This is a genomic window from Massilia phyllosphaerae (assembly GCF_034659755.1).
Lineage (GTDB): Bacteria > Pseudomonadota > Gammaproteobacteria > Burkholderiales > Burkholderiaceae_D > Telluria > Telluria phyllosphaerae.
Map to the genome: position 1 here is coordinate 512,294 of NZ_JAXSQX010000001.1, position 56,561 is coordinate 568,854.

The 56,561-nt window shown below is 64.4% G+C and carries 51 protein-coding genes and 3 tRNA genes (1 of these 54 cut by a window edge); 35 read left to right on the forward strand and 19 right to left on the reverse strand.

Annotated elements, in window-relative coordinates; translation table 11 throughout:
• The first annotated feature begins 37 nt into the window (after positions 1–37).
• From U1H99_RS02285 to U1H99_RS02315, 7 genes are all read left to right on the forward strand, one after another.
• Positions 38–1,336 (forward strand): DUF445 domain-containing protein, encoded by a 1,299-nt coding sequence (locus U1H99_RS02285; RefSeq protein WP_323140154.1) that lies wholly within the window; start codon positions 38–40, stop codon positions 1,334–1,336.
• Between the two features lie 127 nt (positions 1,337–1,463).
• On the forward strand, positions 1,464–2,468 hold the full coding sequence (coxB, locus tag U1H99_RS02290) for a cytochrome c oxidase subunit II (protein ID WP_323140155.1): 1,005 nt from the start codon (positions 1,464–1,466) through the stop codon (positions 2,466–2,468).
• A complete protein-coding gene (ctaD, locus tag U1H99_RS02295; RefSeq protein ID WP_323140156.1) occupies positions 2,465–4,390 on the forward strand; it encodes a cytochrome c oxidase subunit I in 1,926 nt (641 codons plus the stop codon). The genes coxB and ctaD overlap by 4 nt, the downstream gene beginning before the upstream one ends.
• Positions 4,387–5,007 carry a cytochrome c oxidase subunit 3 gene (locus U1H99_RS02300; RefSeq protein WP_323140157.1) on the forward strand — a complete coding sequence of 207 codons (621 nt, stop codon included), beginning with the start codon at positions 4,387–4,389 and terminating at the stop codon, positions 5,005–5,007. Before ctaD ends, U1H99_RS02300 begins: the two co-directional genes overlap by 4 nt.
• Positions 5,004–5,336, forward strand: coding sequence for a hypothetical protein (locus U1H99_RS02305; RefSeq protein WP_323140158.1), 333 nt, complete (start codon positions 5,004–5,006; stop codon positions 5,334–5,336). The genes U1H99_RS02300 and U1H99_RS02305 overlap by 4 nt, the downstream gene beginning before the upstream one ends.
• Positions 5,309–6,229: a cytochrome c oxidase assembly protein gene (locus tag U1H99_RS02310; protein WP_323140159.1), complete on the forward strand. Its 921-nt coding sequence runs from the start codon at positions 5,309–5,311 to the stop codon at positions 6,227–6,229. The genes U1H99_RS02305 and U1H99_RS02310 overlap by 28 nt, the downstream gene beginning before the upstream one ends.
• Positions 6,226–6,507, forward strand: a complete 282-nt coding sequence (locus U1H99_RS02315; protein WP_323140160.1) for a putative signal transducing protein — start codon at positions 6,226–6,228, stop codon at positions 6,505–6,507. Before U1H99_RS02310 ends, U1H99_RS02315 begins: the two co-directional genes overlap by 4 nt.
• A gap of 9 nt (positions 6,508–6,516) precedes the next feature.
• Here U1H99_RS02315 and U1H99_RS02320 read toward each other — a convergent pair whose 3' ends face one another.
• Entirely contained in the window at positions 6,517–7,683 is a 1,167-nt protein-coding gene (locus U1H99_RS02320) for a mandelate racemase/muconate lactonizing enzyme family protein (protein ID WP_323140161.1), read from the reverse strand.
• Between the two features lie 92 nt (positions 7,684–7,775).
• Between U1H99_RS02320 and U1H99_RS02325 the strand changes: the two genes are divergently transcribed.
• Positions 7,776–8,687 (forward strand): LysR family transcriptional regulator, encoded by a 912-nt coding sequence (locus tag U1H99_RS02325; RefSeq protein ID WP_323140162.1) that lies wholly within the window; start codon positions 7,776–7,778, stop codon positions 8,685–8,687.
• Positions 8,688–8,714: 27 nt separating this feature from the next.
• A complete protein-coding gene (locus U1H99_RS02330) occupies positions 8,715–9,380 on the forward strand; it encodes a hypothetical protein (RefSeq protein WP_323140163.1) in 666 nt (221 codons plus the stop codon).
• A gap of 9 nt (positions 9,381–9,389) precedes the next feature.
• Here the strand turns inward: U1H99_RS02330 and U1H99_RS02335 are convergent, their stop codons facing one another.
• Positions 9,390–10,079, reverse strand: a complete 690-nt coding sequence (locus U1H99_RS02335; protein ID WP_323140164.1) for a M15 family metallopeptidase — start codon at positions 10,077–10,079, stop codon at positions 9,390–9,392.
• A 73-nt stretch (positions 10,080–10,152) separates the two neighbouring features.
• On the opposite strand from U1H99_RS02335, the gene U1H99_RS02340 reads away from it, so the two are divergent.
• A complete protein-coding gene (locus U1H99_RS02340) occupies positions 10,153–11,169 on the forward strand; it encodes a D-cysteine desulfhydrase family protein (RefSeq protein ID WP_323140165.1) in 1,017 nt (338 codons plus the stop codon).
• 75 nt (positions 11,170–11,244) lie between these two features.
• On the opposite strand, the gene U1H99_RS02345 is transcribed toward U1H99_RS02340, so the two are convergent.
• The 4 genes from U1H99_RS02345 to mutL form a co-directional block, all read right to left on the reverse strand.
• Positions 11,245–11,321, reverse strand: a tRNA-Met gene (locus tag U1H99_RS02345).
• A 71-nt stretch (positions 11,322–11,392) separates the two neighbouring features.
• A tRNA-Met gene (locus U1H99_RS02350) sits at positions 11,393–11,469 on the reverse strand.
• A 57-nt stretch (positions 11,470–11,526) separates the two neighbouring features.
• Entirely contained in the window at positions 11,527–12,486 is a 960-nt protein-coding gene (gene miaA / locus U1H99_RS02355) for a tRNA (adenosine(37)-N6)-dimethylallyltransferase MiaA (RefSeq protein ID WP_323140166.1), read from the reverse strand.
• A gap of 107 nt (positions 12,487–12,593) precedes the next feature.
• A complete protein-coding gene (gene mutL, locus U1H99_RS02360; protein ID WP_323140167.1) occupies positions 12,594–14,636 on the reverse strand; it encodes a DNA mismatch repair endonuclease MutL in 2,043 nt (680 codons plus the stop codon).
• A 141-nt stretch (positions 14,637–14,777) separates the two neighbouring features.
• Here mutL and U1H99_RS02365 point away from each other — a divergent pair, with 141 nt between their 5' ends.
• Both U1H99_RS02365 and U1H99_RS02370 read left to right on the forward strand, forming a co-directional pair.
• Entirely contained in the window at positions 14,778–15,422 is a 645-nt protein-coding gene (locus U1H99_RS02365; protein WP_323140168.1) for a VTT domain-containing protein, read from the forward strand.
• A 138-nt stretch (positions 15,423–15,560) separates the two neighbouring features.
• A complete protein-coding gene (locus U1H99_RS02370; RefSeq protein ID WP_323140169.1) occupies positions 15,561–16,667 on the forward strand; it encodes a carbonic anhydrase in 1,107 nt (368 codons plus the stop codon).
• A gap of 145 nt (positions 16,668–16,812) precedes the next feature.
• Here U1H99_RS02370 and U1H99_RS02375 read toward each other — a convergent pair whose 3' ends face one another.
• From U1H99_RS02375 to tsaE, 3 genes are read right to left on the reverse strand one after another with little or no spacing between them, the layout of a single operon-like run.
• Positions 16,813–17,661, reverse strand: coding sequence for an aldose epimerase family protein (locus tag U1H99_RS02375; protein ID WP_323140170.1), 849 nt, complete (start codon positions 17,659–17,661; stop codon positions 16,813–16,815).
• Between the two features lie 58 nt (positions 17,662–17,719).
• Positions 17,720–19,189 carry an N-acetylmuramoyl-L-alanine amidase gene (locus tag U1H99_RS02380; protein WP_323140171.1) on the reverse strand — a complete coding sequence of 490 codons (1,470 nt, stop codon included), beginning with the start codon at positions 19,187–19,189 and terminating at the stop codon, positions 17,720–17,722.
• On the reverse strand, positions 19,153–19,638 hold the full coding sequence (gene tsaE / locus U1H99_RS02385) for a tRNA (adenosine(37)-N6)-threonylcarbamoyltransferase complex ATPase subunit type 1 TsaE (RefSeq protein ID WP_323140172.1): 486 nt from the start codon (positions 19,636–19,638) through the stop codon (positions 19,153–19,155). Before tsaE ends, U1H99_RS02380 begins: the two co-directional genes overlap by 37 nt.
• A 58-nt stretch (positions 19,639–19,696) precedes the next feature.
• Between tsaE and queG the strand changes: the two genes are divergently transcribed.
• Positions 19,697–20,812, forward strand: a complete 1,116-nt coding sequence (gene queG / locus U1H99_RS02390; protein WP_323140173.1) for a tRNA epoxyqueuosine(34) reductase QueG — start codon at positions 19,697–19,699, stop codon at positions 20,810–20,812.
• Here the strand turns inward: queG and U1H99_RS02395 are convergent.
• The 3 genes from U1H99_RS02395 to U1H99_RS02405 form a co-directional block, all read right to left on the reverse strand.
• Positions 20,786–21,223 (reverse strand): DUF3052 family protein, encoded by a 438-nt coding sequence (locus U1H99_RS02395; protein WP_323140174.1) that lies wholly within the window; start codon positions 21,221–21,223, stop codon positions 20,786–20,788. The genes queG and U1H99_RS02395 overlap by 27 nt on opposite strands.
• Before the next feature lie 83 nt (positions 21,224–21,306).
• A complete protein-coding gene (locus U1H99_RS02400; protein ID WP_323140175.1) occupies positions 21,307–21,921 on the reverse strand; it encodes a response regulator transcription factor in 615 nt (204 codons plus the stop codon).
• A 61-nt stretch (positions 21,922–21,982) separates the two neighbouring features.
• Positions 21,983–23,974: a two-component system sensor histidine kinase NtrB gene (locus U1H99_RS02405; protein WP_323140176.1), complete on the reverse strand. Its 1,992-nt coding sequence runs from the start codon at positions 23,972–23,974 to the stop codon at positions 21,983–21,985.
• 116 nt (positions 23,975–24,090) lie between these two features.
• Here U1H99_RS02405 and U1H99_RS02410 point away from each other — a divergent pair, with 116 nt between their 5' ends.
• From U1H99_RS02410 to U1H99_RS02425, 4 genes are all read left to right on the forward strand, one after another.
• The gene (locus U1H99_RS02410; RefSeq protein ID WP_323140177.1) at positions 24,091–25,113 is read left to right on the forward strand and encodes a TRAP transporter substrate-binding protein; all 1,023 of its coding nucleotides are present in this window, start codon (positions 24,091–24,093) and stop codon (positions 25,111–25,113) included.
• Positions 25,114–25,591: 478 nt separating this feature from the next.
• Positions 25,592–26,122: a methylated-DNA--[protein]-cysteine S-methyltransferase gene (locus U1H99_RS02415; RefSeq protein WP_323140178.1), complete on the forward strand. Its 531-nt coding sequence runs from the start codon at positions 25,592–25,594 to the stop codon at positions 26,120–26,122.
• A complete protein-coding gene (xerD, locus tag U1H99_RS02420; RefSeq protein ID WP_323140179.1) occupies positions 26,095–27,000 on the forward strand; it encodes a site-specific tyrosine recombinase XerD in 906 nt (301 codons plus the stop codon). Before U1H99_RS02415 ends, xerD begins: the two co-directional genes overlap by 28 nt.
• Positions 27,001–27,086: 86 nt before the next feature.
• Complete coding sequence (locus U1H99_RS02425; RefSeq protein WP_323140180.1) at positions 27,087–27,293, forward strand: hypothetical protein; 207 nt, start codon at positions 27,087–27,089, stop codon at positions 27,291–27,293.
• 159 nt (positions 27,294–27,452) lie between these two features.
• On the opposite strand, the gene U1H99_RS02430 is transcribed toward U1H99_RS02425, so the two are convergent.
• The 3 genes from U1H99_RS02430 to U1H99_RS02440 form a co-directional block, all read right to left on the reverse strand.
• A complete protein-coding gene (locus U1H99_RS02430; RefSeq protein ID WP_323140181.1) occupies positions 27,453–30,578 on the reverse strand; it encodes an efflux RND transporter permease subunit in 3,126 nt (1,041 codons plus the stop codon).
• A gap of 4 nt (positions 30,579–30,582) precedes the next feature.
• The gene (locus U1H99_RS02435; protein WP_323140182.1) at positions 30,583–31,839 is read right to left on the reverse strand and encodes an efflux RND transporter periplasmic adaptor subunit; all 1,257 of its coding nucleotides are present in this window, start codon (positions 31,837–31,839) and stop codon (positions 30,583–30,585) included.
• A 136-nt stretch (positions 31,840–31,975) separates the two neighbouring features.
• The gene (locus U1H99_RS02440) at positions 31,976–32,950 is read right to left on the reverse strand and encodes an endonuclease/exonuclease/phosphatase family protein (RefSeq protein ID WP_323140183.1); all 975 of its coding nucleotides are present in this window, start codon (positions 32,948–32,950) and stop codon (positions 31,976–31,978) included.
• Between the two features lie 37 nt (positions 32,951–32,987).
• Here U1H99_RS02440 and ybaK point away from each other — a divergent pair, with 37 nt between their 5' ends.
• The 3 genes from ybaK (at position 32,988) to U1H99_RS02455 (ending at position 35,080) form a co-directional block, all read left to right on the forward strand.
• A complete protein-coding gene (gene ybaK, locus U1H99_RS02445; protein WP_323140184.1) occupies positions 32,988–33,479 on the forward strand; it encodes a Cys-tRNA(Pro) deacylase in 492 nt (163 codons plus the stop codon).
• Positions 33,480–33,565: 86 nt separating this feature from the next.
• Positions 33,566–34,186, forward strand: coding sequence for a glycerol-3-phosphate 1-O-acyltransferase PlsY (gene plsY, locus U1H99_RS02450; RefSeq protein ID WP_323140185.1), 621 nt, complete (start codon positions 33,566–33,568; stop codon positions 34,184–34,186).
• A gap of 246 nt (positions 34,187–34,432) precedes the next feature.
• Positions 34,433–35,080, forward strand: coding sequence for a DsbA family oxidoreductase (locus tag U1H99_RS02455; protein ID WP_323140186.1), 648 nt, complete (start codon positions 34,433–34,435; stop codon positions 35,078–35,080).
• Here the strand turns inward: U1H99_RS02455 and U1H99_RS02460 are convergent.
• The 3 genes from U1H99_RS02460 to U1H99_RS02470 all read right to left on the reverse strand — a co-directional run bounded on the left by U1H99_RS02460 (position 35,077) and on the right by U1H99_RS02470 (position 38,367).
• Positions 35,077–35,922, reverse strand: a complete 846-nt coding sequence (locus U1H99_RS02460) for an endonuclease/exonuclease/phosphatase family protein (RefSeq protein WP_323140187.1) — start codon at positions 35,920–35,922, stop codon at positions 35,077–35,079. The genes U1H99_RS02455 and U1H99_RS02460 overlap by 4 nt on opposite strands.
• A 131-nt stretch (positions 35,923–36,053) precedes the next feature.
• Positions 36,054–37,091, reverse strand: coding sequence for a tRNA (adenosine(37)-N6)-threonylcarbamoyltransferase complex transferase subunit TsaD (gene tsaD / locus U1H99_RS02465; RefSeq protein ID WP_141831961.1), 1,038 nt, complete (start codon positions 37,089–37,091; stop codon positions 36,054–36,056).
• 217 nt (positions 37,092–37,308) lie between these two features.
• A complete protein-coding gene (locus tag U1H99_RS02470) occupies positions 37,309–38,367 on the reverse strand; it encodes a 3-deoxy-7-phosphoheptulonate synthase (protein WP_323141196.1) in 1,059 nt (352 codons plus the stop codon).
• Between the two features lie 152 nt (positions 38,368–38,519).
• Between U1H99_RS02470 and ybiB the strand changes: the two genes are divergently transcribed.
• The 11 genes from ybiB to U1H99_RS02525 all read left to right on the forward strand — a co-directional run bounded on the left by ybiB (position 38,520) and on the right by U1H99_RS02525 (position 51,299).
• On the forward strand, positions 38,520–39,536 hold the full coding sequence (gene ybiB, locus U1H99_RS02475) for a DNA-binding protein YbiB (protein WP_323140188.1): 1,017 nt from the start codon (positions 38,520–38,522) through the stop codon (positions 39,534–39,536).
• Positions 39,537–39,776: 240 nt separating this feature from the next.
• Positions 39,777–40,316: a DUF4402 domain-containing protein gene (locus U1H99_RS02480; protein WP_323140189.1), complete on the forward strand. Its 540-nt coding sequence runs from the start codon at positions 39,777–39,779 to the stop codon at positions 40,314–40,316.
• 10 nt (positions 40,317–40,326) lie between these two features.
• Positions 40,327–40,821 (forward strand): DUF4402 domain-containing protein, encoded by a 495-nt coding sequence (locus tag U1H99_RS02485; protein WP_323140190.1) that lies wholly within the window; start codon positions 40,327–40,329, stop codon positions 40,819–40,821.
• Positions 40,822–40,836: 15 nt separating this feature from the next.
• A complete protein-coding gene (locus tag U1H99_RS02490) occupies positions 40,837–41,715 on the forward strand; it encodes a fimbria/pilus periplasmic chaperone (RefSeq protein WP_323140191.1) in 879 nt (292 codons plus the stop codon).
• A 142-nt stretch (positions 41,716–41,857) separates the two neighbouring features.
• Positions 41,858–44,464, forward strand: coding sequence for an MSCRAMM family protein (locus U1H99_RS02495; RefSeq protein ID WP_323140192.1), 2,607 nt, complete (start codon positions 41,858–41,860; stop codon positions 44,462–44,464).
• Positions 44,465–44,546: 82 nt separating this feature from the next.
• Positions 44,547–45,758, forward strand: a complete 1,212-nt coding sequence (locus U1H99_RS02500; RefSeq protein ID WP_323140193.1) for a BaiN/RdsA family NAD(P)/FAD-dependent oxidoreductase — start codon at positions 44,547–44,549, stop codon at positions 45,756–45,758.
• 128 nt (positions 45,759–45,886) lie between these two features.
• Complete coding sequence (gene rpsU, locus U1H99_RS02505; RefSeq protein WP_005665410.1) at positions 45,887–46,099, forward strand: 30S ribosomal protein S21; 213 nt, start codon at positions 45,887–45,889, stop codon at positions 46,097–46,099.
• 140 nt (positions 46,100–46,239) lie between these two features.
• A complete protein-coding gene (locus U1H99_RS02510; RefSeq protein WP_323140194.1) occupies positions 46,240–46,689 on the forward strand; it encodes a GatB/YqeY domain-containing protein in 450 nt (149 codons plus the stop codon).
• Between the two features lie 129 nt (positions 46,690–46,818).
• Positions 46,819–48,621, forward strand: a complete 1,803-nt coding sequence (gene dnaG / locus U1H99_RS02515) for a DNA primase (RefSeq protein WP_323140195.1) — start codon at positions 46,819–46,821, stop codon at positions 48,619–48,621.
• A gap of 270 nt (positions 48,622–48,891) precedes the next feature.
• Positions 48,892–51,102, forward strand: coding sequence for an RNA polymerase sigma factor RpoD (rpoD, locus tag U1H99_RS02520; RefSeq protein WP_323141197.1), 2,211 nt, complete (start codon positions 48,892–48,894; stop codon positions 51,100–51,102).
• A gap of 118 nt (positions 51,103–51,220) precedes the next feature.
• Positions 51,221–51,299 (forward strand) — tRNA-Ile (locus U1H99_RS02525).
• Between the two features lie 161 nt (positions 51,300–51,460).
• On the opposite strand, the gene U1H99_RS02530 is transcribed toward U1H99_RS02525, so the two are convergent.
• Entirely contained in the window at positions 51,461–52,186 is a 726-nt protein-coding gene (locus tag U1H99_RS02530; RefSeq protein ID WP_323140196.1) for a LexA family transcriptional regulator, read from the reverse strand.
• Positions 52,187–52,386: 200 nt separating this feature from the next.
• Here U1H99_RS02530 and U1H99_RS02535 point away from each other — a divergent pair, with 200 nt between their 5' ends.
• From U1H99_RS02535 to U1H99_RS02550, 4 genes are all read left to right on the forward strand, one after another.
• Complete coding sequence (locus tag U1H99_RS02535; RefSeq protein ID WP_323140197.1) at positions 52,387–52,785, forward strand: hypothetical protein; 399 nt, start codon at positions 52,387–52,389, stop codon at positions 52,783–52,785.
• Between the two features lie 30 nt (positions 52,786–52,815).
• On the forward strand, positions 52,816–53,373 hold the full coding sequence (locus U1H99_RS02540) for a hypothetical protein (RefSeq protein ID WP_323140198.1): 558 nt from the start codon (positions 52,816–52,818) through the stop codon (positions 53,371–53,373).
• Between the two features lie 357 nt (positions 53,374–53,730).
• Positions 53,731–56,397 (forward strand): hypothetical protein, encoded by a 2,667-nt coding sequence (locus U1H99_RS02545; RefSeq protein ID WP_323140199.1) that lies wholly within the window; start codon positions 53,731–53,733, stop codon positions 56,395–56,397.
• Positions 56,398–56,411: 14 nt separating this feature from the next.
• Positions 56,412–56,561, forward strand: partial view of a hypothetical protein gene (locus U1H99_RS02550; RefSeq protein ID WP_323140200.1) — the beginning only. Its footprint extends 1,698 nt past the window's final position; the window shows 150 of its 1,848 coding nt (coding positions 1–150); its start codon is at positions 56,412–56,414; its stop codon lies off the right edge, out of view.

The following is a 56,561-nucleotide window of genomic DNA, read 5'->3' on the forward strand; positions in this document are numbered from 1 at the left end:
CGCGCCGATTCCGCCCGGCCTCGTCTAGGATAATGGCGTGAGCACAACATCCAACACCGCAAATACCCAGGCCAAGCGCATCGAACTGCGCAAGTCGAAGCAACTGGCGCTGGCCTTCTTCGCCGGCGCCGCCGTCCTGTTCGTCATCTCGCTGTTTTTACCGCCGACCTGGTGGAGCGGTCTCCTGAAATCCTTTGCCGAGGCAGCCATGATCGGCGCCCTGGCCGACTGGTTCGCGGTGGTGGCGCTGTTCCGGCGCATCCCGATCCCGATCGTGTCGCGCCATACCGAGATCATCCCGGCCAACAAGGCGCGCATCGCCGACAACCTGGCGGCCTTCGTGCACGAAAAATTCCTCGACACCGATTCCATCGTCGGCCTGATCCAGCGCCACGATCCGGCCAGGCAGGTGGCCGACTGGCTGGTCAAGCCGGCCAACACCGAACTGCTGGGGAACTACCTTGTGCGCATGAGCGGCTGGGCGCTCGACTTCATCGAAGACGCCGCCGTGCAGAACTTCATCCGGCGCGCGGTCCACACGATGGTCCAGCAGGTCGACCTGTCGAAGACCAGCGGCGCACTGCTCGAGAGTTTTACCCGCGATAACCGCCACCACGAACTGCTCAACGAAGGCATCGACCAGCTGGCCAAGCTGCTCGCCAACGAAGAGACCCAGGCCGTGATCGCGCAGGGCATCGTCGACTGGCTGCGCGAGGAATACGCGTTCATGGAGCGCATGCTGCCCTCGGACATGATCGGCAGGAAGGGCGCCGACCTCACCGTGCGCATGGCCTCCGGCATCCTCAACCGCGTCAGCGAAGACATGCAGCACCCGCTGCGCCAGCGCTTCGACGCCTTTACGCGCGAGTTCGTCGAGCGTCTCAAGACCGACCCCGCCTTCCTCGAAAAAGGCGAGGACATCAAGCGCCACCTGATCGGCGACGCCACCCTGAACGGCTACATCGGCTCGCTGTGGGGCGACCTGAAAGGCTGGATCAAGCGCGACCTCGAGAATGCGGATTCGGTCCTGCGCACGCGCATCGTAGCGACCGGCGCCTGGGTCGGCCGGATGCTGGCCGACGACCCGCAGCTGCGCGCCTCGCTCAACGCCAACCTGGAGCTCGCGGCGCGCGGTGCGGCACCCGAATTCGCGGGCTTCCTGACGCGCCACATCGCCGACACCGTCAAGCAGTGGGACAGCCGCGAGATGTCGGAACAGATCGAGCTCAACATCGGCAAGGACCTGCAGTACATCCGCATCAACGGCACCATCGTGGGCGGTCTGATCGGCGTGCTGCTGTACCTGTGTTCGACCCTGCCGGTACTGTTGCGTTAAACATTCGGAACAGCTCATCCGTGCGGTATGAATTGTTAAAAACCTTATATATTTATGACACTATATTTTTAGAACCGAGACAGGGGCCTCGATGCGTTTGCGCGCACTTTCTATCCCGCTCCTCGGCATGGCAGCCGCAACGGAGACATGCTCGGCGGCGCCGCTCCAGGACGCTTTACACGCCTATGGCATCCAGGCCTGGCACATCGGCCGCCTGTGGAACTTCACGCTGGGATTGTGCGTGCTGGTGTTCAGCGCGGTCGTCGGCGCCTTCCTGTTCGCCTTGTGGCGCGCGCCGCGCAGCGATGCGCAGACGCCGCCCGACCTGAGTTCGCTGGAGCGCCCCGAGCGCCGCATCCACCGCACCGTGGCCTGGGCCGCCGGGCTTGCCACCCTCGGGCTGCTGGCGCTGCTCGCGGCCGACGTCTTCACCAGCCGCGCGCTGGGCCGCCTGCCGCTGCAGGACGCCGTCAACATCGAACTGATCGGCCACCAGTGGTGGTGGGAAGCGCGCTATCTCGATCCCGATGCGAATCGCCAGTTCACCACGGCCAACGAGCTGCACATCCCGGTCGGCCGCCCGGTCATCGTCACGCTGCGCAGCGACGACGTGATCCACACGCTGTGGGTGCCCAACCTGCACGGCAAGCGCGACATGATCCCGGGCCGTACCGCCACCATGCAGTTCCGCGCCGACCAGCCAGGCATCTACCGCGGCCAGTGCGCCGAATTCTGCGGCCTCGAACACGCGATGATGGCGCTGCTGGTCGAGGCCGAGCCGAACGCCCAGTACGAAGCCTGGGCCGCACGCCAGCGCCAGCCGGCGCCCGCACTCGACGCCGGACCCGCGGGCGACGCCGCGCGCCGCGGGCGTGCGCTGTTCCTGGCGCACTCCTGCGCGCGCTGCCACACCATCAACGGCACCGGCGCCACCGCAGCGATGGGTCCCGACCTGACCCACCTGGCCGGACGCAAGACCATCGCCGCCGGCATGCTGCCGAACGACGCCGGCCACCTGGCCAGCTGGATCCGCGATCCGCAAACCCTGAAACCCGGCGTCTACATGCCGGTCAACCGCATGCGCCCCGACGAACTGCAAGACCTGCTGGCCTACCTGGAGACTCTGAAATGACGGCGCCGCGCCTCGATGCCAAGGATGCCGCGATGCTCGAACAGACCTGGCGCGACCCGCCGGGCCTGATCGGCTGGTTCTCGGCCATCAACCACAAGACCATGAGCCTGCGCTTCATGATCACGACCTTCGTGTTCTTCGTGCTGGGCGGGCTGCTGGCGCTGGCGATCCGGCTGCAGCTGGCCGGCCCGGACGGCAGGATCATCGGCGCCGACCTGTACAGCCAGCTGTTCACCATGCACGGCAGCACCATGATGTTCCTGTTCGCGGTGCCGGTGATGCAGGCGGTGGCGACCTACCTGGTGCCGCTGATGATCGGTGCGCGCAGCGTGGCCTTCCCGCGCATGAACGCGTTCGCCTACTGGATCTTCACGCTGGGCGGGATCATGCTGTTCGTCGCCTTCTTCCTGAACGTCGGTCCGGACGCCGGCTGGTTCGCCTACGTGCCGCTCTCCAGCCTGCAGTACTCGCCGACCAAGCGCGTCGACATCTGGGCCCAGATGATCACCTTCACCGAGATGGCCGGCCTGATGGAAGCGATCGTCCTGATCACCACCATCCTCAAGATGCGCGCACCGGGCATGACGCTGAACCGCATGCCGCTGTTCGTCTGGGCGATCCTGGCGACTTCCTTCATGGTGCTGTTCTCGATGCCGGCGGTGATGCTGGGCAGTACCGCCCTGATTACCGACCGCCTGGTGAACACCCAGTTCTTCAACCCGCTCAAGGGCGGCGACGCGCTGCTGTGGCAGCACCTGTTCTGGTTCTTCGGCCACCCGGAGGTCTACATGATCTTCATCCCGCCGCTGGGCTTCATCTCGAGCATCGTCGCCACCTTTGCGCGCCGTCCGATCGTCGGCTATCCGGCGATGGTGCTGTCGGTGGTCGCCACCGCCTTCCTCGCCTTCGGCCTGTGGGTGCACCACATGTTCGCGACCAACCTGCCGGAACTGGGCAAGACCTTCTTCACCGCCGCCAGCCTGATGATCGCGATCCCGACCGCGCTCCAGATCTTCTGCTGGATCGCCACCCTGTGGACCGGGCGCCTGAACCTGCGCACGCCGCTGCTGTTCGTGCTGGCCTTCTTCGTGATCCTGCTGGCCGGCGGCCTGACCGGCCTGATGCTGGCCTCGGTCTCGCTCGACACTCAGCTGCACGACAGCCACTTCGTGGTCGCCCACCTGCATTACGTGCTGATGGGCGGCGCCGTGTTCCCGCTGTTCGGCGCCTTTTATTACTGGTTCCCGAAGTTCACCGGGCGCATGCTGAATGAACGCCTGGGACGCTGGAACTTCTGGCTGTTCTTCATCGGCTTCAACCTGACCTTCTTCCCGATGCACGTGCTCGGCCTGCAGGGCATGCCGCGCCGCGTCTACACCTATCCGGCAGCGATGGAGTGGGGCAGCCTGAACTTCGCCGCCACGGTCGGGTCCTTCATGATCGCCGTCAGCGTGCTGCTGTTCATCATCAACGTGCTGCGCAGCCGCCGCCACGGCGAAGAAGCCGGCAACGACCCCTGGGGCGCAGGCACGCTCGAATGGAGCATCCCGTCGCCGCCGCCGGCCGGCAACTTCGAGATGGTGCCGGTGGTGCATGCGCGCGACCCGCTGTGGGAGCCGAAGCGCCTGCCTTCGCACGTGACCGGCCTGGCCAACGACTACCGCGAGATCCTGGTGACCTCGGTGGCCGACGCCGAGCTCGATCACCGCCTGTGGCTGCCGTCATCCTCGCTGGCGCCCTTCGTCACCGCGCTGGCGACCACCGTCCTGTTCGTCGGCTCGATCTTCACGCCCTGGGCCGTGGTGTGGGCCGCGGTGCCGGTGGCGGCCGGCGCCACCTGGTGGTTCTGGCCGAAGAAGGGCATCGTCGAGCAGCGCACCGGTTCCGAAATCAGCCCCTACGACGTGGAGGTGGAATCGTGAGCACCGTGGAAAAGGAAACGGACAAGGACGTGCTGCTCGACGTCAGCAAGCTCCCCACCTTCGGCTTCGGCCATCGCAGCCCGATGTGGTGGGGCACGATGGGCCTGGTGGCGATCGAAAGCACCGTGTTCGCGCTGGCCATCATGGCCTACTTCTACCTGCGCAGCCACGCCGGCGCCTGGCCGATGAGCGGCCTGCCGCCCGACCTGCTGTGGGGCACCCTCAACACCGGCATCATCGTGGCCAGCATGGTGCCGAACCACTTCGCCAAGCGTGCCGCCGAGCGCCTCGACCTGAAGAAGGTGCGGCTGTGGATGAGCGTGTGCATGCTGGTGTCGGTCGCCTTCCTGGCGGTGCGCGTGTTCGAGTTCAAGACCCTGAACACGCACTGGGACAGCGACGCCTACGGCTCCATCGTCTGGATGCTGATGGCCCTGCACACGACCCACCTGATCACCGACGCCTACGATTCGCTGGTGCTGACGGTGCTGATGTTCACCGGCCCGCTGGAAGGCAAGCGCTTCGTCGACGTCAGCGAGAACGCCGGCTACTGGTATTTCGTGGTGCTCAGCTGGATACCGATCTATGCCGTCATCTACTGGGGCGCACGCATATGAAACTCCCCAACTGGCCCGCACTGCTGCTGGCGCCGTCGCTGGCGCTGGCCAGCCAGTCGGTCATCTATGCGCTGGTGACGCCCTCGTGCAAGGGCCAGAGCACGCTGGCGCTGCATGCGGTATCGGCCGTGACGCTGCTGGTCTGCCTCGCATTCACCTGGATGGCGCGGCATAACTGGAAGACGGCACCGGCGCCGCTGCCTGACGACGCCATCGCGCGCCGGCCCTTTTTCATCGCCATGGTGTCCTGCGTGGTCGGCGCGCTGTCCTGCCTGGTGATCGCGGCCATGTGGTTCCCGCAATGGGTGCTGTCGCCGTGCGCAAGCTGATTGGGCCGCTCCTGCTGCTAGGGCTGCCGGCCGCGCCGGCACTGGCGCACGACGTGAATGGCAACTACCTGAGCTGGGGCGCCGAACCCTGGGTCGCCGCCTGCCTGGCGCTGTCCTTGATCTGGTATGTCCAGGGCATGCTGCGCCTGTGGCCGCGCGCGCGCCAGTCGCGTCCCGCGCTGCTGCGCCAGTTCGCCTGCTTCGGCGCCGGCTGGGCGCTGCTGCTGCTGGCACTGGCCTCGCCGCTGGACAGCGCCGGCAGCTACGGCTTCTGGGCGCACATGGTGCAGCACGAAGTCCTGATGATCGCCAGCGCGCCGCTGATGGTGCTGGGGCGGCCGTTCGGGGTCTGGATCTGGGCGCTGCCGTCGCCATGGCGGGGCGGCGTCGGCAGGGCCACGCGCTGGCGCGCTCTAGCCTGGTGCTGGGACATGCTCACGCGGCCCATGCACGCCTGGCTGATCCACTTCACCGCGCTGTGGGTCTGGCACGTGCCGGCGCTGTTCCAGGCCGGCCTGGTCGACAACGACATCCACGCGCTGCAGCACGCCAGCTTCCTGTTCAGCGCCCTGCTGTTCTGGTGGGCGGTGCTGGGCCGGCACGGCATCCACCATGCGCGCGGGGCCTCGATCGTCTACCTGTTCACGACCATGATGCATACCGGCGCGCTGGGCGCGCTGTTCACGTTTTCGGAAGCGGTCTGGTATCCGCTGTACGGCGACCGGCCTGCGCTGTTCGGCCTTACGCCCCTGGAAGACCAGCAGCTGGGCGGCTTGATCATGTGGATCCCGGGCGGGCTGGCCTACGTGATCGCCGGGCTGGTGCTGGGGGCGCGCTGGCTGATGCCGGATGAGCGTAAGATGGCAGGCATCATCAATCGGAGGCCGCCATGAACCACGCATCGAACGTACCGCAGGTCGAACTCGCGCGCTACCTGGTCCCGATGGACGCCAGGCTGGCGCAGGGCTGCCTGGTCGCCGCCGGCATTCCCGCCGTGCTGGCCGACGCCAACCTGGTCCAGACCGACCTGCTGCTGGCACCGGCCCTGGGCGGCGTCGGCATCCTGGTCCCGGAAGACGTCCTGCAGCGCGCCGAAGCCGTGCTGGCCGCCTACGAGCGCGGCGAGTTCGCGCTGGACGAGGATGCGGACGTCGGCGAGCCGCAAGCCTGATGCACTGACCTAGGCCGCCAGCTTGCGCATCTCGGCGTACAGGTCGGCCTTGCCCTCGAAGCCGATGCCCGGCAGGTCCGGCATCATGATGAAGCCGTTCTCGACCTGTACACCATCCGGGAAGCCGCCGAAGGGCTGGAACAGGTCCGGGTAGGATTCGTTGCCGCCCAGGCCCAGGCCGGCCGCGATGTTCAGCGACATCTGGTGGCCGCCATGCGGGATGCAGCGCGTGCGCGACCAGCCGTGCTGGTGCAGCATGTCGAGCGTGCGCAGGTATTCGACCAGGCCGTACGACAGGGCGCAGTCGAACTGCAGCCAGTCGCGGTCCGGGCGCATGCCGCCGTAGCGCACGAGGTTGCGCGCATCCTGCATCGAGAACAGGTTCTCGCCGGTGGCCATCGGCTTGTCGTAGTAGTTGCGCAGGGTGGCCTGGAGTTCGAAGTCGAGCGGATCGCCGGCTTCCTCGTACCAGAACAGATCGTACTGCGACAACGCCTTGGCATAGGCGATCGCGGTGTCGAGGTCGAAGCGGCCGTTGGCGTCCACCGCCAGCTTCTGGCCGTCGCCCAGCACCGACAGGATGCTGTCGATGCGGCGCAGGTCCTCGTCCAGCGAAGCACCGCCGATCTTCTTCTTGACCACCGTGTAGCCGCGGTCGATGTAGCTGCGCATCTCGTCCTTCAGCTTGCCGTGGTCCTGGCCCGGGTAGTAATAGCCGCCGGCCGCATACACGAACACCTTGCGCTCGGGCGTGCCCTTGCCGTAGCGCTCGGCCAGGAGCTGGAACAGCGGCTTGCCTTCGATCTTGGCCACCGCATCCCACACCGCCATGTCGATGGTGCCGATGGCCACCGAGCGCTCGCCGTGGCCGCCCGGCTTTTCGTTGGTGAACATCGCGTCCCAGACCCGGTGCGGGTCGAGGTTGTCGCCCTTGTCGTTCAGCAGCGTGGCGGGATCGGCTTCCAGGATGCGCGGGATGAAGCGCTCGCGCATCAGCTTGCCCTGGCCGTAGCGGCCGTTCGAATTGAAGCCGTAGCCGATCACCGGCTTGCCGTCGCGGACGACGTCGGTGATCACCGCCACCAGGCTCAGCGTCATCTTGCTGAAGTCGATGTAGGCGTTGCGGATGGGGGAGCTGATGGGGAGGGTTTGTTCGCGGATATCGACGATTTTCATGATGGACTCGGTGGTGCAGTTGAGGAGCCATCAGCATACGTCGCAGATCGTTGCCTATAATTATCGAATGGTGAATTGATTAGTTACTGCAAATGAATAATGACGCGGCTTCCGAGATGGCATTCTTCGTGCTGGTGGCGCGCCACGGCAGCCTGGCCGCCGCCGCGCGCGCGCTCGACCTGACGCCGCCGGCGGCCACCAAGCGCCTGGCCCAGCTGGAAGCGCGCCTCGGCGTGCGCCTGGTCAACCGCACCACGCGCCGCATCAGCCTGACGGGCGAGGGCGAGACCTATCTGGCCCATGCGACCCGCATCCTGGCCGACATCCGCGCCATGGAAGACGAAGTCGCCGGCGCCGGCAGCACGCTGCGCGGTCTGTTGCGCGTCAACGCGACGCTCGGCTTCGGCCGCACGACGATCGCGCCGCTGCTGTCGGCGTTTGCCAGGCGCCATCCGGAAATCGACGTGCAGATGGACGTGACCGACCGCCCGGTCGACCTGGCGGAACAGGGCTTTGACCTGGCGATCCGCTTCGGCGCACCGCCCGACCAGCGCCTGAACGCGCGCCGCGTGATGTCCAACCGGCGCTTCCTGTGCGCCTCGCCGCTGTACCTGGAACAGCATGGCGCACCGGCGACGCTGGCCGACCTGGCGGCGCATCGCTGCATCCTGCACCGCCAGAACGACGACGCCTACGGCATCTGGCGTTTTATGCACGAGGGGAAGGACGAGGTGGTCAAGGTGCATGGCGCCATGTCCAGCAACGACGGCGACATCGTGCTGGGTTGGGCGCTGGACGGGCACGGCATCCTGATCCGCTCGGAGTGGGACCTGGCCAGGTATGTGGAAAGCGGACGCCTGAAGATCGTACTGCCGGACTATGCGCTGCCGTCGGCGGACTTGTTCGTCTATTACCTGGAGCGCAGGCACCAGGCGACGCGGACGCGGGCGTTCATCGATTTCCTGGTTGAGTATTTCGGCGAGGAGAAAATCACGTCGATATAATCACAGTGTGTTTATTTTGGGCAACTAATGACCATGCTGACGTTTTCGGAAATGTTGAGCGCGCTGCCGCAGATTGAAGACGAGTCTCGGGGGATTGCGAAATACCTTGGTAAGGCAGTGGTATTAAGTTGTGCCGTTGGGGCCGCTCTGGCAGGCGCAGGAATGTATTGGAACAAGGCGTCGCTGGTCTACATGGCTTGTTTGCCAATCGTCCTAAGTTTGATCGGTATGGCGGTCGATGCCGTGCTTGAATATCGCAGTATCGCAGAGACGATGCGAGAACCCGGAAGCTGGCTCAGCTCGGAGCTCGACCAGCGCTTTGCGCGAGAAAAGCAGCTTGCTGCCGAACTGGCCAAGTTCGACCTTGTGGAGTTGAAGCGGATGTACGCAAGACTCGAAGCGGAACTGGTCAGGGTCGAGCGTGCACTTGATGTTCTCAAGCCGATCGGCATGGCACTGCCCGCGATTGCCATCCTCGTTGCAGTGGACGTACTCCATTTGCCTGGCATGGTCCAGGACGTGGTCAAGCTTTTCGCAATAGCCGGCACGCTGGGCGCCATGATCGGTGCCGTGTCGCTTTACAAGGCGAATGTCAGGTTGCGGACCGTTTCTGCGACCCTTCATTATGCGATCAGTGTGGCGGAGGCAGTCGCCAAACCCAGCTTCCGTAAGGTATCGAGAAAACGTCGATAACCGTTGGCCTCAGGGCGCCGGGTCCGTATCCAGCACGTGCCTGGCCCATAGGTCGGGCAGCATCTCGAGCACCAGTTCGCGTCCCAGCATGTCGGCCTCGCGCAGCACGCGCGCCAGCACGTCGATGTCGAGGGCGTCGAGCGCGCGCTGCGCCGACGCGGCGTGGCTCAGGTGCCAGGGCTCGGGATACATGCCGCCGCGGTGGCTGCGGTAAGGCCGGAAGAAGCCGAAATCCTGGATGTGCGCGTCGAGCCAGGCGTGCAGGTGCGCGAACACGCCGCCGGGCGCGGCTTCCTCCGGCAGCAATGTGAGGCGGTAGCCCGGCGGCATGGCGGCGCGGTCGTAGACGTCGATGTCACTGCCCCAGTGGCGCCGGGTGGCGCCCGGCAGCCCGGACCAGCCGAGGATGGCGTGCACCAGCGCTTGCGGCGCCAGCGCCGCATGGTCGAGCGGGTGGCCGTCGCTGTCGTACAGGGTCGCATCGCCGGCAAACTTGCGGTTCCAGATCCGCAGCTGGGCCTCGAACGGGCGCCAGGAAGCGCACGGGAGCAGGTCGATGCCGTCGCGCAGGGCGGCGGCGCGCAGCGCCAGGAAGGCGTCCAGCGCCGCCGGCTGGGCGGCCAGGCGCGGCTGCCAGGATTGCAGCACGTGGGTGCGTGCGCGTCCCGTGATTTCCCGGTCGTCGAGGGCGGCGGTCATGGCGTCGTGCTGCGCTGTTATGCTAGTTTGCTTATTGTATGTAAATTAACGCAATCACCGGGAACCCATCCATATGCCAAGGTCAGCCAGCCTGTTCACCGCCTTCGCGCGCGAGCGCCTGCTCGATGCGCCGACGCCGATCCAGCACCTGGCGCGCTTGAGCAACAGCCTCGGCGTCGACATCCACGTCAAGCGCGACGACCTGACCGGGCTCGGCGGTGGCGGCAACAAGCTGCGCAAACTCGAATTCCTGCTGGGCGAGGCGCTGGCGCAGGGTGCGGATACCGTGCTCACCGTCGGCGCGCTGCAGTCGAACCATGCGCGCCTGACCGCAGCGGTGGCGGCGCGCGCCGGGTTGCAGTGCGAACTGGTGTTGACGCGCTCGACCGCCCGCGACGACGAGGACTACCGCCACAACGGCAACGTGCTGCTCGACCGGCTGTTCGGCGCGCGCGTGCATGCGCTGCCGGCCGGTGCCGATGGCGCCGCTTTCGCGGCCGCGCGCCGGGCGGAACTCGAACGGCGCGGGCGCCGCGTCTACCTGGCGCCGCTGGGCGGGTCGTCGCCGGCCGGCTGCCTGGGGTATGCGGCCGCGGCCCTGGAGATCGCCAGGCAGGAGCGGGCAGCGGGCTTGTCCTTCGAGCGCATCGTCCTGCCCAACGGCAGCGGCGGGACCCAGGCCGGACTGGTGGCCGGCCATGCCGCGCTCGGCCTCGATCCGGGCCGGGTGCGCGCCTACACCGTGCTGGCGCCGGTCGAGACGGCACGCGAGACGACGCACCGGCTGGCGGCCGCGACGCTGGCACTGTTGCGGCCCGCGCTGGCGCTGGCCGAGGACGCGGTGCACATCGACGGCAGCCAGCTCGGCTCCGGCTACGGCGTGCCGACCGAGGCCATGCACGCGGCGCTGTCCGACATGGCCACGCAGGAAGCCCTGCTGGTCGATCCGGTCTACGGCGGCAAGGCATTGGCGGGCTTGCTGGCGGATGCGCGCGAGGGCAGGCTGGCACCCGGCGCGCGCGTGCTGTTCCTGATGACGGGGGGCTTGCCGGGCTTGTTCGCCTACCGCGGTGCATTTGAAGGAAGATGAAAAGAAAAAAGCCGCAGGTTCGTGAGAACGTGCGGCTTTTTTAATACTATTAATATTACTGCTACTGCCGAATTCTGGTGGTGATAGGTGGACTTGAACCACCGACCCCAGCATTATGAGTGCTGTGCTCTAACCAACTGAGCTATATCACCAACTGGTACTACTCAACTTCTAAAACAAAATGGCCCAGCCTTTTGAAAGCCAAGCCATTTCGCTTGAATCTTGGTGGTGATAGGTGGACTTGAACCACCGACCCTAGCATTATGAATGCTATGCTCTAACCAACTGAGCTATATCACCGGAACGAAAGATATTATGCCGTCCGGGCTTGGCGGTGTCAAGGCTCGCTGTTGCAGTCTAACCGTTGCTGCCGGCGTTTTCCAGATGGGACAGCATGATCGGCGCCGGGTCCGGGCCCAGGCAATCGATCACGATGCGCGCCGGCATCGAGCGCAGCCAGGTCAGCTGGCGCTTGGCGAGCTGGCGCGTGGCGATGATGCCGGTCTCGCGCAGCGCCGGGCGGTCGATCAGGCCGTCGAGGTACTCCCAGGACTGGCGGTAGCCGACGCAGCGCATCGAGGGCAGGTTCGGGTTCAGGTCGCCGCGGGCGCGCAGGCGCGCCACCTCGGCCACGATGCCGCCATCGTCGCTGCTGCCCAGCATCTGGTCGAAACGCTGCGCGATGCGCCGGTGCAGCACGGCGCGGTCGGACGGCTCCAGCGCGAACGACAGCAGCTCGAAGGGCAGCTCGGGCTTGTCGCGCTTCGCCAGTAACGCCGACATCGGCTTGCCTGACAGTTCGATGATTTCCAGGGCGCGGTTGATGCGCTGGGCGTCGTTCGGCGCCAGGCGCGCCGCCGTGACCGGATCCAGCGCCTGCAATCTGGCGTGCATGCCGGGCCAGCCGATGCGCGCGGCGTCGGCGTCGATGCGTGCGCGCACCGCGGCATCCGCGGTCGGCAGGTCGTCCAGGCCGTCGGCCAGTCCCTTGAAGTACATCATCGTGCCGCCGACCAGCAGCGGCAGCTTGCCGCGCGCCGCGATCTCGGCCACCAGCCGGATCGCATCGTCGCGGAATTGCATGACCGAATAGGCGTCGAGCGGGTCGATGATATCGATCAGGTGATGCGGGACACTGGCCAGTTCCTCGGCAGAGGGCTTGGCGGTGCCGATGTCCATCTCGCGGTAGACCAGGGCCGAGTCGACCGAGATGATCTCGACCGGGTGTTCTTTTGCGATGGCGAGGGCGGCGGCGGTCTTGCCGGACGCGGTCGGACCCATGATGGCGACCGCCATCGGTTTGGCTTGTTGATTCATATTTTCTTAAGGTTGTTCCAGAATGGGCATGGCTAGGCGCAGCGACGAAGGCAGTGCGCTTGCACGGCGAGGCGCTGCAACAACGCCATGGCCATTCTGGAACGACCTTACTGGCCGCGCAGGAAGAGCTTGTCGAGCGCGGAGATCTCGAGTTGGACCCAGGTCGGGCGGCCATGGTTGCACTGGTCGGCGCGTTCGGTGGCTTCCATCTGGCGCAGCAGGGCGTTCATCTCGGGCACCGCCAGGATGCGGTTGGCGCGCACCGCCGTGTGGCAGGCGAGCGTGCCGAGCAATTCGTTGCGGCGCTCGATCAGCACGCGCGAGCCGCCATACTCTCTGACGTCGCGCAGGACGTCGCGCGCCAGGGTCTGGGCGTCGGCGTTCTTCAGCAGCGTCGGCACGGCGCGCACGGCGAGGGTGGTCGGCGACAGCGCGGCGATGTCGAAGCCGAGCGCCTTGAGGGTGTCCTGGTTTTCCTGCACGGTGCCGACTTCGATCGCATCGGCGAAGAAGGTCACCGGGATCAAGAGCTGCTGCACCTGCATCTGCTCGCCGCCGGCCTGGGCGTCGAGCGCGTTCTTGATCTGCTCGTACAGGATGCGTTCGTGGGCCGCATGCATGTCGACCAGCACCAGGCCCTTGCGGTTCTGGGCCAGGATGTAGATGCCGTGCAGCTGGGCCAGCGCGAAGCCGAGCGGGAAGTCGTCATCGGAGGCCGGCTGCGTGGTCTCCGGCAGGCCGGCTTCGCGCACCGCGTTGCCGCCGGCCGATGCGTCCGCTGCGTCCGCTGCGCGGTCCGATTTGAACAGGGCGCCGTAGCTGTCGGTGCGCTGCGGTACGCCGGCGCTGGTCGGCGTACCGGCACCCGGCGCATCCCAGCGGCTGCCGGGCGGGAAGGGTGAGGGAGAGAAGGTCGAGGTCAGCTGGCTGCCGAACGACGTCTGCTCGTACGGACGGCGCCAGGCCGGGGTGCCGCCGCCGCCGCCGCCGCCGCCGCTGGAACCACCGCCGCCACCACCGCCACCCGGGCTGCCGCCGACGCCGAAGTTGCCGCCCGGGCCGCGCCCCAGGATGCTGTCGAGCGAGGTGCGCGACGCCGTGATCTCGGCCGCGCTGACCGGGGCCGGCGCATTGCCATGGGCGGTTGCCGAAGTCTGGGCCAGCGTGCGCTGCACCGCGTGGAACACGAACTGGTGCACGGCGCGGCTGTCGCGGAAGCGTACTTCGATCTTGGACGGGTGCACGTTGACGTCGACCATCGCCGGGTCGAGTTCGAGCGCCAGCACATAGGTCGGGAAGCGGTCGCCGTGCAGCACGTCCTCGTAGGCAGCTTTCACCGCGTGCACCAGCAGCTTGTCGCGCACGAAGCGGCCGTTCACGTAGAAGAACTGGCCGTCGGCGCGCGCCTTGGAGGCGGTCGGCAAGCCGACGTAGCCCTGCAGGCGCAGCGGGCCGGCGGCTTCCTCGACCGCCAGGCGCGCCTCGGCGAAATCGTTGCCGAGGATCTGGGCGCTGCGCTTGGCGGCTTCGCTGACGTTCCAGTGGTCGATGGTGCGGCCGTTATGGGTCAGGCTGAACGAGACGTCGGGCCGCGCCAGCGCGATGCGGCGCACGACTTCGGCGCAGTGGCCGTATTCGGTCTGCTCGGATTTCAAAAACTTGCGGCGTGCCGGCGTATTGAAGTACAGGTCCTGGACGTCGATCGTGCTGCCGAAGGCGCCGGACGAGGGCGCTACCACCCCCAGGTGCGAGCCGACGATTTCCCACGCATGCGGGGCGTTGGCCGTGCGCGAGGTGATCGATACCGCGGCCACCGAGGCGATCGAGGCCAGCGCCTCGCCGCGGAAGCCCAGCGTGTTCACGTTTTCCAGTTCGGCCAGCGAGGCGATCTTGGAGGTCGCATGGCGCGCCAACGCCAGCGGCAGCTCTTCCGGCGGGATGCCCTTGCCGTTGTCGGTGATGGCGATGCGCTTGACGCCGCCTTCCTCGAGACGGATCGTGACCTGGGTCGCGCCGGCGTCGAGCGCGTTCTCGAGCAGCTCCTTCACCACGGCCGATGGCCGCTCGACGACCTCGCCGGCGGCGATTTGCGAGATCAGCTGATCGGGCAGCTGCTGGATCGGGCGATGGGTAGGGACCGGAGCGTTCATCCGACACATTATAGCTCGGCGTGCGCCAGCGCAAACCGGGGCCCATCGCGGGGTGTCGCGATTCTGTTGCTTAAGTTGTGCTTTCGGCCATTTCGCGGGGCTGACTGGTGGTATGATGCTGCGCTACCGTTTAGGACTACTATGGATTTCATGCAATTTTTCGACATGATTCTTCATGTCGATAAAACCCTGGGCATGTTGCTCAGCCAATACGGCGTCTATGTCTACGCAGTGCTGTTCGCCATCGTGTTTTGCGAGACCGGCCTGGTTGTCCTGTTCTTCTTCCCCGGCGACACCCTGCTGTTCATCGCGGGCGCCTTTTGCGCCACCGGCGAGATGAGTTATCCGCTGCTGATGGGGCTCCTGATCCTGGCCGCGGTCGCCGGAAATACCCTGAACTATCACATCGGCGAAGCCATCGGCCAGCGCATGTTCACCCATGACTACCGCTGGATCAACAAGGATGCGCTGAAACGCACCCACGACTTCTTCGAAAAGCATGGCGGCAAGACCATCATCCTGGCGCGTTTCGTGCCGGTGGTGCGTACCTTTGCCCCGTTCGTGGCCGGCGTGTCCGACATGACCCATACCCGGTTCCAGATGTTCAACATCACCGGCGCCGTGCTGTGGGTGGCTGGTCTGGTGACCGCCGGCTATTTCTTCGGCAATATCCCGGTGATCCGCGACCACCTGACCGCGATTGTGCTGATCGGCGTCGGCGCCGCGATCGTGCCGCTGGCGCTGGGTGGCATCTACAAGTTCGGGCGCCGCATGTTGAGCCGATAACACCCGATAACACCTCGACATTATCAGGTCAGCCAGCGCGCCGCATCGACGGCGCGCTGTGCGTTTACGGGGCGCGCGGCCCTCAAGTTTGCCTACGGCAACCCGTTAAAGCATGGACTGCTTCATTACTGGAATCCCATGCGTAACCTGATCGCCCTGTTCGCTTGCTGCTGCGTCGCCATGAGCGCAAGCGCGAACGATCCTGCCGCCGCGGCAGCCAAGCTCGCGGCCTCCATCTCGAAACCGGCGTCGGCTTCCATGCCGGCCGGCGCCAAGACGTCGTCTTCCGACGCGGTCAAGAAGCTGGTGGCGGCCGCCGATGCCAAGGTTGCTGCCGGGCCTGCCGCTGCGGCCGTTGCGCCTGCTGCCAGCGCCAAGGAAGAGGACGCCGAAGTCGCGCTGTCCTCCAAGATCGCCGAGCGCCTGGCCGAGTTGCGCGAGCGCCAGCAGGCGCGCGCCGGCGCGGCCGCCCGTGCCAGGAAGGTGGCCGATGCCCGCCGCAAGCAGGAAGAGCAGGCCGCCGTCGCCGCCGCCGCCGCGGCGATCACGGCTGCCGCCGCACCGAAGCGCGGCACCGCTTGGTCCTACGAGGGCGAACTCGGTCCGGCCAACTGGTCGAAGATCAACGACGGCTGGGCCAAGTGCGCCACCGGCAACCGCCAGTCGCCGATCGACCTGCGCGACGGCATCAAGGTCAACCTGGAACAGATCAGCTTCGATTACCACCCGTCCTCGTTCAGCGAGATCAACAATGGCCGCACGATCCAGGTCGACGTCGGCAGCGGCAATTTCATCACGGTCGGCAACCAGACCTACGAACTGCAGCAATTCCACTTTCACCGTCCGTCCGAGGAAAAAATCAACGGCAAGGGCACGGAAATGGTCATGCACATGGTGCACAAGAGCGCCGACGGCAAGATCGCGATCGTCGCCGTGCTGCTCGAGCGCGGCCAGCCGCACGGCCTGATCCAGACGGTCTGGGACAACCTGCCGCTGGAAAAGAACGAGACCGTGTCGCCGGCGATCGTGATCGACCCAATGGATGCGCTGCCGGAAAAGCGTGAGTATTTCACCTACATGGGTTCCCTGAGCGAACCGCCGTGCACCGAGGGTGTGCTGTGGATGGTGTTCAAGCAGCCGCGCCAGGCGTCACCGGCGCAGATGGCCCTGTTTTCGCGGCTGTATCCGCTGAATGCGCGGCCGCTGCAGTCGACGGCGGGGCGGATGATCAAGGAGTCGAACTGAGGCTGGCTTAGCGCAGCCACCGTCGCCCCTGCGAAGGCAGGGGTCCAAGTTTGCCGGCATCTCGATATCGCAAGCAGGACTTGGGCCCCTGCCTGCGCAGGGGCGACGGTTACAAGTTAACGATTCAGGTGGAGTCGGCGCACCATCAAGCCGACACGACAACCCGGTGCTCCCCCCGCCAGCTCCCGCCCGGCTCCAGCACCTGCGGCCCCAGCAAGGCCGGCTCGATGCACACGAACCGCCGGTACTCTTCATCGTCCATGTCGTTCAGCGCCGCCGCATCGGCCGCCCCCGGATTCCACACGACCGCATCGGTAAAGCCGCTCTGCTGCAGCCCCAGCTTGTCGGCCCCGGTATCGAACACGATGTTGCCGGCGATCCCCTCGAACACCTGGTCCAGCTTGTCGGTAATCGCCAGCGTCTCGGCCTGCACGCCGTCGATGCGCACCGCTTCCACGTCTTCGACCAGGTAATAGGTGTGCAGCGCGGCCGAGAAGGGGAAGGCCTCGGTGCCGGTATTGCGCACCTCGAGCTGGAGGACCAGCGACTGCGCCCCCACCGTCACCCGCAGCGACAGTTCGAACGGCGCCGGCCAGGCGGCCGCCAGCGCGGGCGCCAGGTCGGCCTGCGACAGGCCCAGCACGGCGAATGCGGCGCCGTCCTGCTCGCCCGACTCGAGCACGCGCCAGGTGCTGACGCGCGCGAAGCCGTGGCGCATGCCGCTGCCGCGTTCGGCGAACTGGGGAAAGATCACCGGCACGCCGCCGCGGATTGCGCGGCTGCCGTCGAGCGTGGACAGGGTGCTGAGGAACAGGCGTTCCTGCGCGGCAGGTGCCTGCAAGCCCACCGCGCCGGCCGCGCTGGCCTGCGGGCTGGGCGGGGTTTTCCATGACACCAGGTGGGCACCATACAGGGTGATGGTCGCTTCGGCGCCGTCGGGCGCACGAAGTTGTAAAGCGGGCAATTGCCCAAACTGCGTGGTGGTTGCGCTCACGGGCCTCTCCTCAGGTAAAGCCAATGGAGTCGTCACGCGCGGCAACCACGCCATCGGATCAAGTCATGCGGCTCTTCGCCAGCGGCGGATTGTACGCGAAGTAGCGCTTGATGCCTTTGGTGATCGCGTCGGCCAGTTGATTTTGATAGCCGTCGTCCTTCAGCCGCGCTTCCTCTTCCGGATTCGAGATGAAAGCGGTCTCGACCAGGATCGAGGGGATGTCGGGCGCCTTCAGCACCGCAAAGCCGGCCTGTTCGACCGAGCCCTTGTGCAGGCGGTTGATGCCGCCGATCTCGGACAGCACGGCCTTGCCCAGCTTGAGGCTGTCGTTGATCTGGGCCGTGGTCGACAGGTCGAACAGCACGCTGGCGATATCCTTGTCGTGCGACGCGAAGTTGGTGCCGCCGATCAGGTCGGCCTTGTTCTGGTCGTTGGCCAGCCAGCGCGCGGCGCTCGAGCTGGCGCCTTTTTCCGACAGTACGAACACCGACGAGCCGCGCGCGCTCGGCTGGACAAAGGCGTCGGCGTGGATCGACACGAACAGGTCGGCCTGCACCTTCCTCGCTTTTTCCACGCGCTGGCCGAGCGGCACGAAGAAGTCGGCGTCGCGGGTCAGCATCACGCGCGTGTTCGGCAACTCTTCCAGCTTGGCCTTCAGGCGCTTGGCGACCGACAGAACGATGTCCTTTTCGTGCACGCCGGTGGCGCCGGTCGCGCCCGGGTCCTCGCCGCCATGGCCGGGGTCGAGCGCGATGGTGACCATGCGCGCCACCTTCTGGCCAGGCGCGGCCTTCGGGTGAGCCTCCGCCTGTGCCTGTGCCTTTGCCTGCGCCTGGTTTCGGACCGCGGCCGGCGGTTGCGGCGTGCTCGGCTGCGGCTGGGCCGGCGTGGTGCCGGCGCGCGCGGCGTCGGCTTCCAGCTGGGCCACGGCTGCCGGGCCGACCTGGCCGACGCTCGGGGCGCCCGGCTGGGCACTCGGCGTCGGGGTGGCGGCCGCGACTTCACTGCCGCTCCACTTTTCCTTGTCGATCATCGCCGTCAGCGGATCGACCGGCTTGAGAGGATATAAATCAAAAATCAGGCGGTGCCGGTAGCCGGCCACCGGATCCAGCGTGAACACCTGCGGCTTGACGGTTTCCTTCAGGTCGAACACCAGGCGCACCACGTTCGGGCGGTTCTGGCCGACCCGCACCTGCTTGATGTAGGGGTCGTTCGATTCGACCTTGGCGACCAGGCTTTTCAGGGTGTCGTTGAGGGCCAGGCCATCGATGTCGACGACCAGCCTTGGCGGGTCGGGCACCATGAAATGGGTGGTCTTCAGCTCGCCGTCGTTTTCCAGCGTGACGCGGGTGTAGTCGTCGGCCGGCCAGACGCGCACGGCCATGATCTGGGCGGCCATGGCGGCGGTCGGCAGCAGGACAGGGGCGAGCACCGACAGCAGCAGCGTGCCGCCTTTTTTCAGGGCGGTGCGCCGCGTCGGCGAATCGGGAATCAGGGAGTCGGGGGGTAGTGCAGGCGTTCGAGGCATAGCAGGCCCAAGTCGGACAACGCCTGCAATTCTACAGTACGCCCGAGCCCGCTGACTTCCAGCAACACGTTCACGTCGGGTGGCGGCAACACCGGCTCGCCTTTTTCCGGCCACTCGACGATGCAAATGTTGTGACCATTGAAATCTTCGCGGAAGCCGGCGTCCAGGAATTCTTCCGGACTCGACATGCGGTACAGGTCATAGTGGATCAGGTCGACCGGCTGGCCGCCGAGGCTGATGCGGTAGGGTTCCGACAGCGTATAGGTCGGGCTTTTCACCGCGCCCTGGTGGCCGGCCGCGTGCAGCAGCGCGCGCGTGAGGGCGGTCTTGCCGGCGCCGAGGTCGCCGTGCAGGTAGAGCACCAGGCCCGGCTCCAGTGCGCGCGCCAGGGCGCCGCCCAGGGCACGGGTCGCGTCTTCATCAGGAAGATAAGTTCTTATGGACTGCATCAATTAAAATAGTGTGTTGCGGACGCTTGCTCCGCATCGTGTTGTCAACTTTCCCGCCATGTCCGACGCTTCTCCCGACCTCGACCAACTCGCGCACGCCATCAAGGCATGGGGCGCCGAACTCGGCTTTGCCGACGTCCGCATCACGGACATTGATCTGGCGCATACGGAAGCGGGGCTGCAAGCCTGGCTTGACGCAGGCCACCATGGCGAGATGGATTATATGGCAAGCCACGGCATGAAGCGCGCCCGGCCGGCCGAACTGGTGCCCGGCACGGTGCGCGTGATCAGCGCGCGCATGGACTACCTGCCGCGCGCCACGGCGGACGACTGGCGCGCGCGCGAACGCCTGCGCCAGCAGGATCCGCAGGCGGCCGTGGTCTCGGTCTACGCCCGCGGACGCGATTACCACAAGGTCTTGCGCAACCGCCTGCAGGCGCTGGCCGAGAAGGTCAAGGCGGCCATCGGCGCATACGGCTACCGCGTGTTCACCGATTCGGCGCCGGTGATGGAATTGCCGCTGGCACAAAAAGCGGGCCTCGGCTGGCGCGGCAAGCATACCCTGCTGCTGTCGCGTGAAGCCGGATCGACCTTCTTCATCGGCGAGATCCTGGTCGACCTGGCGCTGCCTGTCGATGAACCTACCGGCGCCCACTGCGGCCAGTGCGCCGCCTGCATCGGCGCCTGCCCGACCGGCGCCATCCTGGGGCCGGGCCGGCTCGATGCGCGGCGCTGCATCTCCTACCTGACGATCGAACTGAAGGGCAGCATCCCGGAAGAATTCCGGCCGCTGATCGGCAACCGCATCTACGGCTGCGACGATTGCCAGCTGGTGTGTCCGTGGAACAAGTTCGCGCAGCGCGGCATGCTGCCCGACTTCGACGAGCGCAATGGCCTTGGCGCAGCGAGCCTGGTGGAACTGTTCAGCTGGGAAGAGGAAGAATTCAACCGCCGCATGGAGGGCAGTCCGATCCGCCGCATCGGCCATGAGCGCTGGCTGCGCAACCTGGCGGTGGGACTCGGTAACGCAGCGGCGGAGCGCCCGGGCGACCCGGCCATCGTGGCCACCCTGCAAGCCCGCGCGGCGCATCCGTCGGCGCTGGTGCGCGAGCACGTGGCCTGGGCGCTGGCGCGCCACGGGGTCGTGCTACAGCTCGATGCGCTTCATGCGTAGCGCCGACCAGTCGCCGTCGATCGAGATCATCGCCACACCTGTGATACCGTTTTCCTTTGCATAGGCATTGATCGAGTCGCGATTGATATCGGTGGCCTTGGAAGCGGTCTGCTTCAGGTACGCCACCCACAGCGACCCCTTGTCGCCCATGCGTTCCTTGGCGATCGGGAAATACTGCTCGAGTTCCTTGCGGTTCATTGCGAACAGCAATACCACGTCTACTCGGTCGTCAGCTTTACCTTGATCATTCTTGATCAGGTTGGGCGGCATTTGCGAGACCATGCCGGGGTGAACGCCCCCGTTCAAGATCAACATCGATTTCGCCGTCCGCAAAAACATCTTGTCTGCAATCGTCTTTTCGCTCATCTGTTCTTCCCTAAAGAATTTTTCTTGCAGGGCCAGTGGGGCCATCGGGGGTGCAATGATTTTACAAGCGAACTTGCGAAAAGCTTGGAGGCAACAACCTGTTGTGCGCGCCTGTTCCGTAGACGAGATTACTTCAACAACCCTGCCAATTCCACTGCCGTCTTGACCTGCATCTTGTCGAAGATGTGTGCCCTGTGCACCTCCACCGTACGCATGGAAATGCCGAGCTTGTCGGCCACGACCTTGTTCATGTTGCCGGCCAGGATCAGGTCAAGGACTTCGCGTTCACGCGCCGACAAGGTCGCCAGGCGCGCACGCACCGCGGCCGCGCCGGCGGCCTTGCGCGAGGCCGCCATGGCTTCTTCCACGCGGTCCATCAGCTGGTTGTCGTTGAACGGTTTTTCGAAGAAGTCGAAGGCGCCGCGCTTGAGCGAGTCGACCGCCATCGGCACGTCGCCGTGGCCGGTCAGGAAGATCACCGGCAGGCGCGCCAGCAGGCCGCGCGCGACCAGCTGGTCGAACACGGCGATGCCGTTCATGCCGGGCATGCGCACGTCGAGCAGTACGCAGTCGCCACTCGCACCGCTGGCGCCATCTGCGCCGTCGGCGGCTTGCGCCTGTTCGCCGAGGGCATCGAGAAAGGCCTGGCCGCCGGCATGGCCGCGCGCCGCCAGCCCGCGCGATTGCGCCAGCCATTCGAGGGCGTCGCGGATGACGTCTTCGTCGTCGACGATGTGCAGCATGCGATGGATCTCCTTTTATTGGGCGGTTATTTTAGCGCAGCGTTTGCCTGGCGGCGGGCGCTCATGCTTTTTGCAGGGCAAATGTGAAGACGGTGCCGCCGCCCGGATTGTCGGCGTGGCTCAGGGTCCCGCCGTGGAATTCGATTGCGGTGCGGCAGATCGACAGGCCCATGCCCATGCCTTCGGCCTTGGTCGAAAAGAAGGGCGAGAACAGGCGCTCGGCCACTTCGGGCGCGATGCCGTGGCCATTGTCGATGACCGAGACCGCCACCTGGGCGTCGGTTTCCTGCGCCGTGATGCGCAGCAGGCGCCGCTCGGGCGCGATGTCCTGCATCGCCTCGATCGCGTTGCGCGTCAGGTTCAGCAGCACCTGCTCGAGCAGTACGCGGTCGGCCAGTACCGGCGGCAGCGCGGGCGGGAAGTCGACCTGCAGCGTTACGTAGCTCTGGCGCGCCTGCATGTCGATCAGCGCGCGGATGCCGTCGACCACCTGCTGCATCGCCACGTTCTCGCGGTGCGGCTCGCGCTTCTTGACGAATTCGTGCACGCTGCGGATCACCTGGCCGGCGCGCCGCGCCTGGGTGTTCGCCTGTTCCAGCGCGCGCTTGAGCATGCCGATGTCCAGCGCCGGCGCTGCACCCGGTGCGCTGCCCTCATCCGCGTTGGCCCGGTTCAGCACGTTGAGGGCGCCGGCGGTGTAGCTGGAAATCGCCGCCAGCGGCTGGTTCAGCTCGTGCGCCAGCATCGACGAGATCTCGCCCATGGTCGACAGGCGCGCGCTGGTTTCCAGTTTTTCCTGCTGCTGGCGGCTGAGTTCCTCGGCGCGCTTGCGGTCGGTGATGTCGAGCACGGAGCTCATCCAGCCGGTATGGCGGCCGTGGTTGTCGACCAGCGGCGCCTCGAAGATCAGCACCGGCACGCGCACCCCGTCGGTCCGCTGGAACACGGTCTCGAACTGCGGCGTGGCCTGGCCCGCCAGCACCTTGCGGAAGCGCTGTTCATACTCGGCCATGGCTTCCGGCGCCCAGTAGGGCATCGGCGGCTTCTTGCCCAGCAGTTCCTCCGGCGGCAACCCGACCATGCGGCAGAAGGCCGGGTTGACGTAGGTGACGCGGCCTTCCAGGTCGCGCGCGCGCAGGCCGGTCAGCAGCGAATCTTCCATCGCGGTGCGGAAGGCCATCTGCTGGCGCAGCGCGTTCTCGGCGGCGATGGTGCGCGCGATGTGGCGCCACAGCGCGACCAGCGACAGCACCAGCCCCAGCGCCAGCACGATCACGGAACCCACCAGCAGGTTCGGCAGCAGCTTCGGCGCGCCCTTGACGCTGTCGGTGGCCAGCACGATCTGCGAGCCGGGCAGGTCGAGCGCGCGCTTGTGGGTATAGATCCCGCGTCCGGGGCCGCCGGCGGCGCGCTGCGCCACGACGCGGTCGTCGCGGTCGAGCAGCGACAGCGCGTTGTCCTGGGCGAACCACCAGGGTACGTTTTCGTCGAGCAGGGTCTGCAGGTTGTAGGTGGCGACCAGGCTGCCGGCATAGGTGCCGGCACGGTACAGCGGCAGGTGGAAGTCGACCAGGCCATGCAGCGCCGCGGTGGCGCCATACGGTTCGCTGTAGCGGCCGGCGCGCGTGGTGCGCGCCATCTCGGCCGCCTCGCGCGAGGATTCGGTCAGGCCGGCGGCCGGCAATTCCATGCCGCGCAGCGCCCGCACGCCCCCGTCGGGGCCGAGCCAGACCACGCGCCGCAGTTCGTGGCCGTTCTTGAACATCTGCGCCAGGCGCGCCTGCAGCACGTTCGCTGCCGGCGCTTCCACCACCAGGTCGGCGCCGAGCGTGGCCAGCGCCTCTTCGCTGCGCGCCAGTTCGAAGCGCAGCGTCTGCTCGACCCACAGGGTGTCGGCGATCAGCTGTTCCTGGCGCTCGTTGGCTTCCATCTGGCGCGCCTGCCAGGGCAGCCACAGCAGCACCAGCAGGAACAGCAGCACCAGCAGCACCGGCACCAGCCAGCGCCAGGGGCCTTCGGGAACGGGGCGAGGCGTCGTAAATGGATTCTTCATATCGATTGCATTGCTGCCCGCCTTGCGGTTTTCCACGATGGCGGCGGCGTCCGGGAAACGGCACACTGGGGCCAGCTTCAGAATATACCTGTATTGCTTCAGTCAGAGGAAAGATCATGCGGATCAAAGCCGCCCTGGCCGCGTTGGCCTCGCTGCCCATCATTATCGGCCTTTGTGCCGCGGTCGGCACCGGCAGCGCCCGTGCCCAGGCCCCCATCGTCATCAAGTTCAGCCACGTGGTCGCGCCGGGTGCGCCCAAGGGCCTGGCGGCCGAGCGTTTCCGGGTGCTGGCCGAACAGATGACGCGGGGTCGGGTCAAGGTCGAAGTCTACCCGAACAGCCAGCTCTACAAGGACAAGGAAGAACTGGAAGCCCTGCAACTGGGCGCGGTGCAGATGCTGGCGCCGTCGCTGGCCAAGTTCGGGCCACTGGGCGTGAAGGAATTCGAAGCCTTCGACCTGCCTTATATCTTCCCCACCAAGGCCGCGCTGAACGCGGTGACCGAGGGTCCGATCGGGCGCAGCCTGCTGCGCAAGCTGGAATCGAAAGGACTCACCGGGCTGGCCTACTGGGACAACGGCTTCAAGGTGATGTCGGCCAACCGGCCGCTGCACGACCCGGCCGACTTCCGCGGACTGCGCATGCGTATCCAGGGTTCCAAGGTGCTCGACGCCCAGATGCGCGCGCTGGGCGCGGCGCCCCAGGTACTGGCGTTTTCGGAAGCCTACCCGGCGCTGCAGTCGGGCGTGGTCGACGGCACCGAGAACCCGCCGTCGAACATGCTGACCCAGCGCATGAACGAGGTGCAGAAACACGTGACGGTGTCCAACCACGGTTACCTGGGGTATGCCGTGATCGTCAACAAGAAGTTCTGGGATGGTCTGCCGCGCGACATTCGTGCGCAGCTGGAAGGGGCGCTGCGCGAAGCCACGACCTATGAAAAAGCCATAGCCCAGCGTGATAACGAGCGCGCGCTCGAGACGATCCGCAAGACCGGCAAGACCACCGTCTACACCCTCACGCCGGAACAGCAGGCTGCCTGGCGCCGGGCGCTGCTGCCGGTCCAGAAGCAGATGGAAGGGCGCATCGGGCCGGAACTGATCGAATCGATCAACCGGACCACGGCCGCGAACCGTTGATCGTGCACCGTTTATACGCATGCCGCATGAGGATGGACGATCTGGCTTGACACTTTCGATTGCTAAATTTCTTGTCAGCAATGAAATGCCGGCTGAGCCCACTTTCTGTTGTTTTTGAGTTGGTTATAGCTGAAATATATTCCGTGAATGTATATAGAAATGTATTTCTTTCTTATGCGGATGCGTTATGATGGAGCACCTTCAGCACTACATTGGTGCGTAAGGAAGAGGTACCGGATACATGTTGGGGAGAGGTAGAAAAAGCGGTAATGGCGGTACCACAAGTACATCGCATACATTCACCGGAAAAAAGTTTGGAGGAGACACACGTTTTACATGATGCTGCCGGCACGACCGAGCGGCCGGGAACGTGAACCAGATTGAAGCGCACCCCAGGGTGCGCTTTTTTTTTCGCCTGTGCATCTATCGGCGGGCGTCGGCTCTTGTCGCAGCGCCGACGGGGTTTTACACTACGCTGATGAATACACAACAGGGCAGCGAGATCTTCAGCGCCATCACGGCCGCGCCGTTCGGGGCCATCGGTATCCGTACCGAACAGGACAGTTTGCGCGAGCTGGTCTACCTGCCGCCGCATTACCAGGAAAAGGCGCCGCTCGACGCCGTCGCCGAACAGGCTGCCGCGCAGGTCACGTGCTATTTTGCCGATCCCGAATACCGCTTCGACCTGCCGCTGCACGCGGCCGGCACCGCATTCCAGCGCCGCGTGTGGGACATGATCGCGGCGATCCCGCGCGGCAGCGTGCGCACCTACGGCCAGCTCGCCAAGCTGCTGGAATCGCATCCGCGCGCGGTCGGCCAGGCCTGCGGCGCCAACTGGTTCCCGCTGGTGGTTCCCTGCCACCGCGTGACCGCGGCCGGCGGCCTGGGCGGCTTTGCCAGCCACGACGACGAAAACGGCTTCCACCTCTCGGTCAAGCGCTGGCTGCTGCGCCACGAAGGCGCGCTCGCCACCGACATGCCATGGCAACAACAGCCGATTTTCCCCTGATCGACGCGTTCTGCGACACGCTCTGGCTCGAGCACGGGCTGTCGAAGAACTCGCTGGACGCCTACCGGCGCGACCTGCGCCTGTTCGCGCGCTGGCTGCAGGCCAAGCGTCCCGAACGCGCCGACCTGCACGCGGTGCAACCGCAGGATATCGCCGCCTATTTCGCCGACCGCCACGAGGAATCGAAACCGAGTTCGGCCAACCGGCGCCTGTCGGTGCTGAAGCGCTTCTACCAGCTGGCGCTGCGCGAACGCCGCATCAGCAGCGATCCCTGCCTGAAGATGGCATCGGCGAAGCAGCCGGCGCGCTTCGTGCACACCTTGAGCGAAGCCCAGGTCGAGGCCTTGCTGAATGCGCCGGACGTGAGTACGCCGCTGGGCCTGCGCGAGCGCACCATGCTCGAACTGATGTATGCGAGCGGCTTGCGCGTATCGGAACTGGTGACCCTGAAAGTGGTCGAGCTGAGCCTGAACGACGGCGTGCTGCGCATTACCGGCAAGGGCAGCAAGACGCGGCTGGTGCCCTTCGGCGAGCAAGCGCGCCACTGGCTGGAACGCTACCTCAAGGAGGCGCGCGGCCAGATCCTCGACGGCCAGGTCGACGACGCCCTGTTCGTCACCGGCCGCGGTGGCGCCATGACGCGCCAGATGTTCTGGGTCGTCATTAAGAAGCATGCGGCCCGGGCCGGCATCACCGCGCCGCTGTCGCCGCACACGCTGCGCCACGCGTTTGCCACCCACCTGCTGAACCACGGCGCCGACTTGCGCGTCGTACAACTGCTGCTGGGCCATTCCGATATCTCGACCACGCAAATCTACACCCACGTCGCGCGCGAGCGCCTGAAACACCTGCACGCCCAGCACCACCCGCGCGGATAAATCTCAAGGCCCGGCCACCGGCGTGCCCCATAATGGTTCGGTAGGAGTTTTCCCAACCGGGTCCCATTGACATGCTCGAGGTAATTATGCCCAGGACGAATTTCCAGTACGAGAAGCGGCAGCGCGAGTTGGAAAAGAAGCGCAAGGCGGACGAGAAGGCAAAGCGCAAGCTGGAGGCCAAGCTGCACAAGGGGCCTGGGGAGGCGGGCGAGGCGGTTGGGGAGGCTTCCGAGGCTGGCGAGGCGCAGGTCGAGGCGGAGCCGGTGGGGCAGGGGGAGCGGGATCCGGCTTGAATGGACGTGAAGGTTTTCTAATTGTTGGCCTGAAATCCGTCGCCCCTGCGAAGGCAGGGGCCCAAGTTTTGCGAGCAATCAGCCGCATACGCTGGCGGCCCGCGCCGAACTTGGGCCCCTGCCTGCGCAGGGGCGACGTTTTGCAGCTAACGCGGAAAATTACGCAGTTTGCTGTTCACCTGCCGCAGCACTTTCTTCCGCGGCAGCATGTTCCTCATTCCACCGGAACCACTTTACCGCCCGCTTGCCCAGCGCATCCAGGTAGGTATAAGCCACCGGCACCACCACCAGCGTCAGCAGGGTCGAGGTGATCACTCCGCCGATCACCGCCCGCCCCATCGGCGCCTGGGTCTCGCCGCCTTCGCCCATGCCGATCGCCATCGGCAGCATCCCGAAGATCATCGCCAGCGTCGTCATCAGGATCGGGCGCAGGCGCACCTGGCCGGCTTCCATCAGGGCCGCGAATTGGGACTTGCCTTCGCGCTGGCCGTGGTTGGCGAAGTCCACCAGCAGGATCGCGTTCTTGGTCACCAGGCCCATCAGCATCACCACCCCGATCACCGAGAAGATGTTGAGCGTGGTCTTGGTGACCAGCAGCGCCACCAGCACGCCGATGAGCGACAGCGGCAGCGACACCATGATCGCGATCGGCTGCAGGAAGCTGCCGAACTGCGAGGCCAGCACCAGGTAGATGAAGATGACCGCGATGCCGAGCGCCACGCCGAAGCCGGCCATGGTCTCGTCCATCTGCTCGGCGCGGCCGCCGACGTCGAAGCGCACGCCGTCCGGCATCTCGATCGACTTCATGGCCTGGCGCACCTCGGTCATCACGTCGCCCAGCGGCCGGCCGTCCAGGCCGGCGTAGACCGCCACGCGGCGCTGCAGGGCCTGGCGCTTGAGCACCTGCGGGCTGGTCGAGGGCACGAACTCCACCACCTGGCGCAGCGGCACCATGATCGGGTTGCCGGCCGCGTCCAGGCGGCTCGAAGCCACCGCCAGGTCGCCCAGGTCGGCGATCTTCTGGCGGCCGGTCTTCGGCAGCTGCACGTTGACTTCGTAGTTCTGGCCGTCCGGCGCCAGCCAGCGGTTGGTCTGGTCGCCGGCGACGAAAGGCCGCAGCGAGGCGCCGATCTGCTGCACCGACAGTCCGAGGTCGCGCGCCAGTTCGTGGTTGATTTTCACCAGGGTGGCCGGATTCGCGCCTTCCTGGCTGTATTCGATGTCGGCCACGCCCTTGATCGCTGCCATCTTGTCCATCAGGCGGTGGGCCACGGCATCCAGCTTGGCATCGTCGTTGCCGAGGATGGCGATGAAGATCGGGCGCTCGCCGACGCTGAGGGTGACGCCGGCGATCGGGGACAGGCGGTCGCGGATCACCTGTTCCAGTTCCTGCTGCGAGCGGCGGTGGGTCTGGTGCACGTCCGTCAGCTTCAGGTTGACCTGGGAGTAATTGCGGCCTTCCCAGGAGCCGACGATGGTCGAGATGCTCTCGATTTCCTTGAATTCGCCGAGCGCGGCCTCGATCTGGCGCAGCTTGGCGTCGGAGTACTCGAGGCTGGAACCGACCGGGGTCTTGAAGCGCAGCTGGATGAAGCCGTTGTCGACCTGGGGCGTGAACTCGCCGCCGATCTTCGGCACCAGCAGCAGGCTGCCGGCGAACAGGGCGAAGGCGAGCAGCAGGGTCGACTTGCGCCAGGCCAGCGCGAAGCCGAGCACCTTGGCATACCAGCCATGCACGTGCTCGATGCCGCGGTCGATGCGCGCCATCAGGCGGCCCAGCCAGGGCACATACTTGAAGCGGTCCTTGGCCGGGTCCGGCCATACCGAGGACAGCATCGGGTCGAGGGTGAAGCTGACGAACAGCGAGACCAGCACCGCGACCGCCACCGTGATCCCGAACTGCAGGAAGAAGCGGCCGATGATGCCCTGCATGAAGGCGATCGGCACGAACACGGCGACGATGGCAAAGGTGGTGGCCATCACCGCCAGGCCGATCTCGTTGGTGCCCTCCTCGGCGGCGCGCACGTGGTTCTTGCCCATGCCGAGATGGCGCACGATGTTTTCGCGCACCACGATGGCGTCGTCGATCAGCAGGCCGATCGACAGCGACAGCGCCATCAGGGTCAGGAAGTTCAGCGTGAAGCCGAAGTACTTCATGGCGATGAAGCTGGCCAGCACCGAGATCGGCAGGGTCAGGCCGGTGATGATGGTGCTGCGCCAGGAGTGCAGGAACAGGAACACGATCACCATGGTCAGGATCGCGCCTTCGATGATGGTGTCCTTGACGTTGTCGAGCTGGCCCTGCACGGTCTTGGCCTGGTCGTCCAGGACGGTGAAGCGGATATCCTTGGGCAGGCTGTCCTTCATCGCCTCGATCGCCGCCCGCACGCCCGTGCCCACCGCAACCGTGTTGGCATCCTGGACCTTGGCGATTTCCAGCGAGATGGCGCGCTCGCCGTTCACGCGCGAGATCGAGTCCTCTTCGGCGGCGCCGTCCGCGATCCGGGCCACCTGTTCCAGGTAGACCGGGCCGCTGGCGTGCTGGGCCACGATGATGCGGTTGAAGTCGCGTGCTTCCTTCATCTTGCCTTCGATGCGCACCAGGTTCTCGCGCTCGCCGCGGCTGACGCGGCCGGCCGGCAGGTTGGCGTTGGTGGCGCTGATCGCGGCCATGACTTCATCGATGCCGACGTTCAGGCTGCGCAGCTGGTCCGGACGGATGTCGACCAGGACTTGCCGATTCTGCTTGCCGTTGACGCGGACCTGGCCGACGCCTGACACCGCCTGCAGGCGCTTGACGATGACCTGGTCGGTCAGCATGGTCAGGTCGCGCAGGCTGCGCTCGTGGGACGTGAGCGACAGCTGGATGATCGGCTGCGCATTGTCGCCTTCCTGGCGATACACGGTCGGTTCCTTCACCTCGCGCGGGAAGCCGCCGCGCACGGTGCCGATGCGGTCACGCAGTTCCTGGACGGCGCGGTCCATGTTGACGGTCAGCTGGAATTCGACGCCGACCCCGGACCGGCCCTCGAAGGAAGAGCTGCGGATCGCCTTGATGCCGCCGACGGTATTCGCCGCTTCCTCGATCGGGCGGGTGACGTCGTTCTCGACCTGCTCGGGCGAGGCGCCCGGGTACTGGGTCTCGATAAAGACGGCCGGGATCTCGACATTGGGCATGTTTTCCACGCCCAGGCCGCGGTAGGAAAACAGGCCGAGCACCATCAGGCCGACCATCACCATGGTCGCGAACACCGGGTGCTTGATGCTGACGCGGGTCATCCACATGGTGTCAGCCTTTCACGGGAGTGGCAACGGCCGGCAGCTTGACGCGGTGGCCCGGCTTGACGCCGTCCAGCGGCAGCGCCAGCACGGTGGCGCCGGCCTGGATGCCGTCGAGCGCTTCGACCAGGCCTTCGTCCTGGTTGCGCAGGCCGAGCTTCACCGGCTGCGCCACGACCTTGCCGCCGTCGACGCGGTACACCACGTCCTCGCCTCGCAGTTCTCCTTCTCCGGTACGCACGGCGGTCAAAGGCAGCAGCGCGTGCGCTGCCGATTTCTCGGTCGTCACCGCGCCTTTCGCGAACATGCCGGCGCGCAGCAGGCCATCCGGATTGTCGACGCCGATATACACCAGCATGGCGCGCGAGCCGGCTTCGGTGGACGGGTTGATGCGCACCACCTTGCCGGCGAAGTTGCGCTCGCCGAAGCCGTCGACGCGGAACTGCACTTCCTGGCCCACCTTGATGCGCGGGATGTCGGAGGCCGGCACCTGGGCGTCCAGGGTTAGCTGCTGCAGGTCGACGATCGAAAACACCGGACTGTCCGGCGCCAGCTTTTCGCCGGCCTGCACGTGGCGCTTGCTGACCACGCCCGACAGCGGCGCGCGGATCACGGTGTCAAGCAGCGCGATGCGCGTCAATTCGAGCTGGGCACGGGCGGCATCGACCGCGGCCTGGGCCAGGTCGACCGCGTTCGAACTGGTGTCGTAGGCGCTCTGGGCGATGTACTTCTGCTGCAGCAGGGCCGCGCTGTTGGCCTGGTTCTTCTTCGCCAGCGCCAGGCGCGCGTTGGCGTCGGCCAGCAGCGCCTGCTGCTGCGCCACGCGGGCGCGCGCTTCGGCGTCGTCGAGGCGGGCGATCACCTGGCCGGCGGCGACCCGCATCCCTTCCTGCACGGTGGTGGCCAGCACCACGCCCGAGACCTTCGATTTCACGGTCGCCTGGGCCAGCGGGGTCAGGGACCCGGACAGGGGCAAAGTCACTGCCAGCGGACGCGCCTCGACCACGGCGATGTCGCGCTTCGACAGTTCGTGAACGGATTCCTTGTCCGCCTTGGCGGCGGCCGGCGCGGGCTGGGCGGGGGCCGCGGCGCGCTGGGTCCAGGCATAGCCGCCGGCGGCGCCGGCAAGGAGCAAGGCGGCCAGGCCGATGGCGGCGCGGCGGCGTTGATGGGGCACGGTGCTTGCGGCCGGTTCGGCCGGCGACAGGGGAAGCGTCTCGATCTTCATGGCCTCGTTCTTGTTGAGCGCGTTGGAAGGGGAGCGCACGTGTTCCGTCGGAGGGATGGAGCTCCATGCGCATGAAGGCATGGTAGGGAAGGCGATGACGAACAGCTATCGGAATGCGACGAGCGGTGAAAAAGGACCGCTGAATGGTGAAAAAGGCGGCGTGGGCGTTGCCGGCTCAGCCATCGCCCTCGGGTTCCCCTTCGGCGCGCTCGAACAGGCGCAGCCTGGCCAGCACCTGCCCGTGGTCCGAGGCTTCCGGCAGGCCCAGGTCGAGGTGGTCGTTCAGGTACACGACGTCGGCGATTTCGCCCAGCGCCCCCGGCAGCTCGGGATTGAACTCGCTCGACACCAGGATATGGTCGATGGTCGTGTACTGCCCCTCGTGCAGGTTCGAAAAGCCGACGTGGCGCACGCGGTCCTGGCGCCGCTGCATGCCGCAGGCGTCGTACAGGCGGTCGCCGGCCGGACCGCCGATGCCGAGCACGATGCCGGTGGTGACGGCGTCGGCGACGTCGTTGAAGTCGCCCAGCACGATCCGCGGCCGGTGGTGTTCGCGGCCGAGGCGCGACAGGATCACGCGCAGCGCCGCCGCCTCGGTGCCGCGCCGGATCAGCGAGCGCAGCGAGGCCAGCGCGAACAGCTGCGGATCGTCGCCGGTGTCGCCGGTGCGGTAATCGGGACGGCGCGACTTCAGGTGCACCACCAGCACGTCGGCCACCAGCCCGGGCGCGAGCTCGATCTGCGCGTGCAGCGGCGGGCGGGTAAAGCGTTCCGGGTCGCGGTTCCCGGGCGGCATCGCGATCCCGGAAGGAAAATAGGGCAGCGGTTCCGGCGCCGCCGCCAGCGGCAGGCGCGACACCAGGGCCACGCTCGGCGTCAGCTTGTCGGCGCCGGGATCGGGATCGAAGCCGATATGCAGGGCCTCGCGGTAGCGCCGCGTGCGCGACAGTACCTCGGCCAGCGTCGCCTGCGAAAACACCTCCTGGAAGCCGATCACGTCGGCATTCAGCGTGTCGAGCTGGCGCGCGGTCCAATCGATTTTCGCTTCGGTCTCCTCGGGCGTGTAGGGCGCCAGATTGTCGTAGAGCCGGGCGCCCGCCGGGGCCAGGTTATAGACATTAAAGGTGGCAAAGCGAATTTCTTGCTGCATAATCGGAACTCCTCCGTTTGCTTTTAGCGTAACACGCATGGCCAAGAAAGAGCACATCTCCGAAACGCCCGCCACCCAGTTCCTGCGCAAGCAGGGGGTGGCCTTTTCCGAGCACCCCTACGAATATGAGGAACACGGCGGTACGGCGGTCTCCTCGCGCGCGCTCGGCGTGCCCGAACACGACGTCGTCAAGACCCTGGTGATGCAGGACGAGGCGGCGCGCCCGCTGATCGTGCTGATGCATGGCGACTGCAAGGTATCGACCAAGAACCTGGCGCGCGCGATCCCGTGCAAGTCGGTCGAGCCGTGCAAGCCCGAGGTGGCGCAGCGCCATTCCGGCTACCTGGTGGGCGGCACCTCGCCGTTCGGCATCCGCAAGGCGATGCCTGTATACGTCGAGGAATCGATTCTCGAGCTCGACAAGATCTACATCAATGGCGGGCGGCGCGGTTTCCTGGTCGGGATCGCACCGCAGGTGCTGGTCGACGTGCTGAAGGCGCGGACTGTGCATTGTGCGCTGGCGGAGTAAAGGCTTGCCGCCGGGCATAAGCCATGGTGTATAGTCACGCGCCGGCCTCCCCCGTAGCGCCGGCCCGGGGATAAAGAAAGAGACACATGTATACAATCATCTTCACCATCGCAGCCTACCTGATCGGCTCGATTTCCTTTGCCGTCGTGGCGAGCCGCGCCTTCGGCTTGTCCGATCCGCGCACTTACGGTTCGAAGAACCCGGGCGCCACCAACGTGCTGCGCAGCGGCAGCAAGAAGGCTGCGATCGCGACCCTGATCGGCGATTGCGCCAAGGGCTGGCTGGCGGTGTGGCTGGCGATTCATTTCAGCGAACGGTTCGATTTCGGCGACGGCACCGTGGCGCTGGTCGCGATCGCGGTGTTCCTGGGCCACCTGTGGCCGGTGTTCTTCCGCTTTGTCGGCGGCAAGGGCGTGGCCACCGCGCTCGGCGTGCTGCTCGGCCTGAACCCCTGGCTCGGCCTGGCGACCCTGGTGACCTGGCTGGTGGTGGCCTACGCCTTCCGCTACTCCTCGCTGGCGGCGCTGGTGGCGGCGGTGTTCGCCCCGTTCTACTACGGCCTGCTGTTCGGCGCCGACGAAAAACTGTTCGCCGTGATCGTCATGAGCGCACTGCTGCTGTGGCGCCACAGCGGCAACATCGCCAACCTGATCGCCGGCAAGGAATCGCGCATCGGCAGCAAGTCCGCCGCCGCAAAAAAGAAATAGCCCAAAACCGGGGGTAGAGCCCGGTTTTTGGAAATAATTCGGGGTCAGAGCACTTTAGTGGGCTCTGGCCCCGAAACACATCTGGCCTCGAATTGCTCAGATTCCGCTCGGTTTTTTCCAGAAGATTGTGCCCTCAAGTACGCATTTTCGGTATTTAGGTAGGCGCGCTGACGCCTTTCTGACAATGTGTCAAGATAGGCAATCGTACATGCAATAAGTGGAAGGTGGTGAGTCGTGAGTCAGCAGATGAGAATCGATTTTGTATCGGATGTGTCGTGCCCGTGGTGTGTGATCGGCCTCAAATCGCTGGAGAAGGCGCTGGCGAACCTGCAGGACGAAATCGAGGTCGACATGCATTTCCAGCCTTTCGAACTGAACCCGGGCATGGGACCGGACGGCCAGGACATCTTCGAACACATTGCGGAAAAATACGGATCCAGCCAGGAGCAGCAGGACAAGTCGCGCGAGATGATCCGCCAGCGCGGCGCCGACCTCGGTTTTACCTTCGACATGAGCGCGCGCGGCCGCATCTATAACAGCTTCGACGCGCACCGCCTGCTGCACTGGGCCGCAACCCAGCCGAGCGGCCAGAAGGCGCTCAAGGAAAAGCTGTTCGAAGCGTATTTCACGAAGGGCGAGAACCCGGGCTCGCACGAGGTGCTGCTGCGGGTGGCGGGCGAGGTCGGTCTCGACCAGGACGCGGCGCGCCAGGTGCTGGAATCGAATACCTACGCCGACGAGGTGCGCCAGGCCGAATACTACTGGCAGCGTGCCGGTATCCGCTCGGTGCCTGCGATCGTCATCAACCAGCGCCACCTGATCTCGGGTGGACAGCCGCCTGAAGTGTTCGAGCAGGCGTTAAGGAAGATCGCCCGCGAAGAAGCGATGGCTTAAACCAGGTCCAGCACAATCGGCTGATGGTCCGAGACCGCCGTCTCGGACTGCACGTTCACTTCGTTCACGCGCGCCGCCAGGTCTTCGGTGACGAAGAAATAGTCATAGCACGCCGGCTGCTCCGGCCACGGGAAACCGTGCAGCCCGGCGGTCGGCGCGCGCGCCATGTCGCCGTGGCGGACGCGCCAGGCATCCAGCAGGCGCAGCGTATCGGGTTCGACCGGTGCCACCAGTTCCTGGTAATCCTCGGCATCCGGCGCAAAATTGAAGTCGCCGCAAAAGATCGCGCTGCCGGGACGAAAGCCTAGCTGAAAGGGCGGGTCGAGCTCGGGCTCGGACTGGTAGATTTGGGCGCGAGTGCAGGCCTCGCGGTGCAGTTCGCGGATGCGGCGCACCTGGGCGCGGCGCTGCAGCGGGGAATAGTATTCGAGGTGGGTGGTCAGCACGCGCAGCTTGCCGCCGGGCGCTTCCAGCACGGTTTCGATCATCCCGCGCGGCATGCCGGACGGGTGCAGGGGATCGGCCGGCCACGGCAGCATGTGGCGCTGGGCCTGGGTGATGCGGTACTTGGACAGCAGGATATTGCCGAACTGGCGCGGCAGGTTGTTCTTGTAGATCTCGCTCGGTGCCTGCTCGATCATGTGGTAGCCGCCGAAAGCGCCGGCCAGCTGCTTGAACTGGCTGGCGGTTGCACTGCCTTCGAGTTCGGGGTGATTGCCTGCCACTTCCTGCAGGCAGATGACGTCGGGATTCAGTTTGCGTAGAACATCGATCACAGCGTGGATCCGGATGCGCCCGTCCTTTCCACAGCCCCAGTGAATATTCCAGCTTACTACGCGCATGCAGCACCTCCGTAACACTCGACGGCCCGATATTGCCATCCTTTGGCTATCGGCGGTCACACGGTAGGATCGATATCAGGCTGGCAAGTTCAATCCCGGCAAGCTGCGGCCGGGACGGTTTCGAGACGGTGTCAGGCAGCTTCGATCTCGTCCAGCGGCCAGCGCGGACGCACGTTGAAGCCGTAGTCGCGCTGGGCCGCATCCGGATTCAGCTGCAGGCGCAGCGCCCCGGCGAACGCGATCATCGCGCCATTGTCGGTGCAGAATTCCAGCTCCGGGTAATACACCTTGAACTTTTTCTTGGCGGCCGCGGCATCCAGCGAGGCGCGCAGCTGGCGGTTGGCGCCGACGCCGCCGGCGATCACCAGCCGCTTCAGGCCGGTGTGCTTGAGCGCCGACACGCACTTCGCGGTGAGCACGTCGACGATGGCATCGACGAAGCCGCGCGCGATATTCGCCTTGTCCTGCTCGCAGATGTTGGCCATGCCGCCCTCGCGGTTCTTCACCACGGTCAGCACGGCGGTTTTCAAGCCCGAGAAGCTGAAATTGAAATCCTTCGAATGCAGCATCGGGCGCGGCAGTTTATAGGCGTCCGGATCGCCGAATTCAGCCAGGCGCGAGATCGCCGGCCCGCCCGGATACCCGAGGCCGAGCAGCTTGGCGGATTTGTCGAAGGCTTCGCCGGCGGCATCGTCGAGGGTCTCGCCCAGCAGCGTGTAGCGGCCGACGCCGTCGACCCGCATCAGCTGCGTATGGCCACCGGACACCAGCAGCGCGATGAAGGGGAATTCGGGGCGCTCGCTGGCCAGCAGCGGCGACAGCAGGTGGCCTTCCAGGTGGTGCACGCCGAGCACGGGTTTGTCCAGCGCCAGGCCCAGGCTGCAGGCCACCGAGGAACCGACCAGCAGCGCCCCGGCCAGGCCCGGCCCTTGGGTGTAGGCGATCGCATCGATGTCCTGCTTGGCGACGCCGGCCTTGTTAAGGGCCTGTTCCAGCAGCGGCAGGGCGCGCCGGATGTGGTCGCGCGAAGCCAGTTCGGGTACCACGCCGCCGTACTCCTCGTGCATCGCAACCTGCGAATGCAGGGCATGGGACAGCAGGCCGCGCTCGGTGTCGTACAGAGCCAGGCCGGTTTCATCGCAGGAGGATTCGACGCCGAGGACAATCATGGGGAGATAAAGAGAATGGTGGACGTAAAGCGTAATCCGCCATTGTAAAGCAGGCGCGAACGGCCTGCTCGGATGTGTTGCGGTAGGGTGGACGGGTTTCCCGTCCACGCGTTCGAGCGATGCGAGATTTGCCAGGCAATGTCGCTGAGATGCGAACTGCGCCTGAACGCGTGGACAGCGAAGCTGTCCAACCTACCGCAATGCAACGGATAACGATTTATGGCCGCTGCAGCAGTTCCTGGTGCGCGCTGCGCAGCATCGTCTCGGTATCTTCCCAGCCGATGCAGCCGTCGGTCACCGAGCAGCCATACGTCAACTGCGACAGGTCGCTTGGAATCGGCTGGTTGCCGCTGACGATGTTCGATTCGATCATCACGCCGACCAGGGACTTGTTGCCGTGCCTGATCTGCTGGATCACGTCCGACATCACCAGCGGCTGCAGCGCCGGCTTCTTATAGCTGTTGGCGTGCGAGCAGTCGACCACCAGGTTGGTGGGCAGCTTGGCCTTTGTCAGCGCCTGCTCGGCGATCGTCACCGACACCGAATCGTAGTTCGGACGGCCGCCGCCGCCGCGCAGCACCACGTGGCCGTAGGCGTTGCCGCTGGTGCGCACGATCGACACCGTGCCCTGGTCGTTGATGCCCAGGAAGGAGTGCGGGCTCGAGGACGACAGCACGGCGTTGATCGCGATCTCGACGTCGCCGTCGGTGCCGTTCTTGAAGCCGACCGGGGTGGACAGGCCCGACGACATCTCGCGGTGGGTCTGGGATTCGGTGGTGCGCGCGCCGATCGCGGTCCAGGCAATCAGATCACCCAGGAATTGCGGCGAGATCGGATCGAGCGCCTCGGTGGCGGTCGGCAGGCCGAGTTCGCACACATCCAGCAGGAACTTGCGCGCGCGCTCCATGCCGATATCGACGCGGAAGGAGTCGTCCATGAACGGATCGTTGATATAGCCCTTCCAGCCGGTGGTGGTGCGCGGCTTTTCGAAGTACACGCGCATCACCAGCACCATCGTGTCCGCGACTTCGGCCTGCAGCGCCTTCAGGCGGCGCGCATAATCCAGGCCGGCGACCGGATCGTGGATCGAGCAGGGGCCGACGACCACGAACAGGCGCTTGTCCTTGCGGTCGAGGATGTTACGGAGGGTCTCGCGGCCCTTCATCACGGTGGTGAAGGCCTTGTCGGTGAGCGGCAGTTTCTTGTGCAGTTCGACCGGCGACGGCATCGTCGCGAACGAGGTGACATTGGTATTTTCGATATCGGGCGTGATCAGCATGGCATGACATTCTTTCCTGAGGGATTGACCAGTCTAGCCGGAAATCGGCTGGCATGCAGCGGCCTGCGCAAAAATTCCGCAGATAATTTGCCAAGGTGCAACATCGAGCGGACGCGCCAGCCAGTGCGCGCAATGGTATTCTTCTGGCCATGGAAACCAATCACCAAACGACCAACGACCCGCATCCGGAACCGCAGTTGCAACCGCAGTTGCCACCATTCCCGGCGGCCCGCTTCATCAAGGAAATCGGCCGCGGCGTGAAAGGCGCGCGCAGCATGTCGCGCGACGATGCCCGCCTGCTGTATGGCGCCATGCTGGACGGGCGCGTGTCCGATCTGGAACTGGGCGGCATCCTGCTGGCGATGCGCATCAAGGGCGAATCCGTCGACGAAATCGCCGGCTTCATGGATGCCGCCGAAGCTTCGTTCGCGCCCCTTCCTGCGCCGCCGGGCGACTTCGCACCGGTGCTGATCCCCAGCTACAACGGTGCGCGCAAGCTGGCCAACCTGACCCCGCTGCTGGCGTTGCTGCTGGCGCGCGAGGGCGTGCCGGTGCTGGTGCACGGCGTCCAGCAGGATCCGGGCCGCGTCACCACCTTCGAAATCTTCACCGAACTGGGCATCGGCCCGACCGGCTCGACTGCCGACATGCTCGACGCCTTCGCGGCCGGCAAGCCGTGCTTCATGCCGATCGAGCGCCTGGCGCCCCAGCTGGCACACCAGCTGTCGCTGCGCCGCACCCTCGGCGTGCGCAATTCGACACACACCCTGGTCAAGATCCTGCAGCCCTTCGACAGCCCGGCGCTGCGCCTGGTCTCGTACACGCACCCCGAATACCTGGGCATGCTGACCGAGTATTTCGGCACGGCCGCCCCGCACGCCAGGGGCGACGCCTTCCTGATGCGCGGCACCGAAGGCGAAACCGTCGCCAATGCCAACCGCGCCCAGGAAATCAACTGGCTCCACGCCGGCCAGAAAACCCTGCTGGTCGAGCGCGATGCGCCGGCCGACGAACTGGCCCCGGCACCGGAGGGCCGCGATGCCGCCGCCACCGCCGACTGGATCCTGCGCGCCCTGCGCGGAGAACAGCCCGTGCCGCCGCCGATCGCGGCCCAGGTTGCGCAATGCGTGCGCGTGGCAAGGGCACTGCGCACTACCTCGCAATAACGCACTCGGCGGCGCCAGCTTCTGTCGGCGCCGCACCCCTTCCGCCTGCCTCTACCTGTTCCGCTTCGAAGGCGGAAGTCTTCCTTCACCTTGCTCAACTGCTGGATTTGATTGCCTTGCGAAATCGCAAAGCGATGCCGGAAGGAAAGCATAAGGTTTCCTTTGCGAAACGCGCTGCCGGTGCGAACGCCAAGCTCGCCGGCCTCCCCCATGCCGGTTATCCAACGTGAAGGAAGACCAATGAACAAGCAAGCCCGCTTCACCGCACATGGTTTCAAACTGGCCCTGATGGCAACGGCAATCGCCGCAACCGGTAATACGATGGCCGCCAACAACGCGACCGCCACCGCAAACAGCACCGTCGTCGCGCCGATCGCGGTGAGCAAGGCTGTCGACCTGTCGTTTGGCGCCATCGCAGGAGGGGCCAGCGCGGGCACGGTGACGCTCACCCCGGGCGGTACCCGCACTGTCGGCGGCGGTACGGTCGCCGCGGGGGGCACTCCCGCTGCCGCACAGTTCGACGTGACCGGTGCGGGCAATCTGACTTATGCGATCGATATGACCGGCACCGCCAGTACGCTCATCAGCGGGAGCGACAGCATGGCGTTCGCCCCGATCAGCGACACCAGCGCCAGCGCGAAGACCAGTGGCACCGTGACCACCGGCACCCTGTCCAACGGCGCCCAGTCGATCTACGTCGGCGGCATCCTGTCGGTCGGCGCCAACCAGAACGCCGGCACCTACAGCGGCAATATCGTCGTCGCGGTCAACTACAACTGACGTGCGGAGGATGCGGCGCTGTTCCCGTCCCATCCTCATCGCCGGCATCGCATCGCTGCCGGCGTTGCTATTGCCTGCCGGGCGCGAAGCCTGCGCCCAGGAGGCCACGGTGACGACTACACGGGGCCTCGATTTCGGCCGCATCGTTGCCGTCGGCGCCGGCACGGTGGTCGTCGCCCCCGGCATGCCGGGGGCGACGGGAAACGGCGTCATCGTGCTGCATGGCGGCAGCCCCGGCCCGGCAAGCTTCACTGTGAGCGGGAACGCCGGCAAGAAGCAGGCCGTGATTACGTTCGACAGCCCCAGTATCCAGCTCACCAGCGCCGCCAATGGCGTAACCAGCACCATGACGGTCGACACCTTCCGCAGCCTGCCGGCGGCGGATACCTTTGTCGCCCCGGCCGCTGCTGCCGACGTATCGGTCGGCGCCACCCTGCACGTCAAATCCTTCCAGGCAGCCGGCACGTATTCCGGTGCATTTTCCGTGACTGTCAACTTCAACTAACCTGGAAAGCATCCCATGTCTTTTCTCTCGTTCGCATCGGTTCGCCCGGGTGGGTTGCGCCAGCCGCTGCGTAGCATGCTGACTTCGCTGCTTGCCTGGCTGCTGCTGATGCTGGCCTTGCCGGCGCACGCGGACCTGATGCTGTACCCAACCCGCATCGTGTTCGAGAAAAACCAGCGGGCCGCGCAAATCGAATTGATCAATAACGGCAGCAAGCCCGCCACCTACCGGATCGCGCTGGTCAACCGCCGCATGACGGAGACCGGCCAGTTCGAAGTGGCGGACACCGCGGCGCCGGACGAACGCTTTGCAAACGACATGCTGCGCTTTTCGCCGCGCCAGGTCACGCTGCAACCGGGCACCGTGCAGACCGTGCGCGTGATGCTGCGCAAGCCTGACGAGCTGGCCGAAGGTGAATACCGTTCGCACCTGCAGTTCGACAAGCTGCCGGACGTCGAAGGCAGCGCCAGCATCGAACACCAGGGCCGGGCCGAGAAGGGCATCGGTATCGTCCTGAATGCCCTGGTCGGTGCCTCCGTGCCGGTCATCGTGCGCCATGGGGAGACCGGCGCAAAGGTCAGCCTTGGCCACCTCGCGTTGCAGAAGGACGATGCGCAGCACCCGGTGCTCAAGCTGCAGTTCGAGCGCGAAGGCAGCAGCTCGGTGTATGGCGACCTGAGTGTGACCTTCACGCCGCGCGGCGGCCAGCCGCAGGCGGTGGGCGAGGTCGGCGGCATCGCCGTGTACACGCCGAACCGGGTGCGTCACGCTGTACTCCAGCTGCAAGTGCCGGCCGGACTGACGCTGGCGCATGGCACGCTCGACGTGAGCTACCGGGGCCGGCCCGAAGCGGGCGGCACGCTGCTGGCGCAGGCAAACCTGGCGCTGCCGTAACGGCCGCTAGGCGATCGGGAAGTGCGTAGTCATTGCGCGGTGTAATTCATCGTATCGCAGGGCCAACCGCCGGTTGGCCGGCGATGCGTTCTGGCGATCCATGCAGGTATTCCGAAACGGCTTTCTTCTTGCCGGACTGGGCATGCTGTCCGCACTTCAGCCGGGTGTCGCCGCTGCTGCAACACCAACTGCAGCAGCGGCGGCAATGCCGTCGCCGACAGCCGAAGCCAATCTGATCCTGCTCGAAGTACGCCTCGACGGCCAGCTATTGTCCGATGGCGTCAGCGCGTATGAAATCGGTCGCCATGTGTTCCTGCCGCTCGGCGAGCTGGCGCGCATGCTGACCCTGGCGGTGCGGGTGACGGACGAAGGTCGTGCCAGCGGCTACATCCTGCGTGAAGATCGCAACTTCAGCCTCGACGTGCCCGAAGGGGCCGTCCACACCGGCGGCAAGCGCGAGGAACTCGAGCGCTCGCAGGTCAAGGTCGAGGCGGAAGACATCTATGTCGACAGCACGCTGCTGGCACGCTGGCTGCCGGTCGACCTCGATATCGACATGTCCAGCCTGACCCTCAAGGTGCGCCCGCGCGAGCCATTGCCGCTGCAGGAGCGGCTGGCGCGGCGCCGCCGTGGCAAGCTGCCGGGCAACCAGGGCGTGTATGCCGATCCCGGTTATCCGCGCCTGGCTGCGCCCTACCGGGTGGCGGGCCTGCCTTTCATCGACCAGACCCTGGCCGTCACGACGAACGGCAGCGCCGACGTACGGCGCGTGACCGCTACGTCGTATACCACTTACCTGACGGCCGACCTGCTCGGCATGGAAGCGGCGCTGTACGCGAGCCGCAACTCGGCCGATCCCCCGGCCGCCGTGCGCCTGACGCTGGGCCGCAACGATCCCGGCGCCGACCTGCTCGGCCCCCTGCGCGCGCGTACGGCGCTGTTCGGCAGTGTGGCGGTGCCGGGCGTGGCGAACATCTCGGCCAGCAGCGCGACCAGCAACGGCATCGCAGTCAGCAACCGGCCATTGAACCAGCCAAGCAGCTTCGACCGCCACACGCTGCAGGGCGACCTGCCGCCCGGCTGGGACGTCGAGCTGTACTACAACGAGGCGCTGGTCGGCTTCCAGCAGTCGCGCCCCGACGGCAAATACAGTTTTCCGGACCAGCGCCTGGCCTACGGGCCGAACGACTTCCGGCTGGTATTCCACGGACCGTTGGGACAGTTGCGGGTGGAGCGCCAGAGCTTCCTGCTCGAAGAGTCGGCGGTGCGGCGCGGCGAGCTGTTCTACGACGTGGCTGCGCACCGCGACCAGGTCGGACGCCCGCACGCACTGGCCCAGTTCGAATGGGGCCTGGGCGAACACCTGAACGCCAACGGCGGCTGGCAGCGCGTGCCTTTGCCCGGTGGCAGCCAGCAGGGCTATGCCAACCTCGGACTGCGCGGCTACCTGAGCGCCTTCATCCTGAGCGGCGATGCGGTCCGCGCCGACGACGGCGGCAGACTGGTCCAACTGGCCCTCAAGACGCGGGTCGGCAACCTTGCCTTGTCGGCCAGCCGCGCCCGGCTCGAGGGCTTCACCAGCGAGTTGTTCGCCCCGACCCCCGACCCGGTCCGCACCCGGGACGAACTGCGCGCCGAGGGCGCGGTCGGGCCGGGCGCCGGCATGTTCTTCCCGCTGGCGTTCGAGGTGCGGCGCGACATCCTGGCCTCGCACAAGGAAAACGTGCTGGTCCAGGGGCGGCTGTCAGCCTATCGCGACAGCACCGCGCTCACCAACGCGGTGCGCTGGCAGTCACTGGACGGCGTCAAGGTGGCGAACGGGCAACTGCAGGTGAGTCGGCGCGTCGCCGGCATCGGCCTGACCGGCCAGCTCCAATACCTCCTGAAGCCGGTGGCGCAGCCGGGCAGCGCTGCCGTGTCGGCCGACCGCTACCTGGCCGGCGGCTACCTGGTGAACCTGGGCCTGGGCCGGATGTTCGATACCCGCGAAACCCGCCTGAACGGCGCGCTGAACAAGAGCCTGGGCAGCTACGGGTTCGGGGTCAACGCATATTATTCGACCCGGCACGCATACGGAGGCGGCGTACAGTTCTTCATGGCGCTGGGACTGGAGCCGCGCCGGGCGCGCATGATGACCGATGCGCAGCCGATGGCGAACATGGGATCGGCCTCGGTGCGCGTGTTCCTCGACAAGAACCTGAACGGCGCGATGGATGGCACCGATGAGCTTATCAAAGGCGTCGGCTTCACCATCAACGGCGGCAACCAGCTGGCGCGCACCGACGCCGATGGCATTGCCTACCTGGCGCGCCTGCCGGCCCACCAGGACATCGACCTGGCGCTGGACCCGAGCACGCTCGACGACCCGCAATGGCAGCCGCAGACCAGAGGCGTGCGCATCGTGCCGCGGCCAGGCATGGTCAACCAGGTCGACTTTGCGGTGGCCATCACCGGCGAGATCGACGGCACGACGTATTTGGTCGACAAGGGCAAGAGCCGCCCGATCGGCGACCTGCGCCTGGAGCTGGTGAATGCGACGGGCGCGGTCGTGGCCGGCGTGAGCAGTGCGTCCGACGGTTACTACGTGATCACCGGCGTACTCCCCGGTGACTACGGGCTGCGGGTGGCGCCGGACCAGCTCGAGCGCCTGGGGCTGACCGGCACCGGCACCCACCCGGTCACGATCAAGCCCGACGGCACGGTGCTGAATGGCCGCGACTTCCATGTGATGCCTGCGCGAGAAAAATAGGCGCGCCATCCCGGGTTGTACGCGAAGGAGGCTCAGCGTTTACAATCACGGGTTCGGCAAAACGGATGTGCAGGCGGCAGCGATGGCAAAACAATATGATGTGGCAGTGATCGGCGCGGGCGCCGCCGGCATGATGTGCGCCGCCACCGCGGCCAACCGCGGCAAGCGGGTGGTGCTGATCGACCACGCCGCCAAGCTGGCCGAGAAAATCCGCATCTCCGGCGGCGGCCGCTGCAACTTCACCAACATCAATGCCGGCCCGCAGAACTTCCTGTCCGAGAACCCGCACTTCTGCCGCAGCGCGCTGTCGCGCTACACGGCCCAGGATTTCCTGGCGCTGGTGAAGAAGCACCGTATCGCGTACCACGAAAAGCACCGCGGCCAGCTGTTCTGCGACGACTCGGCCGAACAGATCATCCGCATGCTGAAAGCCGAATGCGACGCCGGCAGCGTCAGCTGGCGCATGCCGTGCAAGGTGAGCGGCGTCGACAAGGACGGCGAGCTGTTCCGTATCGCCACCGACGGCGAACCCATCTTCGCCAGCAATGTCGTGGTCGCCACCGGCGGCCTGTCGATCCCGAAGATCGGCGCCACCGACCTCGGCTACCGCATCGCCCGGCAGTTCGACCTCAAGATCGTCGAGACCCGTCCGGGCCTGGTGCCGCTCACCTTCGACGGCCCCAGCTGGCAACCCTTCGTGCCGCTGGCCGGTATCGCCCTTGAAGTCGAGGTCGAAACGGGTTCCCGCAAAGGGAAGGGCAGCAAATATGGCCACTTCCGCGAAGACTTGCTGTTCACCCACCGCGGCCTGTCGGGCCCGGCCATCCTGCAGATTTCCAGCTACTGGCAACCGGGCACGCCGATCGTGCTGAACCTGCTGCCGGAACTGGATGTGGCAGAGGAATTGATCTCGTCCAAGACGACCGTCAAGAAGCAACTGGGCAATATCCTGTCCCAATGGCTGCCGGCGCGCCTGGCCGAAGGGTTATTGATCGCGAACGGTTTTACGCCCGATGCACGCCTGGCGGACATGGCCGATGCAAAATTGCGCAAGCTGGGCGACGCGATCAACCGCTGGGCCATCGTGCCGACCGGCTCGGAGGGATACCGCAAGGCCGAGGTGACGCTGGGCGGCGTCGATACGCGCGAACTGTCGCAGCAGACGATGATGGCCAATAAGGCGCCCGGCCTGTACTTCGTCGGCGAAACGGTCGACGTCACCGGCTGGCTCGGCGGCTACAACTTCCAATGGGCCTGGGCTTCCGGGGTGGCGGCCGGCGGCAGTATCGAATAAGTCCCTGGGGACTTGACGGCGAGACTGATACTTGTAGCAATTCAGTCACGCCGGTCGAAAACCTTTTACAGAACTTGAAAAGCTGTTAGAATTTCGTTCTTCCCTAAATCCAACGGTTTCATTTTTACATGACCACTATCCGCCTTAAAGAAAACGAGCCGTTCGAAGTCGCTATGCGTCGCTTCAAGCGCACTATCGAAAAAACCGGCCTGCTGACCGAACTGCGCGCACGCGAGTTCTACGAGAAGCCGACTGCAGAGCGCAAGCGCAAGCTGGCAGCTGCCGTGAAGCGTCACTACAAGCGCATCCGCAGCCAGCAACTGCCGAAGAAACTGTACTAATTCGGTTCAGCTGCCTTTCCGGCGACGGCCTAGACGCCAGTCGCGGATCACAGGCCTGAATATGACGAAGCCCGCTCCGGTTTGTTGCCGCAGCGGGTTTTGCCTTTTCCCCCTTCAAAAATAATACGGAGAAAGAATCCATGAGCTTGAAAACCCAGATCAGCGACGACATGAAAGCCGCCATGCGTGCCAAGGAAGCCGGCAAGCTGGCGACCATCCGCCTCATCCTTGCCGAAATCAAGCGCAAGGAAGTGGATGAGCGCATCGAGCTGGACGACACCCAGACCGTCGCCATCGTCGAAAAGATGATCAAGCAGCGCAAGGATTCGATCACCCAGTTCGAAGCCGGCGGCCGTGCCGACCTGGCCGATATCGAAAAAGCCGAACTGGCCGTGCTGACCGGCTACATGCCGGCCGGCCTGTCGGATGAAGAAGTCGCCGCCGAAGTCGCCGCCGCCGTGGCCGCGACCGGCGCATCGGGACCGCAGGACATGGGCAAGGTGATGGGCGTGCTGAAGCCGAAGCTGGCTGGCCGCGCCGACATGACCGCCGTATCGGCCCAGGTCAAGAAGGCGCTCGCCGGCGCTTGATGTGCCATCTGTTGCTGGTGCCACACGTTGTCGACGGCGTGGCGCCGGCATCTTCGTTGCTTTGTCGAAAATCAACCGGTAACGAGCCCTGCGGTATAGTCTGACCTTAGACAAATACGGTTTATTCACGTGATCCCGCAATCATTCATTACTGATCTACTCAATCGCGTCGACATCGTCGACGTGGTAGGGCGTTACGTCCAGCTCAAGAAGGGCGGCGCCAACTACATGGGCCTGTGCCCATTCCACAACGAAAAGTCCCCCAGCTTCACCGTCAGCCCGACCAAGCAGTTCTATCACTGCTTCGGCTGCGGCGCCCACGGTACCGCGATCGGCTTCCTGATCGAATATTCGGGCATGGGATTCGTCGATGCCGTCAAGGACCTGTCACAAAGCGTAGGCATGATCGTGCCCGAAGCCGATGACAAGATCCCACCGCAACAGCGCGCTGCCCAGCAGGCGCAATCGATGGCCATGACCGATGCCCTGAACCAGGCCTGCGACTACTATCGCGCCCAGCTGCGCCAGGCCCCGGCCGCGATTGCCTACCTGAAAGGGCGCGGCCTGACCGGCGAGGTGGCCGCACGCTTCGGCCTCGGCTATGCGCCGTCCGGCTGGGACAGCCTGCGCTCGGTGTTCAACGACTACGACGCACTGGCGCTGGTCGAATCCGGCCTGGTGATCGACCGTGTCGACGAAGACGGCGGCAACAAGAAACGCTACGACCGCTTCCGCGAACGCGTGATGTTCCCGATCCGTAATACCAAAGGGCAGGTGATCGGCTTCGGCGGCCGCGTTATGGATGGCGGCGAACCGAAATACCTGAACTCGCCGGAAACCCCGCTGTTCAACAAAGGGCAGGAGCTGTACGGCCTGTTCGAAGCGCGCCAGGCGATCCGCGATGCCGGCTACGTGCTGGTGACCGAAGGGTATATGGACGTGGTCGCGCTGGCCCAGCTCGGCTTCCCGCAAGCGGTCGCGACCCTCGGCACCGCCTGCACCAACACCCACGTGCAAAAGCTGCTGCGCCAGACCGATACCGTGATCTTCAGCTTCGATGGCGACAAGGCCGGCCGCCGCGCCGCCCGTCGTGCACTGGAAGCCTGCCTGCCGCAAGTGTCGGACAACAAGACCATCAAGTTCCTGTTCCTGCCGCAAGAGCACGATCCGGACAGCTATGTACGCGAGTTTGGCGCCGACGCATTTGCCCAGGAGATCAACGAAGCGATGCCGCTGTCGCAATTCCTGCTGCGCGAAGTCACCACCGAGCATGAGCTCGACACGCCCGAGGGCCGCGCCCGCGTCCAGTTCGACGCCAAGCCGCTGCTGCAATCGATGGCTCCTTCGGCGCTGCGCCTGCAGATCGTGCGCGGCCTGGCGAATTTGACGGAGTCAACGCCGGCGGAGATCGAAGCGTTGTTCGAGTTGTCCAAGCCGGTATCGGTGGCGCGCAAGGCACCGCCGCGCCAGGGCCGGCCGGAACCGGTCGGACTGGAGCTGCAGATCATGCGCATCCTGGTGTCGCATCCCGCCATTTCGCTGGAACTGGACGATGCCGCACAACGCGCCTTCGACCACTTTGGCGGCGAAGCAGGGGAACGCCTGCGCCAGCTGGTCGAGATGGCCCAGGCCCTGGGCGCGAACGGCACCTTCGCCGCCCTGTCGCAGCAGTTGAAAGAAACGAGCAACGAGTACGATGGCCTCATTTCCGAGATCGCTTCGTCACCCGAATCGGATATTGACCAAGACCGCGTGTGGATCGTTAGCGCAGTGAGGCAAATCAAGATGGATGTCCTAAAACAGGAGTTGAACCAGTTGTTTTCGTCGGGGTTGACCCCAGATCAGGTGAGTGCCCGCTATCGCGAAATCACAGCACAGCAGGACCTCTTGATGCGCGAAGCCGCCAACGACACCCCAGCCAAATTCGCCTGAAGCACAGGCACCACGGTGGGGGTGTTCTCGACTGGAAAGTCTTGGGGCGCGTGCTATAATAAAACGCTAACTATTGCAAGCTTTGAAACGACTTTTCGTTCGAAACCTGCGTGGAGATTCAGTTAGTGGGGCAACAGATTTGTGCCTGCAGGTAGGATGTAAGGTAACAAAACTTTATCTTTAACCATCGTAAAGTGGTCGTTTGTGACTTCGAAAGCGCCTGTGCCAACCAAGAAACCCGAAACCAACGTGGCTACCAAATCCACCAGGATGTCCGCCAAGGCGGACAATTCGCAAGACAAGGCGGAAGCCCGCGTCGCGGGTGTTGCGCCTGTCAGCCAGACCACCGATGCGGAAGCACTCGCCGCCATCGACACGTCGGGCTATGTGCTGCCGTCCGTCAAAGTACCGGGACGGCGCGGCCGCAAGCCCAAGGAATTTACGCCTGAAAACGACGAAGTCGCCGCACTGAACGCGGTCGAACGCGCCGAACTGAAGGCGGTCGACAAGGCCAAGGCCAAGGATCGCAAAGCCAAGGAAAAAGCCTTGCTCAAGGACGCGTTCTCGTCCGACACCGAAGCCAGCGAAGAAGAACTCGAAATCCGCCGCCAGAAGCTCAAGGCCCTGATCAAGTCGGGCAAGGAGCGCGGTTTCCTCACGTATTCCGAGATCAACGACCACCTGCCGGACAACGTCGTCGATCCGGAAGCGATCGAAGGCATCATCGGCACCTTCAACGACATGGGCATCGCCGTCTACGAGCATGCCCCTGACGCCGAAACCCTGCTGCTGTCCGATAACGTCCCGAATGCGACCAGCGACGACGAAGCCGAGGCCGCCGCCGAAGCGGCGCTCTCGACCGTCGACTCCGATTTCGGCCGCACCACCGACCCGGTGCGCATGTACATGCGCGAAATGGGTTCCGTGGAGCTGCTGACCCGCGAGGGCGAGATCGAAATCGCCAAACGCATCGAAGACGGCCTGCGCGACATGATCCAGGCGATCTCGGCCTGTCCGGTGACGATCGACGAAATCATCGACGCCGCCCGCCGCATCGAGACCGACGAGATCAAGATCGACGAAATCGTCGACGGCCTGGTCGACGACGAGTCGTCCGAAGACACCTCGCCGACCGCGGTCGCCCCGACGTCCACCGAGTCCGACGACGACGAGGATGACGAAGACGACGAGGAAGAAGGGGAAGAAGAAGAAGAGGGCAATGCCGCCTCCGGCGCCGCCGGCTACTCCGCCGAGCAGCTCGAGCAGCTGAAAACCGCCGCCCTCGACAAGTTCAGCTTCATCGGCCAGCAATTCGACAAGATGCGCAAGGCCTATGAAAAGCAGGGCTACAACTCCGACGCCTACGTCAAGGCCCAGGAAGCGATCTCGAACGAACTGCTCGGCATCCGCTTCACGGCGAAAGTCGTCGAAAAGCTGTGCGACACCCTGCGCGGCCAGGTCGACGAAGTGCGCCATATCGAGAAGCAGATCCTGGACGTGGCCGTGAACCGCTGCGGCATGCCGCGCGCCCACTTCATCAAGGTCTTCCCGGGCAACGAGACGAACCTGGAGTGGGTCGACGGCGAAGTCAACGCCGGCCACGCCTACAGCGCCATCCTCGGCCGCAATATCCCGACGATCAAGGAGCTGCAGCAACGCCTGATCGACCTGCAGGCGCGCGTCGTGCTGCCGCTGCCGGACCTGCGCAACATCAACCGCCAGATGGCGGCCGGTGAAATGAAGGCGCGCAAGGCCAAGCGCGAAATGACCGAAGCCAACCTGCGCCTCGTCATCTCGATCGCCAAGAAGTATACGAACCGCGGGCTGCAATTCCTCGACCTGATCCAGGAAGGCAATATCGGCCTGATGAAGGCGGTGGACAAGTTCGAATACCGCCGCGGTTACAAGTTCTCGACCTACGCGACGTGGTGGATCCGCCAGGCCATCACCCGCTCGATTGCGGACCAGGCGCGCACGATCCGTATTCCGGTGCACATGATCGAAACGATCAACAAGATGAACCGGATCTCGCGCCAGATCCTGCAGGAGACCGGCGCCGAGCCCGATCCGGCGACCCTCGCGGTTAAGATGGAAATGCCGGAAGACAAAATCCGGAAGATCATGAAGATCGCGAAAGAGCCGATTTCGATGGAGACGCCGATCGGCGACGACGACGATTCGCATCTGGGCGACTTCATCGAGGACAACAACACGCTGGCACCTTCGGACGCCGCGCTGCACGCCTCGATGCGCGGTGTCGTCAAGGACGTGCTGGACTCGCTGACTCCGCGCGAAGCCAAGGTGCTGCGCATGCGCTTCGGCATCGAAATGTCGACCGACCACACGCTGGAAGAGGTCGGCAAGCAGTTCGACGTCACTCGCGAGCGCATCCGCCAGATCGAAGCCAAGGCCCTGCGCAAGCTGCGTCACCCGTCGCGCTCGGACAAGCTGAAGAGTTTCCTCGAGGGTAACAGCGGCTGAGGCTTGACGGGCCTACGTTAAGGCAATATGCTCTCGCCACTTCGGCTACGCGACATCGTCGCGTTGTCCGCAAGTGGCGAGTTTTCCAGCGTCCCTTGCGAGTAGATACACCAGTTTCGGGCCTCTAGCTCATGCCTGGTTAGAGCAGCGGACTCATAATCCGTTGGTGCCCGGTTCGACTCCGGGGAGGCCTACCAAGATAAAGGCTTACGCAAGCACTTGCGTAAGCCTTTTTGTTTTTATAAGCCGTCGCGCTTAGAAATTTCCAGCCCGAGCATAATCCCGTCGCGCCGATCAGGCGATCGGTAAGGTCGTCAGGATTGTTCACGACGCGGAGAAGTGAACGTGTTTGATTCCACTACAGGCGGCCCGTTAGTATCCGGCCCGGTTGATAGACGACACGCCCGACAATGCTGCACTGGCCACTGCGCACGTTGATCGGCCCGAAGTCCGGATTCATGGAGTGCAAAAACCACTCGTTGTTGCGCTTGATGAGCTGCTTGATCAAGGCCTCGCCATCGAAATTGAGCGCATAGATTTCGCGGCTGATCGGATTCTTGTCGGCGGTATTCACGACGACGACGTCGTCCTCGAACATCATCGGTTCCATACTCTGCCCGCTGACCCGGATCGCCAGCAGGTGATGGGGTACCAGATTCTGCGCCTCGATGACGGCACGCGGCAGATGCAGGACGCCGCCATCTTCCATGTCCGGCTCGGTCTCGAAGCCCGTGACGCCCGCATGCAGTTTCAACTTTACCCGCCGGATCGGTATCGTGTGGGGCTCGTCGCCGATGCGGATGCCTTTGGCATCATCTATGAATGGATTGTCGATCGCCGCCGGCAAAGCAGCGTCCGACGCCTGCGCCACCAGTCGTGGCGCAATGGCCATCGGCGGCGTCCCGGTTTCCAGCCATGTCGCCGAGCAGCCGAGCGCGCTTTGTGCCTTCACCAGTCCCGCCTTCGATATCCCGCGGGCTTCCCAATTGTTGACCGTTTGCTGGGACTGGTTCAACGCGCGAGCGATCTCGGCCTGCGTTTTGAGCCCTGCCAGCGCTTCGGCGGCCTCGTAGAGGCGTTTCATCTGTGTGTGCATAGCGCGATTGTCCATTGAACTAAACAAGGTGTGTTACACATTTTGTTGACACAGATTATAAACATGATGTTTAATTGTGTGTAGGGATTAGCTGCGCATTTGCAGAGAAGCGACGAAAAATTAACGTTGGAACGACCTCTCATGCCTGCTGTTCTAAACAAAATGTGTAATTCATCAAGGAGGTAACGATGAGAGTCGAGGAACACAGGGTGCCAGCCACACAATTGGCATCGGCAATCGAAGCATTGCTGGACACCGGGCCGTGCATCATCGAGGAGATCGCAGACACGCTTCGCTATTCGACCGCGGCAGTGCGTGTGCGCCTGCTTCAGTTGGCGAAAGAAGGGCGGGCGCACCGCCAGCGCATCCAGGCCGGGAATAACCCGGGGTTGTTTTATCGGTGGCATGCGGGTCCGCAGCCGGGGCGGCGCGATCACGACGCATGCACGGACCCGGTGGAACTATCACCGGTCCAGATTACGGTGCATTCCTACCCGGCGATCAATCGCCGCGATCCCATGGTGGCCGCTTTCTTCGGTCAGCATTTCAGCCCCCGGAAAATGGCCGGCCACCCCGTGCCGGCGTAAGCAGGGAACAGTACTAATCGAGGAGGAATCATGGGATTTGTTGACCGTTACGTGCGTGCGCTTGGCGCATCGAACCTGCAGGACGATGCCCAGCATCGCCAGGCCGAGCCACTGCTCGCTTCTGCCTTTGCCGCTGCTGCGGTGTCGGGCGATATCGGACCTTTGCTGCACCGTGTGAAGTATGCGGATGACCTGATGCGCGATCCCGGCAATCTGGCGCAATTGCTGCGTCTCTGGACTGCCGCGGTCGTCAAGCGTGGACGTCACCGCAAATGGGTACCTGAGAATACGGCATGGGATGCCCAGGCAGCGCAGAAGCTGTATCGGACTGTCGCCGAACTGTCGCTGGCGCATTGGCTCGACGGTATCTGCAAAGCCTGCGGCGGCGGCGGTCAGCTGAACCAGCAGGTGTGCCGCGACTGCGAGGGCAGGGGAGATGCCCCGATCCAGCATGCCGGCGGCTTCGTGCGCGAGCGCGTCAAGGATATGGTGAGCGAGTTGCATGGGATTGCATCGAGCCATGCTGCTCGGGCAAGCGCGCGCCTGAACGGCGGCCGCGCAAATAAGAGCGGCATGAAAAATAAATAAAAAACGCGGCGATACGCCGTTCGTTGTCAGTATTATTTATCTACATTCTTTCAGCACTCGTAATGTGCGGATTACCGCCACCGATAGCTGGAACGCGAACGATTGCACATATATGGCAATCGAATCAATCGAGCCCGGGAACTTAATCCCGGGCTTTTTATTTGGAATTTTGAAAACCAGGACCAAATAAAATACTGAGCCGCCCGACGCAATCCGGGCGGTTTTTTTATATCTGCACAGGCATCAATCGTCCACATAGAGGACACGCCACGAAGGATATACATGTTTCCGATATCAGATAAAGTGGCAAAAAAAACTACCGCAATTTGACTGCGAAATAAATCGAAGGAGAATACAATGCCGAAAATCAGTAAAAAACTTTTCGAAAAACTTGGTCAGCAAACCACCAAGGTCGATTGGACTAACGTCCTCAAAATGGAACTCGGTAATCAGCGGCGGCTGCGCGGCTTTTATACCAGCGATCCGACTGCCGATCCGGCAATCGATGGTGTCGAATTCCTGAACGTCGCTTCTGTCGGCGAATTACCGGTGCTCGCCGGTAATGTGGCCGGTTTCGGATCCCTTCAGTCAGCGACCGTGCGCGCTGCCGCCGATCTCGGTACCGGCGCGGCGATCCTGCATTTGGAGGGCAACGATCATTCGATCAGTTTCAGCCTTGGTCTGCCTTCGTCGGGTGCTGAATTCATCTTGCCCTCCAACCCGACCGGCGCACCAGACGAAGGTTTCACGTTCACCCGTAATTCTGGCGTAAACGCACCAGTAATGCTGGATTCCGGAACTGGGCCACTGGCACCCAAAGATGGTTATGTGGTCGCTGGATTTCGGCTCATCGACTACCCAAGCGGCGCTCGCCGCGTTGTCGGGACGGCCTGGTTCTCGAAACGGGTTCCCAACATCGTCATGGAGCACAGCTTTATGGGGGCTGCGTTGGGGGACGTTCGTAAAATGCAGGTTCCCGAAGGTGAAGGGATTATCTGGGGAACCGGCGGTGACACTTATCTGGTTGCCGGCGATACCCTGGTCGGCAATGCCGTACTCAACAGTCAGGCACCGGTCCCATTGCAGGAAAGTGAAGTTCGGATGGTGCCTTACAACCGTTGGGCGGGTTATCCGTTCAATGTCGGCTTTATCGTCGAGAGTGATTGCCTGATCCCCCCGGCACACAAGATCGAATGGCTGGATAAAGACAGCAACGTTGTCGACGTGACCGAAGACTACGCAACGCGTGACGCCAATAACACGCCGGGCAGCGGCCTGCCCGTGAACGATCCGAGTTTCAACGATGGTCACCCAATTACAACTGGGGTTCCCATCTATGAATGGTGGAACTGCCGCATGGTCCACCCCCATGTTTCGCATCTTCCGAAGATGCATCCGCTGGCGCATCACTTCTTGCCGGGTGTATGGGATCAGGCAATGCATGAAAGTCAGGTGCGTGAGCATGCGTCAGATGTTACGTACTGGCCACCGTTGACGGGAACCGGCGATGCGATGGGTCTGGGCGCATGGAAAATTGCGCCCAAATGGAACAAGCCTTACGGGGCCGCGCCAGACGTAACTATCCAAGACCCGTATTTCAAATACCCGTATAAGGACGGCGGCGGAACACAGTTGCTTGGCTACGGATTCACTCCCGGCGGCAGCGGTACTTACACCCAGGCCACGGGCAACGGTGGTGTGCGTAAGGATCGTTGTGGCTGGCCTCATCCCGTTGTGAAGTGGGTCACAAATCCAGACGGTGTTCGTGCACATGGTGCCATTCCGATGCGTACGATGGTGCATCACTGGTTCATGAACCAGTTCAATCAGCCATTGCACCTGTTCACCAACGTCTATACGGGCGAAGGAATCAGCAAATCCATTCTTTTGTCAGGCGACGCAGCATATATCGACGGCTATTATGACGGATCGGATAACAATTACGCGAATAACCTTGTTCGCTTGCTGTCGTCACTCTCCGGGAATGGGACAGGTGACCACTGGCGCGATAAAAACAAAAAACGGTTCAATAATGAGTGGAGCCGGGATATCGAGCACAACAATAATCAGGCTGCACCAGGTGCTTATTTTCTGCTATCTCCACGGTTTGTTCTGGAATCTAAACATACTTTTTCAGCCATGATCCTGGCTGCGCATGACATCACCCGTTCATTTTCTAAAGAAAACTTCATGACACGGGCTCATGCATGGCTTAACTGGGGATTTGCGAACCATTGGCTGATGGCCAACAATGGGCAGGGTGAAATGTCCACCGCAGAAATTGAAGCCGCTTGGGCACGCCATTGGGAAATGGTACATGCCGCTGTGATGCCGGCGTACAGCGATCCTAATAACTATTGGGGTGTTCTGCTGAAAACGCTCGGGATGCCAGCTGAAATCAAGTACAAAAAAGATCCAAAAACTGATCAAAATATTGCCTTCCGACTGGAACCTCAAACCGACTCCAAGACTTTTTATTTCGGCCATGTGTTCCAGCTGATGAAGCAATCTGGATCGTTTGAACGGATGATCAATTATTCGCCGAAGTGCAAAGAAATTATCGAACTTCAGCTGTATTCGCAAACGTTGTATGCCGTCGCAGGCTTCCGTGACACCAATGGTCGAATGGACAAATATTTCTCAGGCTCGCATACGGAGCATTACTATGCCCCGGAGTGGATCTGGCCGCTCGATACACCTCTTCCATACCCGAAGAACTGGGGTGAATGGTTTGTACCGAATGGGCAAGAAGACTGGATTCGTCAATACAACGGGGATTTTGGCGATTACAACAACTCTATCGACGGACAGAATACCGGCCACATGCGAGCTCAATGGCTGTCGATTATGAAGAACTTTTTCCCAGAATACGATTTTTCTGATCGTGATCTGGCATTGAATATTGCTTTGGCTTTCTACAAGGAAGTCGATGACCGATTCAAAATTGATGAAACGCAGTTCAATAACTACTTCTCCATGTTCGGGATTATGAAGGCGCCTGAACGTATCGGTCGTCCCGCATAAGAAAGGATATATTCATGGCAACAATCATCTACACCATCGGCTCTAATCCAGGCCGAAACTTCCCTGGCACTTCGACCGGCGTAGCCGCCGCCATTGCCGCCATTCCCAATGAGGACGACGGTAACCACTACGTGCTGGCTTTCGGTAAAGAGACCGAAATCATT

What these genes read in the sequence shown, in the direction of transcription:
- coxB (WP_323140155.1), top strand. Translation starts at nt 1,464, where the DNA reads ATGGCAGCCGCAACGGAGACATGCTCGGCGGCGCCGCTCCAGGACGCT.
- ctaD (WP_323140156.1), top strand. Translation starts at nt 2,465, where the DNA reads ATGACGGCGCCGCGCCTCGATGCCAAGGATGCCGCGATGCTCGAACAG.
- U1H99_RS02305 (WP_323140158.1), top strand. Translation starts at nt 5,004, where the DNA reads ATGAAACTCCCCAACTGGCCCGCACTGCTGCTGGCGCCGTCGCTGGCG.
- U1H99_RS02310 (WP_323140159.1), top strand. Translation starts at nt 5,309, where the DNA reads ATGGGTGCTGTCGCCGTGCGCAAGCTGATTGGGCCGCTCCTGCTGCTA.
- U1H99_RS02315 (WP_323140160.1), top strand. Translation starts at nt 6,226, where the DNA reads ATGAACCACGCATCGAACGTACCGCAGGTCGAACTCGCGCGCTACCTG.
- U1H99_RS02320 (WP_323140161.1), bottom strand. Translation starts at nt 7,683, where the DNA reads ATGAAAATCGTCGATATCCGCGAACAAACCCTCCCCATCAGCTCCCCC.
- U1H99_RS02325 (WP_323140162.1), top strand. Translation starts at nt 7,776, where the DNA reads ATGAATAATGACGCGGCTTCCGAGATGGCATTCTTCGTGCTGGTGGCG.
- U1H99_RS02330 (WP_323140163.1), top strand. Translation starts at nt 8,715, where the DNA reads ATGACCATGCTGACGTTTTCGGAAATGTTGAGCGCGCTGCCGCAGATT.
- U1H99_RS02335 (WP_323140164.1), bottom strand. Translation starts at nt 10,079, where the DNA reads ATGACCGCCGCCCTCGACGACCGGGAAATCACGGGACGCGCACGCACC.
- U1H99_RS02340 (WP_323140165.1), top strand. Translation starts at nt 10,153, where the DNA reads ATGCCAAGGTCAGCCAGCCTGTTCACCGCCTTCGCGCGCGAGCGCCTG.
- miaA (WP_323140166.1), bottom strand. Translation starts at nt 12,486, where the DNA reads ATGAATCAACAAGCCAAACCGATGGCGGTCGCCATCATGGGTCCGACC.
- mutL (WP_323140167.1), bottom strand. Translation starts at nt 14,636, where the DNA reads ATGAACGCTCCGGTCCCTACCCATCGCCCGATCCAGCAGCTGCCCGAT.
- U1H99_RS02365 (WP_323140168.1), top strand. Translation starts at nt 14,778, where the DNA reads ATGGATTTCATGCAATTTTTCGACATGATTCTTCATGTCGATAAAACC.
- U1H99_RS02370 (WP_323140169.1), top strand. Translation starts at nt 15,561, where the DNA reads ATGCGTAACCTGATCGCCCTGTTCGCTTGCTGCTGCGTCGCCATGAGC.
- U1H99_RS02380 (WP_323140171.1), bottom strand. Translation starts at nt 19,189, where the DNA reads ATGCCTCGAACGCCTGCACTACCCCCCGACTCCCTGATTCCCGATTCG.
- tsaE (WP_323140172.1), bottom strand. Translation starts at nt 19,638, where the DNA reads ATGCAGTCCATAAGAACTTATCTTCCTGATGAAGACGCGACCCGTGCC.
- queG (WP_323140173.1), top strand. Translation starts at nt 19,697, where the DNA reads ATGTCCGACGCTTCTCCCGACCTCGACCAACTCGCGCACGCCATCAAG.
- U1H99_RS02395 (WP_323140174.1), bottom strand. Translation starts at nt 21,223, where the DNA reads ATGGCCCCACTGGCCCTGCAAGAAAAATTCTTTAGGGAAGAACAGATG.
- U1H99_RS02400 (WP_323140175.1), bottom strand. Translation starts at nt 21,921, where the DNA reads ATGCTGCACATCGTCGACGACGAAGACGTCATCCGCGACGCCCTCGAA.
- U1H99_RS02405 (WP_323140176.1), bottom strand. Translation starts at nt 23,974, where the DNA reads ATGAAGAATCCATTTACGACGCCTCGCCCCGTTCCCGAAGGCCCCTGG.
- U1H99_RS02410 (WP_323140177.1), top strand. Translation starts at nt 24,091, where the DNA reads ATGCGGATCAAAGCCGCCCTGGCCGCGTTGGCCTCGCTGCCCATCATT.
- U1H99_RS02415 (WP_323140178.1), top strand. Translation starts at nt 25,592, where the DNA reads ATGAATACACAACAGGGCAGCGAGATCTTCAGCGCCATCACGGCCGCG.
- xerD (WP_323140179.1), top strand. Translation starts at nt 26,095, where the DNA reads ATGGCAACAACAGCCGATTTTCCCCTGATCGACGCGTTCTGCGACACG.
- U1H99_RS02425 (WP_323140180.1), top strand. Translation starts at nt 27,087, where the DNA reads ATGCCCAGGACGAATTTCCAGTACGAGAAGCGGCAGCGCGAGTTGGAA.
- U1H99_RS02430 (WP_323140181.1), bottom strand. Translation starts at nt 30,578, where the DNA reads ATGTGGATGACCCGCGTCAGCATCAAGCACCCGGTGTTCGCGACCATG.
- U1H99_RS02440 (WP_323140183.1), bottom strand. Translation starts at nt 32,950, where the DNA reads ATGCAGCAAGAAATTCGCTTTGCCACCTTTAATGTCTATAACCTGGCC.
- ybaK (WP_323140184.1), top strand. Translation starts at nt 32,988, where the DNA reads ATGGCCAAGAAAGAGCACATCTCCGAAACGCCCGCCACCCAGTTCCTG.
- plsY (WP_323140185.1), top strand. Translation starts at nt 33,566, where the DNA reads ATGTATACAATCATCTTCACCATCGCAGCCTACCTGATCGGCTCGATT.
- U1H99_RS02455 (WP_323140186.1), top strand. Translation starts at nt 34,433, where the DNA reads ATGAGAATCGATTTTGTATCGGATGTGTCGTGCCCGTGGTGTGTGATC.
- U1H99_RS02460 (WP_323140187.1), bottom strand. Translation starts at nt 35,922, where the DNA reads ATGCGCGTAGTAAGCTGGAATATTCACTGGGGCTGTGGAAAGGACGGG.
- tsaD (WP_141831961.1), bottom strand. Translation starts at nt 37,091, where the DNA reads ATGATTGTCCTCGGCGTCGAATCCTCCTGCGATGAAACCGGCCTGGCT.
- ybiB (WP_323140188.1), top strand. Translation starts at nt 38,520, where the DNA reads ATGGAAACCAATCACCAAACGACCAACGACCCGCATCCGGAACCGCAG.
- U1H99_RS02480 (WP_323140189.1), top strand. Translation starts at nt 39,777, where the DNA reads ATGAACAAGCAAGCCCGCTTCACCGCACATGGTTTCAAACTGGCCCTG.
- U1H99_RS02485 (WP_323140190.1), top strand. Translation starts at nt 40,327, where the DNA reads ATGCGGCGCTGTTCCCGTCCCATCCTCATCGCCGGCATCGCATCGCTG.
- U1H99_RS02490 (WP_323140191.1), top strand. Translation starts at nt 40,837, where the DNA reads ATGTCTTTTCTCTCGTTCGCATCGGTTCGCCCGGGTGGGTTGCGCCAG.
- U1H99_RS02495 (WP_323140192.1), top strand. Translation starts at nt 41,858, where the DNA reads ATGCTGTCCGCACTTCAGCCGGGTGTCGCCGCTGCTGCAACACCAACT.
- U1H99_RS02500 (WP_323140193.1), top strand. Translation starts at nt 44,547, where the DNA reads ATGGCAAAACAATATGATGTGGCAGTGATCGGCGCGGGCGCCGCCGGC.
- rpsU (WP_005665410.1), top strand. Translation starts at nt 45,887, where the DNA reads ATGACCACTATCCGCCTTAAAGAAAACGAGCCGTTCGAAGTCGCTATG.
- U1H99_RS02510 (WP_323140194.1), top strand. Translation starts at nt 46,240, where the DNA reads ATGAGCTTGAAAACCCAGATCAGCGACGACATGAAAGCCGCCATGCGT.
- rpoD (WP_323141197.1), top strand. Translation starts at nt 48,892, where the DNA reads ATGTCCGCCAAGGCGGACAATTCGCAAGACAAGGCGGAAGCCCGCGTC.
- U1H99_RS02530 (WP_323140196.1), bottom strand. Translation starts at nt 52,186, where the DNA reads ATGAAACGCCTCTACGAGGCCGCCGAAGCGCTGGCAGGGCTCAAAACG.
- U1H99_RS02535 (WP_323140197.1), top strand. Translation starts at nt 52,387, where the DNA reads ATGAGAGTCGAGGAACACAGGGTGCCAGCCACACAATTGGCATCGGCA.
- U1H99_RS02540 (WP_323140198.1), top strand. Translation starts at nt 52,816, where the DNA reads ATGGGATTTGTTGACCGTTACGTGCGTGCGCTTGGCGCATCGAACCTG.
- U1H99_RS02545 (WP_323140199.1), top strand. Translation starts at nt 53,731, where the DNA reads ATGCCGAAAATCAGTAAAAAACTTTTCGAAAAACTTGGTCAGCAAACC.